Here is a 55,761-nt window from a genome sequence, read left to right as displayed (position 1 = left end):
AGGGGGTATGCAAATTGTAGGGGGTATGCAACTTGACGCCGCCCGACTTTACCTCTGCACCGACTCTCGCCGGCAGCAGCAGGACTTCGGGGCTTTCGTGGACGCTGCCTTTGCTGGCGGTGTGGACATCATTCAGCTCAGGGACAAGTCCCTCGAGGCCGCCGAGGAACTGGAGCTGCTTCAGGTATTGCGCGCATCTGCCGGGAAGCACGGCAGGCTGTGGTCAGTGAACGACCGCGCAGATATCGCCTCCATCAGCGGCGCGCCTGTGTTGCACGTCGGACAGCGGGACCTGCCGCCCACCCGTGCGAGGCAGTTCCTGCCCGACGGCGGTGTTCTCGGTTTGTCGACCCACTCACCCGAGCAGGTGGCAGCGGCGGCAGCGAACGACGACGTCGACTACTTCTGCACGGGACCGATCTGGGCCACGCCCACCAAACCCGGCCGAACCGCCGTCGGGCTGGAGCTTGTCCGGGAGGCGGCGAGGCTCGAAACAGCGCTGGCGGAACAGGGCCGCCCCCTGAAGCCGTGGTTCGCGATCGGCGGCATCGACCTTCAAAACCTCCCGGAGGTGGTGGCTGCGGGAGTCAGGCGCGTCGTCGTCGTACGGGCCATCACGGAAGCCGACGATCCGCAGGAGGCCGCCGGAAAGCTCAAGGCGCAGCTTCCGGATGAGGAGCAGCGGGGACGGTAAGGCCGCCAGGAGTCAGGCAGTCAACCCGAGTGAGCTCATCCGGCGTGAATGGTTCCGGGTGAGCTGGGCGAAGAGCTGCGCAGTTTCCCGTTCCTGGTCCACGTCTGCAGCACCGAAGAGCAGGCCGCCCAGGAACTGGCGCTCGATGCCGACCCGTTGTGCCTGCGTCAGAGCTTCGCCCACGAGGCGTCGTCCCCACAGGGCAAGCCGGGAGGCGAGTCTCGGATCGTCGGAGAGCGCGGACTTCAACCTGGACTGCAGCAGACCGCCCTGCTCGGCCGTCGACTGGATGCGGGCGATCAGGTCCCGGGTAGGGGCGTCGAGGTGCTCCGCGAGCGCTGTGTAGAAGTCGGCGGAGATGGCGTCGATGACGTACGCCTTCATGAGCGACTCATACCAGTCGGCGGGACGCGTCCGCTCATGGAAAGAGTCAATCGAAGCCTGGAACGGGCTCATTGCCTCCTCGACGTCCACACCGAGCCCGGCCAGGTGGGCGCTGACCATCTCGAAGTGTTCGAACTCGGTGACGGCCAGGCGCCCCAGCGCTGCCCGGTCCCGAAGCGTCGGCGAGAATCTCGCGTCCGACGACAGCCGCTCGAACGCGGACAGTTCCCCATAAGCCATGACGCCGAAGAGGTCGACGACGAACCCGTTCAGTGGCTCCTGGCCGGTTCCCGTGCGGGTCGTCGGGGATGCTGCGGAGGAGCTCGAAGGGGTTTGCGGATGCAAGGCAGTCATGGGATCAAGGGTACCCGCGCGCAGTTTCACCGACAGTTCGTCGGTGGGTTGTACTACGGTTGGCACTGTGCCGTATTCGCATCTGGATTTGAGCAACAGGGACTCCCAGGTCCAGCTCACTGCTGCGCTTGAGGGGTTGCGCGAGGAACTGGAGTTGCGCGCCGATTTCCCACCGGACGTGCTGGCAGAGGCGAATGCTGCGGTGCACAAACATGTATTGCCGGAGAAAGACCTCACCGCGCTGGGATTCATCACCGTGGATCCCCCGGGCTCCACGGATCTTGACCAGGCTTTTCACCTGGAGCGTGCAGGCTCGGGGTACCGGGTCTGGTATGCGATTGCCGACGTCCCGGCCTTTGTGGCTCCCGGCGGCGCGATCGACGCCGAAGCCCGTCTCCGCGGCCAGACCATGTACGCCCCGGACGGCCGGATCTCCCTCCACCCCGAGGTCATTGCCGAAGACGCCGCCAGCCTGTTGCCCGGCAGGGTGCGGTCCGCCTATGTCTGGGAATTTGAACTGGACGAGGATGCGCAGGTTGAGTCCGTCGTCGTCGAACGGGCCGTCGTCAAGAGCCGCGCGCAACTCACCTATGAGCAGGTGCAGGAGGACATTGACTCGGGTGGTGCCGCCGAGAACCTGACCCTGCTCAAGGAAATCGGTACCAAGCGGATCGCTCTCGAGAAGGAACGTGGCGGCGCCAGCCTCAACTTGCCGGAGCAGGAAATAGCGCACGACGGCGAGCGCTACTTCATCGTCACGCGCCCGCCCCTGGCGTCGGAGGACTGGAACGCGCAGCTTTCCCTCATGACCGGCATGGCAGCCGCGGAGATCATGCTCGAGGGCGGCGTGGGGATTCTGCGCACCATGCCCGCCCCGGATGAAACCTCTCTTGCCCGCTTCCGGCACCAGGCCCGGGCACTCGGGCGTTCCTGGCCCCGGGACCTGCCGTACGGCGAGTTCCTGCGCAGCCTCGACACCTCGGACCCCAGGCAGCTCTCCCTCATGCATGCGGCGGCCTCACTGTTCCGCGGGGCAGGCTACACAGCGTTCGACGGCGACATCCCGGAGGCCGTCGAGCAGGCTGCAATTGCAGCGCCCTACGCGCACACCACCGCGCCCCTGCGGCGCCTGGTTGACCGTTTCGTCCTGGTGATCTGCGAGGCACTGTGCGCAGGAAAGAATGTCCCGGAGTGGGTGCGCGCGGCTCTGCCGGAACTGAACGCGCTCATGTCCTCCTCCAACCAGCTTGCATCACGGCTGGAAAGCGGGGCCATTGCCGCCGTGGAGGCCGCGCTGCTCAGCAACCGGGTGGGCCAGGAGTTCGACGCCGTCGTCATTACTGGTTCCAAGCCGGCTCCTGACGCGCCTGCCACCGTATCCGAGCCGGCACCTCCCCCTGAAGAGGCACCCCGAAGGGCAAGCGACGGTGAAAGCCGCAACGGCGGGAACGGCCGTAACGGGAACGGGCGTAACGGGAACGGCCGGAACGGCAACGGAGCCCCCCATGGTGTCATTCAGATCGCGGATCCCGCCGTCGAAGCACGGTGCGACGGCGTCATGACGGCTGGAGACGAGGTACGGGTTCGGCTGGTCACGGCGGACATCAGCCGGCGTGACCTGCGCTTCGAGCTGATCGAGGGTGCGCAGGAAGCGGCGTCGACGTCGGAAAGTGAAAGCGCGGCAGGGTAGACTGGAACGCGTAGTAATGGATGCCCGGTCGTTCTAGATGAACTTTTGTCGTTCTCGACGAACTTTTGTTCCAGTTCCGAACGTGGTGGGCCGCGGTTCTTGTGAACCGGCAGCCTCCCAACAATCGACCCGCAATACCTACGCGATCTTGAGTTTTTACCAGCTCGAAGCGGACCGCTCCGCTCTCGAGCCGCAGTTGATAGCCCGCGATCGGCTTCCACTGGACGCCCTGCCCCGTCCTGCTCCGAGCGGACCTCACCGGTCCGGCCGTTGAGCCCGGCGGCGGCAGTGCCTAATCGAAACGGTAGTAAGAGTGACCACAGACAACCACCACCTCCACGCGGACAACAGCGATGACGAAATCTTCGTCGAAGAGACGCTTGTCACCACTGAAGAACCGCACCAGGAAGCACCCGAGACCTTCGCCGACTTCAACGTCCGCGCTGACATCGTCGAATCCCTCGCGGACGCGGGGATCGTGCACCCCTTCCCCATTCAGGCGATGACCCTCTCCATCGCGCTGGGCGGCCACGACATCATCGGACAGGCCAAGACCGGAACGGGTAAGACCCTCGGTTTCGGCGTGCCTGCCCTGCAGCGCGTGGTCGGCCCCTCGGACGAGGGTTACGACAGGCTGCCCGCGCCCGGAGCACCACAGGCGCTCATCGTTGTTCCGACGCGTGAGCTCGCCGTCCAGGTCGCCGATGACCTCACGAAAGCCGCAAAGAAGCGGAACGCCCGCATCGTGACGATCTATGGCGGCCGTGCGTACGAGCCGCAGATCGAGGCGCTCAAGCGCGGCACCGAAGTGGTCGTCGGCACGCCCGGCCGCCTGATCGATTTGTACCGCCAAAAGATCTTGTCGCTGAAGAACGTCCGCATCGTTGTCCTGGACGAAGCGGACGAGATGCTTGACCTCGGGTTCCTGCCCGATGTCGAGACCCTGATGTCGGCAACCCCGGCGATCCGCCAGACCCTGCTCTTCTCGGCAACCATGCCTGGACCCGTTGTGGCCATGGCCCGGCGCTACATGTCGCACCCGACGCACATCCGCGCTGCTGATCCTGAAGACGACGGCGCCACCAAGAAAGATATTCGCCAGGTCATTTACCGCGCGCACAACCTTGACAAGGACGAAGTGGTGGCCAGGATCCTTCAGGCCCGCGGCCGCGGACGCACCATCATCTTCACCAAGACCAAGCGCACGGCCGCGAAGCTCTCGGAAGAGCTGGTGGACCGCGGATTCGCCGCCGGCGCGATCCACGGCGACCTGGGCCAGGGAGCCCGTGAGCAGGCCCTTCGCGCCTTCCGCGGAGACAAGATCGATGTTCTGGTCGCAACCGAGGTTGCGGCCCGCGGCATCGACGTCGAGGACATCACCCACGTCATCAACTTCCAGTGCCCTGAGGATGAGAAGGCCTATCTGCACCGCGTTGGCCGTACCGGCCGTGCGGGCAAGAAGGGCACCGCAGTCACTTTTGTGGACTGGGACGACGTTCCCCGCTGGGGCCTGATCAACAAGGCGCTCGGGCTTGACCAGGCCGAACCCGTGGAAACGTACTCGTCCTCGCCGCACCTGTACACCGACCTCGACATTCCCGAGGGCACCAAGGGACGCCTCCCCCGCGCCCAGCGCACGCTCGCGGGGATCAACGCCGAGAAGATCGAAGACCTCGGCGAAACCGGCAAGAAAAACCGCACCGGCGACCGCACCCGCTCGGGTGGCCGCGGCGGCAAGCAGGGTTCCGAGGAGAAGACGGGAGGCCGTCGTCGTAGTGGTGGCTCAGCCGCTCCCGCCGAGGACCACGCCGCAGCGGAAGCCGGCGGCACGCGGGCAGAGCGGACCGACCGCCCCAAGCGCAACCGGCCACGGACCCGCCGTCGTAACGGCGAGGTCGTGGCCAAGCCTGCCGCAGACAGCTGACAGATCCGTGGGAGATCTTCCGGTCCATCCGGTCTGGCGGCCGGATGGACCGAACCTCGTGGTGCAGGCGGACAACCTGGAGTACCTGGCCGGGCTTCCGGACAATTCCTTCACCATGATCTACGTGGACCCGCCGTTCAACACGGGCCGCTCGCAACGCAGGCAGCAGACCTCCATGGTCCGCAGCGCGCCGGGTGCCGGGGACCGCGTCGGTTTCAAGGGGCTCAGCTACTCCACGGTCAAAGGCATGCTCGCAAGCTACGACGATGCCTTCGAGGACTACTGGGAGTTCCTCGTACCCCGCCTCGCCGAGGCATGGCGTCTGTTAGCTGAGGACGGGACCCTCTATGTGCACCTCGATTACCGGGAAGTGCACTATGCCAAGGTCATGCTCGACACCCTGTTCGGGCGTGAGTGCTTCCTCAACGAAATCATCTGGGCCTACGACTACGGCGCCCGGGCACGACGCCGCTGGCCGGCGAAACACGACAACATCCTTGTGTACGTGAAGGATCCGGCGGCGTATCACTTCGACAGCGCCGAAGTTGACCGTGAGCCGTACATGGCGCCCGGCCTTGTGACGCCGGAGAAGGCAGCGCTCGGCAAGTTGCCCACCGACGTCTGGTGGCACACCATCGTCTCCCCGACGGGCAAGGAAAAGACCGGCTACCCTACGCAGAAGCCGGAGGGTTTGGTGCGGCGGGCTCTGGCTGCGAGCAGCAGGCCGGGTGATTGGGTGCTTGACTTCTTCGCCGGCTCTGGGACGCTGGGCGCCGTCGCGGGCAAGCTCGGACGGCGGTTCGTCTGCGTGGACAGCAATCCGCAGTCGATCGAGGTGATGTCCCGGCGGCTGGCACCCTGGCTGGAGGCGGAAGCAGGCAGTCCGACATCCGATGAGCTGGATTCGCCGGCCGCTACCGGATAACGCTGCTGCCGGTAGCCAGTTCCTCTAGGCGTTGAAACATCTCGGGCCGTGTGACGTTCTCACCCAGCCGGTTGGGCTTCCCGGTTCCGTGATAGTCGCTTGAGCCGGTGATCAGCAGGTTGTGCCGCGAGGCGATTCGATGCAGATCCGCGCGCCCCTGCTCCGAGTTGTCCCGGTGATCGATCTCCAGGCCGAGAAGGCCGGCGTCGATCATTTCTTCGGTCACCCGGTTGTCCACGACCCGGCCTCGGGAGGACGCCACTGGATGCGCGAAGACCGGAACGCCCCCTGCCTCACGTACCAGCGCCACCGCATCTGCGGGGTGTGGGGCATAGTGTCCAACCCAGTACCGTGACCGGGCGCTGAGCATGCTGGCGAACGCCTCGCTCCTCGTCGCCACGACCTTCAGTGCCACGAGCGTATCGGCGATGTGTGGCCGCCCAATGGTTGCGCCTTCGGCGACGTGTTCAAGCACGTGGGGCCACGAGATCGGGTAGTCCACGGAAAGTTTCTCCACCATCCGTTCAGCCCGGGTAAGCCGGGCCGATCTCGACCGCTCGACTTCAGCCAGCAGTCCCGGATGGGCCGGATCATGCAGGTAGGAGAGCACGTGCACGCTGATGCCTGTTTCGGTGCGGCAGGACACCTCCATACCAGGAACCAGTGTCAGACCCAGAGTGCGGGCTTCCGCGGCCGCATCGGCCCAGCCGGCTGTGGAGTCGTGGTCGGTGAGTGCGACGACGTCGAGTCCGGCTGCGGCCGCGGCGCGCATGACGTCCGCCGGGCTTTCAGTGCCGTCAGACTCGGTGGAGTGGGCGTGCAGGTCAATTCTCACCAAATAACTGTACGCCCGGCGGGCCCCAGGGAGTGTTTGGCTCACTCCACGGCCGGTGAGACGATGGTCTGGTGAGTACAGCAGAGAACATCCCATCGGCAGTAACCATGAATCCGAACGAAGCCGGCAATGACGCCACCCCTGTCACGCCGGAGGAGCAGCCGCTCTCGAGCCGCAACGAGAACCGGTCGCAGCGGCCGGACTCGGACGCTTTCAAGGCGTTCATGGGTTCCAATTGGGCGCCGAAAGACACCGAGCTTCCAGCGGAAGCTGAAGTAGCGCGGTACGCGGCGCAGCGCCGCCTCAAGGTCTCCCGGCAATTCCCCGGCGAGCGCCTGGTCATTCCCGCCGGTCCCCTGAAGGTCCGCTCAAACGACACGGACTACCGTTTCCGCCCGCACTCCGGGTTCGCCCACCTCACCGGACTCGGCCTGGACCACGAGCCCGACGCAGTGCTCGTCATGGAGCCGGTTGAAGAAGGCAACGGCGACGACGGCGGCAACCATCACTCCACCCTCTACTTCCGCGAACTGGCCGGACGGGACAGCGCCGAGTTCTACGCGAACGCGCGTTACGGCGAGTTCTGGATCGGCTCCCGTCTTTCCCGCGCGGAGGTGCGTGCACTGCTAGCGCTGGAAACAGCTGACCTCGCCGACCTTGAAACGGCGATCACGAAGGACGCCGGCGCAGTGGAGATCGGCGGCACCCGCATCCGTTTGCTCCGGGAAGTCGATCTGAACGCTGACGCCCTGGTGGACACGTCCCGCATCAACACGGGTGTGGACCTTGAGGCCTCCGATGCGCTCGACGCAAAACTTGCGGAAGCTCTGTCCGAACTTCGACTCATCAAGGATGAGTGGGAGGTCGAGCAGATGCGCAGGGCTGTGGAGGCTACCGTGAACGGGTTCCACGAGGTTGTGAAGGAACTGCCGCGCGCTATTACGCATCCGCGCGGCGAGCGCGTGGTTGAAGGGGCGTTCTTCGCCCGGGCACGGGAAGAGGGCAACGACCTCGGCTACGACACCATCGCAGCTTCGGGCAACAACGCAACCATTCTGCACTGGATCCGCAACAACGGGCAGGTCAACGCCGATGAGCTGTTGCTCCTGGATGCTGGAGTGGAGGCTGACAGCCTCTACACGGCGGACATCACCCGCACGCTGCCGGTGAGCGGCAAATATTCCGATATTCAGCGCAAGGTCTACCAGGCCGTGCTGGACGCCGCCGACGCCGGTTTTGCGGCTGCGAAGGTGGGCGTGAAGTTCCGCGAGGTGCACGCCGCTGCTGTAGCCGTGCTTGCTGAGCGTTTGGATGAGTGGGGTTTCCTGCCTGTGCCGCTGGACGAAGCTCTTGCTCCCGAGGGCCAGCACCACCGCCGGTGGATGCCGCACGGCACCAGCCACCACCTTGGCATGGACGTCCATGACTGCGCACAGGCCCGGCGGGAACTCTACCTCGATGGGGTCCTGGCGGAGGGGATGGTCTTCACCATCGAGCCGGGCCTCTACTTCAAGGAAGAGGATCTCGCGGTTCCCCAGGAGTATCGCGGAATCGGTGTGCGCATTGAAGACGACATCCTGATGACGGCGGATGGACCGGTGAACCTCAGTTCAGCACTTCCCCGCGATCCCGACGACGTCGAGGCGTGGATGGCTGGTATCTACAGCCCTACCGGCGAATAGCGGATCACCCCTACGACCGCAAGAAAGGGCGGACAGCCACGTGGCTGTCCGCCCTTTCTTGCAGTTCGGGTTCATGCGCTTCGGCTTTAGGGGTTGCGCGCCTGATCGCTGGTGGATTCGTCGCCCTGCTTTTCCGGTTCAGGGGACGTCGGCCCTGCCTGCGGTTCAACGCGCACTCCGTACTGCGGCCGGCCGTCGGGAAGATCGGGGAACTGCCCGCGGGTGGAACGACGCGTGGCATCGCTCTGCTCCTCACCGGCTTGCGGCGGCGCAGCACCCTGAGCAGCGTCCGGTGCCTGCACGTGCGGAGGCTGGACCGGCGGCTGAGTCCAGCTTTCGGGACGCTGCGGGGGCTGGTTCTGCTGCGGAGGCGGACCCCACGGCTGGGGCGGCGCCGCTGCCTCCCCCTGCGGACGCGAGTTCATCGGAAGCTGCTGCAGCATGCGGCGGGCTTCACCGGCTACGGAGGGATCAACAATGACGTCGTAGCTGGTGGCCACGACCTGGCTGGTTGACGTGAAGTCCCGCTTTCCCCGCTGGAAGGCGTAGGCGATCACTCCGAACAACACCCAGAAAACAGCGCCGAGCGCCATCGAGGACAGGATAGGCAGGTAGGTTGAGTCACCGCCGAAAAGCGTCAGGATGAAGCCCACAAACAGGCCGAACCATGCGCCGGTGGCGGCACTGGCAAGCGCAACCCTGGGATAGCTCAGGCGACCTGTCACCCGTTCCACCGTCTTGAGGTCATTGCCGATGATCGACACCTGCTGCACGGGGAACTTGCTGTCCGCGAGATAGTCCACTGCCTTCTGCGCATCCAGGTACGAGTTGTACCGGCCGATGGTTTCGCCCTTCGGGAGGGTGCGGCCCTCATCGCGTGAGGCGGTTCGTCCAAGTACGTTTGACATAGTTTCATTCTTGCTTACAAGCGCTTGGCTGTGTCACCGTATCGCTCGCGGTGAACTTTCCGGGCTGACGGAAAGCTCCCCGAAGGCCGGAGGTCCCCGGGCGCAGGTTGTGCGGGCTGTCACGCAATACGGCTCTAGTACAGCAACGGCAGTAGCCTTGGCATGTGAGCAGCAACCCAACGCGCGTATTCGTGGCACGTCTTTTGGGCCTGGACGTCTTCGACCCTCTCGGTGACCGTCTCGGGCGGCTTCGTGATGCCGTCGTGCTGGATCGCGGTCCAGCAGTTGTTCCCCAGGTGGTGGGCCTCGTGGTCGAGGTTCCGGGCAAGAAGCGCGTCTTCGTGCCCATGACCCGTGTGACCTCCATCGACGCAGGCCAGATCATCTGCACCGGGCTGGTTAATTTGCGCCGCTTCGACCAGCGTGGGGCCGAACAGCTTGTTGTCGCAGAGCTGTTCGACCGCAGGATTACCCTGCGCGACGGCAGCGGTGAAGCGACCATTGAAGATGTTGCCATGGAGAAGGACCGCTCCGGGGATTGGCATGTCTCCCAGATTTTCGTCCGCCGCGGCGGACCGCAATCCCGCCTTCGGGGCCTCCGTCGAGGCGAGCGTCTCATCATTGACTGGCTCGATGCCTTCCACGGCGACGCTGACGAACCACAGGCTGCGACCTCCTTCGTCGCACAGCACGATGACCTGAAAGCCGCCGACTTCGCCGACGCGCTCCACGAAATGAGTGTGAAGCGCCGGATCGAGGTGGCCACCGAACTTCAGGATGAGCGCCTCGCCGACATCCTCCAGGAACTGCCCGACGACGACCAGGTACAGATCCTGTCCTCCCTGGACCGGGAGCGGGCCGCAGACGTGCTCGAGGAGATGGACCCGGATGACGCCGCAGACCTTCTGAACGAACTGCCGGAAGAGCAAAAGGAAGAACTGCTTCAACTCATGGAGCCGGACGATGCCAAGGACGTGCGGCGACTGTTGCAGTACGAGGAGGACACAGCAGGGTCGCTGATGACGCCCGTACCCGTCATCCTGCCTCCTGAAGCGACAGTTGCCGAGGCACTGGCGCATGTGCGCCGGGAGGAGCTCACCCCTGCGTTGGCATCCTCGATCTTCGTATGCAGACCGCCGCTTGAGACACCGACCGGTCGCTACCTGGGCGTTGTCCACATCCAGCAGCTGCTGCGCTTCCCGCCGCCTGAGCAGCTGGGAAACATCGTCGACACTGATCTGGAACCGGTCAGTGACCAGGCGAATATCAGCGAGGTGTCGCGGATCCTCGCAACCTACAACCTGAATTCGCTGCCGATCGTCAATGGCGACGGCCGACTAGTGGGGGCGGTGACTGTTGATGACGTCCTTGATCACCTGCTACCGGAAGACTGGCGTGCGCAGGACGTCACGCCCGATACAACTCGGGGAGGCATGAATGGCTGAGAGAACCAGAACTGTGACCAGCAGCGGCCTGGACACACCACGCGAAAGCCGCGCGAGGTTATTGCCACGTCTGCGCCCCAACCCAGACGCCTTCGGGAGCGCGACCGAGAATTTCGCGCGCTTCATGGGCACGCCGCAGTTCCTCTTCTACATGACGGTATTCGTAGCTGTGTGGCTGGCTTGGAACAGCTGGGCCCCGGAGTCGTGGAGGTTCGACAGCGCGGCGATCGGGTTCACGCTGCTTACCCTCATGTTGTCCCTGCAGGCGTCCTATGCCGCTCCCCTTTTGCTGCTGGCGCAGAACCGGCAGGATGACCGTGACCGCGTCTCCCTCCAACAGGACCGGCAGCGCGCCGAGCGGAACCTGTCGGACACCGAGTACCTCACGCGTGAGATCGCGGAGCTGCGCATCGCGCTGCGGGAGGTTGCCACCCGCGACTTCGTCCGGTCGGAGCTGCGCTCCGTCATGGAGGAGCTGTTGGAGTCCGCCGACAGCCATGAGACACCCGCCCAACGCAAGCCCAGACGCAGGGTATCTGATGCCACCACGTCCCTCCCCCAGGTGCCGCCGGCGCGCAAGGACAGACAGTGACGGACGAACAGTCCCAATCCCTCGAAAGCGCTGTCCGCGCCGCCCTCGGGAAGGTGATCGACCCGGAGTTGCGCCGTCCCATCACCGAGTTGGGCATGGTGGAGGACATCACGGTGCACGACGACGGCGCCGTCGTCGTGCACGTCTTGCTGACTATTGCCGGATGCCCGCTGCGCGACACCATCACCAGGGATGTGGAAACAGCGCTCATCGGACTCCCCGGCGTGAGCACGGCTTCGGTGCAGCTGGGGGTTATGACGCAAGCGCAGCGAGACACCTTGAAGGATAGGCTTCGCGGCCCTGGAGCAAAGCGCGGCATCCCGTTCAACGATCCTGGATCCCTGACGCGCGTGCTGGCCGTTGCAAGCGGCAAGGGCGGCGTGGGCAAGTCAAGCGTTACCGTGAACCTCGCGGCCTCAATGGCGGCACAGGGTCTGCGGGTCGGCATTGTCGACGCCGACGTCTACGGATTCTCGGTTCCTGCCCTCATGGGCATCGAGCAGTCACCCACGCGCGTGGACGAGATGATCCTTCCTCCGGTTGCACACGGGGTCAAGGCGATTTCGATCGGTATGTTCGTCGCGGGTAACCAGCCGGTCGCCTGGCGCGGCCCGATGCTGCACAGGGCGCTGGAGCAATTCCTCCAGGATGTGTACTTCGGGGACCTGGATGTACTGTTCCTCGATCTGCCGCCGGGAACAGGGGACATCGCAATCTCCGTCTCGCAACTGCTGCCCGGGGCGGAACTGCTCATCGTCACCACTCCTCAGTCAGCGGCCGCCGACGTCGCAGAGCGCGCCGGTTCCATGGCAGTCCAGACAGGCCAGAAAGTTGCGGGAGTTATCGAGAACATGTCGTGGCTCGAGCTTCCCTCGGGTGAGCGCATGGAGGTATTCGGCAGCGGCGGCGGTGCCGAGCTGGCCCGCCGGCTCACCGCGACGGTCGGGTACAGCGTCGACCTGCTCGGAAGTATTCCGCTGGAACCTGCCCTGCGGGAAGGCGGTGACAGCGGACGCCCCGTGGTTCTGGACGGCAGCTCCGGCGCTGCCGGCGAGCTTCGCCGCATTGCCACAGCGTTGGCGCGCCGGCCTCGCGGGCTGAGCGAGAGACTGCTGAAAGTTACGCCTACTCACATGTGAGAACGCGTCATGTTGCCTCGACATCGAATGGTGCGGGCTGGCCCGCAGTGAGCCGCTGCGGGGTGACGGCTGTGGCGCCGGTCGCATCATCCGCCGCGGCGGAACCGGGCGTGTAGGCCGTGGGTGTAGAGGGTGAGCGCGGACCGGGAATGGACCCGTTCTCACTCACGGGCTTGATGGCATCTTCAATGTCGTCGAGGAGCGCCTCTTTGATGATGCGGCGAGGATCGTACTGGCGCGGATCAAGCTTGCGCCAGTCGACGTCGTCGAACTCCGAACCGACTTCCTCCCGGAGCTGCTCACGAGCGCCGGTGGCCATCCTTCGCAAGCCCTTCACGAGCTGTGCCAGCTGGGACGCGTATTCGGGCAGGCGTTCAGGACCAAGGACGATCACAGCAATGAGCGCCAACAGCAGGAACTCGTATCCATTGATTCCAAACACCCTCGAAGCCTACCTGCCGGACAACACCGAATCTATTTGCGTCAGGGCGCGGGCTGGGCGAGCTTCCCGAGACCGCGGAGAATACGGCTCAGCGGGTCGCTAGGTGCGTCCGGGCGGGAGTAGGCGAGCTGGGAGTGTTCGTTGAACATCAGCTGACTGACAGCGCGGGGCATATCCGCGACGGGCAGCGTGGACACTACCGTGTACGTCGCCGAGCCGGAATCGATAACCAGCTGCCAGGCACGTCCGGGGTGGAGCCATACCGTTTGCTCGGTGCCGCCGATTTCCTCGAATCCGTCCTCCTGCACGGTATTTCCAGTCGCCGCATTGACAGCGGCAGAGGTTGGGATATCCGTCTCTCCCCGCTGCTCATAGATGGTCAGCGTGTGAGTGCCGTCCGACAGGTTCAGCTGTAGGGTGGGCCGGCCGTCTATCTCGTGTGCCTGGGCACCCTCAAGCCGGAAGCCCAGCGACTGCAGTTCCGGGCAGAACCAGCCGTCGTCGCGCAGCTGTTCGATCTGACCTTCATCGAGACTGGCGGGAGTGCCTTCTGCGACACTGTTGAAGCTCTCTGAAACGGACGCAGAGCCGGCCGTTGCCGGAAATTCGCCGGACTCCACCTCGGAGCCGAGCGCGTAGGCTGCACTCAGGGTCGCGACGGCGGCGACTGCGATAGCGCTGCCGACCGCCACAACCGCCCTGTGCCGGTGGGCGAAGGACTCGTCGCTCATGCGCGCCGGGCTGCCGGCGGCGGCGTTGCCCGCATCAGCCAGTCCGTCAAGTCCCGCAGGCGAAGCGGCCGATCTGCGCAGGATGCGCTCGCACAGGTCTTCTGAGGGGCCGGGAGTCGAGGTGCACCGAAGCCGACGACGGATTGCCTGCTCCTGCTCCACGACCTCGTGGCACCGTGCACACCGAAGAAGGTGCTTCTCGACTGCGTGCTGCCGGACCGGGCTCAGCTCGCCCGCCACGTAGTCGATCAGGAAACGGGTTGGATGGCGCATCGACCTAGCGCGCACCTGCGATTCGAGGCAGGCTGAGGCGGGTTGGAGCAGGTGGAGTCTGCCGGGGGTCCCTGTGAGCCAGTTTCTCTCGAAGGATGGTGCGTCCACGGTGGATGCGGGAACGTACAGTGCCGAGTTTCACCCCAAGCGCGCGGGCCACCTCGTCGTAAGGCAAACCCTCAAGATCACACAGCACTACGGCGGCGCGGAAGTCCGGCGGAAGCTCCTCCAGAGCGGCCTGCACATCGAGATCGAGGTTGTTGAATTCGAAGCTGCGCTCCGGGCTCGGGTGGGTGCTGGGCAGCCGGCTCTCGGCATCTTCAGCCAGCCCGTCGAACCGGATGCGGTTCTTCCGACGCGCCTGGTCCAGGAACAGGTTCGTGGTGATCCGGTGGAGCCACCCGTCGAGGGTTCCCGGCTTGAAGTTCGCCAGAGACCGGAAGACGCGGACGAACACCTCCTGGGTAAGGTCTTCCGCGTCGTACTTGTTGCCCGTCAGGCGGTAGGCAAGCCTATAGACCTTGGGAGAGTGGTCACGAACCACTTCTTCCCATGACGGCGGCACCCAGCCGGGTACCCCCTGATCGTGCTCTCCGGTGGTGACGCCCTGTGCAGGGGCCACCGTGCGCGAAGTAGCCATCGACCTTCTCCTCTCGCCCTCGAATGATGTGTTTGGTGTGCTGCGCCAGTCGTAAACCGAAAGACCCACATCAGGTATTCGGGGCTTCACCTTGGTTGGATGCCTTATAGTGCACGTCGTGCATATCAATCGTGCCGGATCTTGCTGTGAGCTCGCTGGAAAGATCAGGAGAACGGGCTGCGCTGTTACGCGGTGATACCCGGGGCCCCCCTTCATCGGCAGTAGGCTGGGAAAGATACGCCCGGCAGTTCGCGGGAACCATCCGACCCTACTCAGCTCCCGGTTGAACCGCTGGAGAGAACGGAACAACATGAGCGCGCAGAAGCAGGCTAACTGGTCCTACACGGAAGGCCTGCCGGTTGAAGACGATGTCCTGCTTCGCGCACGCGACCGCTCATACGAGCTGGGGGTCACTCCCGTCACCACCGGCATTGCGGCCGCGCTCACCGTTCTTGCCGCGGCGTCGAAGGCGATGACGGTTGTCGAAGTCGGCGCCGGGGCGGGTGTATCCGGAGTGTGCCTGCTGCGGGGCATGGGGGCGAATTCGGTTCTGACCACGATCGACTCGGACGTGGACCATTTGCGGGCGTCCCGGGAGGCGTACTCGGAGGCGGGAATTCCGGCGAACCGGACGCGCACTATCTCGGGGCGTGCGGCTGATGTGCTCCCGCGGCTGACCGATGCAGCCTATGATCTGGTGTTTCTCGATGCTGACAAAACCAACCTCCCGCTGTACGCGGACCAGGCGGTCCGACTTCTCAAACGCGGAGGGCTGCTTCTGATTAACGACGCCCTGGATGGCGGCAAAGTAGCTGACCCGGCCATTCGCGACGCGTCAACCAACACGCTGCGGCAGGTGGGCAAGACGCTGCGTGCCAACGAGTCGCTGGTCAGCTCGCTGATGCCAGCCGGAAACGGCCTCTTGATGGCAGTCAAAATGCCCGCGTAGCGGGCACAAGAACTCGTCAGTCGGTGCTGCTGAAAGGCTGCTGAAAGATTCTTGGTGCTGAGACGTCTGGAGTGCTGGACGTCAGTCCGTGACGGTGACCAGGCAGTCTTTGAGCTTGCCGGCTTCCTCGGCGTTCAGCTCGACCACCAGGCGCCCGCCGCCGTCGATCGGAACCCGCATGATGAGGCTGCGTCCCTCTTTGGTGACTTCCATAGGTCCATCACCGGTACGGGGTTTCATGGCAGCCATCTGAGTAGTTTCCCTTCCACGGTGTGCGCAGCCGGAACCGGGCCGCGGTCAACATTGCACGGCGGAGTATCCCCCGTACGCTCGTCCACACCTATTATCCCGTAGAAGTGCGCGCCGAGCTAATCGCCATGCGGCGCCCATCACATCGTCACGGTGAATAATCGCCCGCGCCGAACAGCGGTGCCCATGCCCACAGCCACGTGACCCACACGATCTGCAGGCTTGCACAAGCGGCGAGCGCCAGCCATCGGTATGCCCTCGAATCCGAGAGCAGGACAAACGCAAGTACCAGCGGAAACAACGGAAGCAGGATCCGGAAAGTGCTCGTCTGCGGATTCCAAAAAGCGGCCAGGTACAAGAGGTAGGCCGCGCACCACAGCTGGAGCGGCAATCCGAGACGCCGGCCCGCGCGTGAGAGGAGAATCGCGGCGAAACCGGCGGTCAGCAGCACTAGGCCGACCGGGCCCAGGACAGGGCCCAGCAACTGCATCGACGCACTGAGCCAGGGCGCGAAAAGCGTGAGTTCAGATCCGCGCCAGGCGGTCTCTGTCTGGACGTAGGCGTCCGGTATACCGGTCGCAATCCACGCGACAACCGGCCAAACGACGGCCGCAATGCCGCAAACACCGGCAAGGACCGCCAGCCGCAGCAGATCCCCCGCAGCCGAGGACCTCCCCTCCGGGGCATCGCCCCGCGCCGCCAGTCCCATCAGCAGGAGGACTCCCAGCATCGCGGCGAAAGGGACACCGGCCGGGCGGGCAAGGCACATCAGCACCACCACTGGGACGGCGCGCAGGTAGTGTCCCCCGATCACCAGATACAGCGCGAGTGACAGCAGCATCAGATGAAGGGATTCTGCGTAAGGAATCTGCAGGATGGGCGATATCGGAAGGAAAGCGACCAGCCCCACTGCCCACAGTGCATCCCGGTGAGCGGAGCGCAGCCGGAAGAGGCGGTAGATCACGAGCGCGGCCGCAGCTCCAGACAGGGTGGCGAGGACCGCGGCCCCGGGATTCCATCCCGTGCCCGTGAGCATCGAGAAGACCCGCACGGCCGCCGGGAAAAGCGGGTAGAACGCCCACTGGTTCTCGAGAACGGACCCGTCGTCGCCCCGCGGGAGCGCGGTGGGATACCCGCCGTCGTGTATTCGCGCGTACCAACCGCTGTCCCAGAAATTGATGAACTCTTCATAGGTGGGAGAACCGTCGGCCCACGGACTGGGCATCTGGAGGCGCGCGGCTACGGTGAGCACAATCGTCGAATACAACCGGGCTACACCGTAGATGAGAAGCACCTGCAGCCACCAGGGGAAAGCCGCCGCCCGATCACGGAGCGACCGGATCCAGGCAGGCAACGACGACCCGCCAAGCCTCAGGGATTCACGCAGTCTCAGCGACATGGAAGGGTCCCGCGGCGTCATTTCGTACCCAGCAGGAAGCAAGGTGGTCATTCACATAACCCGTTGCCTGTTGCATGGCGTAAGCAGTGGTGGGCCCGACGAACCGGAACCCGAGCGAGCGCAGCTTCTTCGCGAGCGCAATTGATTCGGGCACGACGGCGGGAACATCCGCGAGCGACTCAGGCGCAGCTTTAGGCGGCGGCCGGTGGCTCTCCAGAACTCCCGCCAGCGTCATTCCCTCCGGAAGCGCGAGCAGCGCCCTCGCGTTGGAGATCGTCGCGAGGATCTTGGCGCGGTTCCGCACGATGCCGGCGTCGCTGAGCAAGCGGGCAACGTCGTCGTCGTCAAAGGCCGCGACCTCTTGCGGGTCAAAACCGGCGAAAGCCGCACGGAAGGCCTCCCGCTTCCGGAGGATGGTGATCCAGCTGAGCCCGGACTGGAACGCCTCCAGGCTGATTCGTTCGAAGAGAGCCTGATCGCCAACGACTGGACGGCCCCACTCAAGGTCGTGATAGGCCTCGTACTCGGTGCTGGAGATGGCCCAGCCGCACCGCAGGCGGCCGTCGCTGCCGCTGACCGCGGTCACCGAGCGTCCCGATTCTGGTTCTGCAGCGCTTCGATGAGCTCGTCCCGCTCGGCAAGCGCTGCGGCAAGCCGGTCAAGAACTTCGTCCACCTGGTCCATCCGATAGCCCCTCAATCCGAGGGAGAAGCGGATACGGCCGATATCCGACGCGGTGGGGCGATCCGGGAGCAGGACAGGCGGAAGGTTCGGCGTCGGCTCAACCAACCCCGTCACGCTCGGCTGGTCGCGCGGCGGCAGCTGATCCCTCCCCTGCCATCCCCGACCGACGGCGAAAAACGCGGTGGCGCCGACGGCCACTATGGCGATCAGCACGAGGAAGATGGTCATCACTCAGGGCCCGGTGTGCCTGGCTGTGTCAGCGAGGACGGCGCCCACCGCGTCCGCCGGATCATCGACCAGGTGAACCAGTGAAAGGTCCTTCTCGGAGATCATCCCGTTCGCGAGCAGCGTGTCCCGCACCCAGTTCCACAGCGGACCCCAGAAATCAGATCCGATGAGGATAATCGGGAATGACGTCACCTTTTGGGTCTGCACCAGTGTCATCGCTTCGAACAATTCGTCGAGAGTGCCGAATCCACCGGGCAGCACAATGAAACCCTGGGCGTACTTGACGAACATAGTCTTGCGGGCGAAGAAATAGCGGAAGTTGACGCCGAGATCCACCCACTCGTTCATCCCCTGCTCGAACGGAAGCTCGATACCGAGCCCCACCGATACTCCGCCCGCCTCACAAGCACCCTTGTTAGCCGCTTCCATAGCGCCCGGGCCGCCTCCCGTGATGACGGCGTACCCGGCCTCCACCAGAAGCCGGCCCACTTCCTCGCCTACCTTGTAGAACTGCGAGTCCCGGGGAGTGCGAGCGGAACCAAACACGCTGATGGCAGGCCCCAGTTCCGACAGGGTGCCGAAGCCCTCCACGAACTCGCTCTGAATCCGGAGGACGCGCCACGGATCCGTTTTGGTGAACGGGGTTTCCTCCATCGAGTCGAGCAGGTACCGGTCCGACTGCACCGCACTTGCCTGGTCGCGGCGGAGTTCCACCTGGCCCCGGCGCCGTGCTGGTGCCGGGGGCCCTGCCTGCTGATCGTCATTACCGCTATGGGGACTCATACACCCAAGGCTAACCGGCGCGGGGGCCTGACGCTTTGGTTGCTCTTGAATCACGATTTCCGCTTTCGGCCAGTCGATGTACCGCCGGTGTGGAATCTTTGACTACATTTCTACCTATGACTCGTGACACACAGTCGGGCACGCCCTCGTCCGCGTCCAACTCGCCGGCCCAGCCGCTCGTCTCCCTCAAGAACGTCAACAAGCACTTCGGTGAACTCCATGTGCTCAAGGACATCAACCTTGAGGTCGCCCGCGGCGAAGTAGTGGTGGTGATCGGACCATCGGGCTCCGGCAAGTCCACGCTCTGCCGTGCCATCAACCGCCTTGAGACCATCGACAACGGCGAGATCCGCATCGACGGCAAAGTGCTCCCCGCGGAAGGCAAGGCGCTCGCGAAACTCCGCGCCGACGTCGGCATGGTCTTCCAGTCATTCAACCTCTTCGCTCATAAGTCCATCCTTGAGAACGTGACCCTGGGGCCGGTCAAGGTCAAGGGCATGAAGGTAAACGCGGCGAAAGATCTCGCCATGTCGCTTTTGAAGCGCGTGGGCGTCGATAACCAGGCGCAGAAGCTTCCCGCACAGCTTTCCGGAGGGCAGCAGCAACGTGTCGCCATAGCCCGTGCGCTGGCGATGCAGCCTAAGGTGATGCTTTTTGATGAGCCCACCTCTGCGTTGGACCCGGAGATGATCAACGAAGTGCTCGACGCCATGGTCTCCCTCGCCAAGGAGGGCATGACCATGATCGTTGTCACCCACGAGATGGGCTTCGCGCGGAAAGCCGCGGACCGCGTGATCTTCATGGCCGACGGCCAGATCGTCGAGCAGGCAAAGCCCGAAGAGTTCTTCACCAACCCGCAGAGCGATCGCGCCAAGGACTTCCTGGGCAAGATCCTCGCCCACTAACTACCGACGAATTCCCATCAGGAAATAACCCGAGGAGAAAACATGCGAACAACACGATATGGCGCATTGGCCATGGCAGCAGCAGCGGCGCTTACCCTGTCCGCCTGCGGCGGCGGCGGCGGAGAAGGCGAAGGCGGCGGCGCAGAAGGCGGCGGCGCAGAAGGCGGCGAAGCCGCAGCAGATTCGATCCGAATCGGCATCAAGTTTGACCAGCCGGGCCTCGGCTTCGACGAGGGCGGCTCCTACTCGGGCTTCGACGTTGACGTTGCCAAGTACGTTGCAGGCGAACTGGGCTACACCGAAGATCAGATCGAGTGGGTCGAAGCACCGTCCGCCAACCGCGAGAACCTGCTGTCAAACGAGCAGGTCGACATGATCTTCGCTACCTATTCGATCACCGACACCCGCAAGGAAACCGTCGACTTCGCCGGACCGTACTTTGTTGCAGGCCAGGACCTTCTCGTTCCCACCGACAGCGACATCACCGGACCGGAGGACCTGAACGGGCGGAACCTCTGCTCCGTCACCGGTTCCACCTCCGCACAGCGCGTGAAGGACGAGTTCGCTGAAGACGTTAACCTGATCGAGCAGCCCGGCTACGCGGAGTGTGTCAGCCTCATGGGCGGCGGACAGATCGACGCCGTCACCACCGATGACATCATCCTCGCCGGTCTTGCCGCCCAGGAAGCCAACCAGGGCCAGTTCAAGGTTGTCGGCAACCCGTTCTCGGAGGAGAACTACGGCGTTGGTCTCACCAAGGGCAGCGAATTGTGCTCGGACATCAACGCCGCCATCGAGAAGATGATCGAGGACGGCGCCTGGGAAGAAGCCCTGGCAGCCAACCTTGAAGGCGTCGACTATGAGCCGAACGCGGAACTGAACCCGCCGACGCCGGCTGAGTGCGCCTAACACCCTCTGCGGCTGTGTGGGGGTTGCGTTGCAGCCCCCACACAGCCGTTTGACGTACCGACAAGAAAGGATGCCGTGGACGGTTTCCTATCGCTCTTCGAGCAATACGACGTCGCAGGGGCTTTCTGGATCAATATCCAGCTGACATTCTGGGCGGCGATCTGGTCCCTGCTCCTGGGAACTCTCCTCGCACTGTTCAGGATCTCTCCCATTGCGAGCCTGCAGTGGTTCGGCGCCACCTACGTCAACATCTTCCGCAACACGCCGCTGACGATCATCATCGCCTTCGGCGTACTTGCGTTGTTCGGCCAACTCTTCGTGAGCCTGTCGGAAGACTTCAACCTCAACTTCTTCCGTCTCGCGATCCTGGGCTTGAGCCTCTACCACGCGGCATTTGTCTGCGAGGCGATCCGAAGCGGCGTGAACACTGTTCCGCTCGGTCAGGCGGAGGCCGCCCGCGCGATCGGGCTGTCGTTCCTCCCCGCCGCCCGGCTGATCATTCTTCCTCAGGCTTTCCGCGGCGCCATTGCACCCCTCGGCAACGTGCTGATTGCATTGACCAAGAACTCCACGGTGGCGGCTGCAGGCTCGGTGGCGGAGTCTGCAGGTCTCATGAAGACCATGATCGAGTTCCGTTCTGACATGGTTATCCCGATCTTCTTCACCTTTGCCCTGGGCTTCGTCATCATCGTTATCCCGATCGGTCTGCTGACCACCTGGGCATCCAAGAAACTGGCGGTGGCACGTTGAGCGCTCAGCAGGTACTTTTCGATGCGCCCGGCCCCAAAGCCAAGCGCAATATCCTGATCGGCAACATTGCCGGTGCCATCTTCGTCATTGGGCTGCTGACGTGGCTCGTCATCACCCTCGCCGAGCGCGGTCAGTTGGAGCCTGCGAAGTGGACACCCTTCCTCGAGGTGAGGACGTGGCAATTCTTCTTCCTTCCGGGCCTCTGGGACACATTGCGCGCCGCCGGCGTAGCGATCGTGACCTCCGTGGTTCTGGGCCTCATCCTGGGCATCGGCCGGCTCTCACACTTCCTGCCAATCCGCTGGCTCGCCGGGGTCATTGTCGAGTTCCTCCGGGCAGTACCCGTCCTGCTGATGATGATCTTCCTCTGGCTGGCTATCGGCGCGGCGAGCATCATGCGCCCGCAGGACATCCCGTTCATTGCGGTGGTCACCGCGCTGACGCTCTACAACGGCTCGGTCATCGCTGAACTTGTGCGCTCCGGCGTGGAGGGTCTCCCCAAGGGGCAGCGCGAAGCCGCAATGGCCATCGGTATGACGCGGGGTCAATCTCTGCGGTCGGTTGAGGTGCCCCAGGCGCTCACTGCCATGCTGCCTGCCTTGGTCAGCCAGTTCGTCGTGATCCTCAAGGACTCGGCACTCGGCTACATCATCACCTACACCGAGCTGCTGCAGAACGCGCGGAGGCTCGGCGTCGGCGAGGGGAACCTGCTGCAGGCGCTCCTCATTGCTGCGGTAATTTTCATCATCATCAACTTCGCACTGTCGTCGTTGGCCAACCGGTTGTCGAAGCTGCTCAGCTTCCGCACCGCCGGGAGAGCCAAGCGGGACAAGGACCAAAAGGTGCTGCTACCCGACGCAACCAACGCCGGCTAGGCCCGGTCAACAGGATTCACTGGCTCGTCTCGACCTCCGGTCTAGGCGAGCCAGTCCTTTAACGCAGACAGGCAGGCGCGGATCGCGTCCGCGTGCACATGCTCGTTGTCCGAGTGGGCCAACAGCGCGTCACCCGGACCGAAGTTCACTGCCGGGATACCGAGCGCGCTGAAGCGCGCGACGTCGGTCCAGCCGTACTTCGGCTTCGGCTCGCCTCCGACTGCCCTGACGAATGCCGCTGCAGCGGGATGATTCAGACCGGGGCGGGCACCAGCCGCAGCATCGGTCCTGATCACGTCAAAGCCGTCGAGCAGTTCCCTTACGTACCTCTCGGCGTCGTCGGGAGTCTTGTCCGGAGCGAAGCGATAATTGACTTCCACCACTGCCTGGTCGGGGATCACGTTACCGGCCGTACCACCGTTGATGAGGACGGCGTTGAGGCTTTCGCGGAAGTCCAGACCATCGACCGTGACGGTGGCGGGCTGATGGTCCCGCAGCCGCACAAGGACGTCGGCCAATTTGTGGATCGCATTCTCCCCCATCCAGGCGCGTGCCGAGTGGGCCGCGCGCCCCGTCGTCGTGACGTTGAAGCGTGAAGTTCCATTGCAGCCGCCCTCGACGACTCCATCGGTCGGCTCCAGCAGGACAGCGAAATCGGCTTCGAGCCACGATGGGTACCTTTCGACCAGCCTGCCGAGTCCGCTTAAGGCAGCCTCGACTTCCTCATGGTCGTAGAAGACATAGGTGATGTCACGGGAGGGTCCGGTCAGCGCAGCGGCGAGGGCAAGTTGCACAGCAATTCCACCCTTCATGTCGGTGGCGCCTCGCCCGTACAGAACCTCACCGTCCCAGGAGCTGGGGACCGTCCCGCGGGAACCCGGCACGTGCGGCAGGGGAACCGTGTCGAGGTGGCCGGCGAGGATGACCCGCTCTGCGCGGCCGAGGTTGGTGCGGGCGATCAACGAATCACCATCCCGGACGACCTCGAGGTGCGGGCTCGCCCGCAGGACCTGTTCAACGGCGTCTGCGAGCTCCCGCTCGTTGCCTGACACGCTTTCGATGTCCATGATGTGCGACGTGAGTTGCGCTACGTCGGTAGTGGGATCGAGCCGAAGAATGTCGGAAGCAGTCATGGTCTCAAGGGTACTTGGCGTAGGTCCCGCCCCTGGTGGCGGCGAGGTGGAGGAGGTCGCCGGCACCAACTCGGTAGAATGGAGGCCATGACTGAGACGGCCTCCGCTTCCCTGACCCCCTCCGAAACCACCTCCCGGACCGCTTCCGGCATCGGCCTTGCCACCCTGGCGGACGATGGAACGGTACTCGATGTCTGGTATCCGCAGCCGGTTCTGGGCGAAGGTTCAGCCGACGCAGACTCGCTGCGCACCGAACTCGCGGGCATTGCGGCGCCGGACGCACTGCGTGGTGTCACGCAGGAAGTAGTCTTCACTACCTCATCGCTTGATGACGCCCCGGTGGACGCCGCCGATGCGTACCTGCGCCTCCACCTGCTCTCGCACCGCCTGGCGCAGCCGAACACCATCAACCTCGACGGCATCTTCGGCCTGCTCGCCAACGTCGTGTGGACCAACTTCGGACCCTGCCCGGTCGACGGTTTTGAGACCACCCGCCTTCGCCTGCGTTCGCGCGGCGCGGTCGTCGTGTACGGCGTCGACAAGTTCCCCCGCATGGTGGACTATGTGATGCCCTCCGGCGTCAGGATTGCCGATGCCGACCGCGTCCGGCTGGGCGCCCATCTGGCCGAAGGCACCACGGTCATGCACGAGGGCTTCATCAACTTCAATGCCGGAACGCTGGGCCACTCGATGGTTGAGGGACGTATTTCGGCCGGCGTCGTCGTCGGCAACGGTTCGGACATCGGGGGCGGGTCGTCAATCATGGGTACGCTCTCCGGCGGCGGCAAGGAGCGCATCAGCATCGGCGAACGCTGCCTCCTCAGCGCACAGGCGGGAATCGGCATCTCACTCGGTGATGACTGCGTCGTGGAGGCCGGCCTGTACATCACCGCGGGCACCAAAGTGACCCTCCCCGATGGCTCGGTGGTCAAGGCGGCCGAACTCTCGGGACAGTCGGGCGTGCTCTTCATCCGCAACTCCACCACGGGAATCGTGGAAGCGCGCCAGCGGTCAGGGCACGGCATCGCCCTGAACGCTGCACTGCACGCGAACTAGGGAGCGGCGTGCCACCGACCACCCACCAAGCACGACGACGGCGCCGGCTCCGCGCGGCCGGTGTCCTCACCCTGTTGACGGCCGTGGTCGGTGGCGGCGCATACCTCGCGGTAACCCAGTTGAATTCCTCCGAGGTTCTGGTTCGTGAGCGATGCAGCGCCGTTGTCGGTACGGACACGTACGAGTTGCGACCGGAGCAGGCCGCCAACGCCTCCACTATCGCGGGAGTTGCGGTCACCCGCGGCCTGCCGCCCCGCGCCGCTTCCATTGCCCTGGCCACAGCGGTGCAGGAATCGGGGTTGCGTAACCTGGATTACGGTGATCAGGCGGGACCCGACTCGCGCGGCCTGTTCCAGCAGCGGCCGTCGCAGGGCTGGGGCAGCGAGGAACAGGTGCAGGATCCCATCTACGCCGCCGGAGCCTTCTACGATGCCCTCGTTGAGGTTCCGGCATACCAGACGCTGCCCATCACGGAAGCCGCGCAGCTGGTCCAGCGAAGCGCCTACCCCGATGCGTATGCCGACCACGAGCCCGAAGCACGTGCTTTCGCGTCCGCTTTGACCGGCCAGTCTCCGGCATCGCTCAACTGTGTCCTGCGGAAGGCTGAGGAACCCGGGAACGCGGTGGCAGTGGCCGAACGCTTCGCCGCCGTCTTCCCCACTGTGGCCACCAGCGCCACTGAGAACGGGATGGTGGCCAGTGCATCCGGCTCCGTCGGGTGGGCTGCCGCGCAGTTCGCGGTCGCCCACGCCAAGGAGTTGGGTATCTCCACCGTTTCCCATGCCGGCCTGCGATGGGACCGGAACGACGGCGGCTGGACCACCGCGGAAACCGAAACCGGCCAGATACTCATCACCCTCGCTGAGGCGCCCGTCTAACCGGGGTTACGCAATAATCTCCACGACCGGCTGGACGTAGCTCCGGAAGGTCGCCTCGTCGTCGTACAGGTCTTCGCTCAGAATGAGCCGGTCCGGCTCCACATACCAGGCCCGCGTCTCGCTCAACGGCAACTCGATCACGGAAAGCGAAAAGTGCCTCGCGGGCCGGCCGAGCTCCAGTTCACGTTCCCGCACGAGGTCGCCGAAGCATCGCTGGCCGCCGTCGTGCATCCGTTTGAGCGAACGTTGCCGCCAGGCAGCATCGCGTTCCTGCGTCCAGGTCAAGGCAGTCCCATAATGTGCGTGCGTCAGGCGCTGAAGCGCGGGCATTGACGTGAGCTCGGGGAAATCGGGTGGCGTCGGAAGCGCTGTCCCGTTTCCGTGGTGCGTCACGAGCTCATACCACCAGGCCTCCCACTCGACCCGGAGCGCAGTCATTCCGCCGACATCATGAACCACCTGGCGCGGGCTGACACAATGAACGGCTGGCTTGACCGGGCACACCGCCGGCTGGCCGATCACTCCGAGTCCGGCACAGTCACGCAGGTACAGGGCGAAGCACATTTCCAGAGATGAACCTGCTTCCACTCTCCAGGAAGGTGCCCTGTTGACGTGCATGCGTGGTCCTGACCTCTCCGCCGGCGTCAGGTGGGCCGGCTCGCGCGTGATCCTCCAAGGGTAGACCGATAGGGCTTGAGCCTCCAGAGTGATCGGCGCACAGTCTGTGACTTACTTAGGCGCCTCAGGCGGCCGGTCGGTAGGCTTGAACCCATGAAGATACTCGTCACCGGCGGAAGCGGTTACATTGGCTCGCACACCACACTGGCACTGCTGGAGGCGGGCCACGACGTCGTCGTAGTGGACAATCTGTACAACTCAAGCGAGGTCGCGCTGAGCAGGGTGCAGGAGCTCGCGGGACGTGAGGTGGACTTCCGGAAGGTTGACCTGCTCGACGAGCACGCGCTTGATGCCGTCTTCGAGGCAGAGTCCGTAGACGCGGTCATTCACTTCGCCGGGCTGAAGGCGGTCGGTGAGTCGGTGGAAAAGCCCCTGTTCTACTATCACAACAACGTCGGCGGCACCCTGAACCTGCTGCGCACCATGGACCGGCACAACGTCCGTACGCTCGTCTTCAGTTCCTCCGCCACCGTGTACGGCGCCTCCGAGGAGGTCCCGCTCATCGAAAAGATGCCGCTGGATGCGACCAATCCCTATGGACGCACCAAGGAACAGATCGAGGACATCCTGAGCGACGTCGGTGCTTCCGACGAACGCTGGAACATTGCCCTGCTGCGCTACTTCAATCCCGTCGGCGCCCATGAATCGGGCCGGATCGGTGAGGATCCCACCGGTGTCCCCAACAACCTGCTCCCCTTCGTGGCGCAGGTAGCAGTCGGCAGGCGGGAGAAGGTTCTGGTCTTCGGTAACGACTACCCCACCCCGGACGGCACCGGCATCCGCGACTACATCCATGTGGTGGACCTTGCCGACGGCCATGTCGCAGCCCTGAACTACCTCACCACCCACTCCGGGGTGCACCGCTGGAACCTCGGCACCGGAAACGGGTCATCGGTGCTTGAGGTGCTCGCAGCCTTCTCCAAGGCGGCCGGTCACGAGATCCCCTACGAGTTCGCCCCCCGGCGGCCCGGTGACGCTGCTGTCAGTTACGCCGATCCGTCGTCCGCCCTTGCTGACCTGGGCTGGTCTGCCCACCGGTCGCTGGACCAGATGTGTGAGGACCACTGGCGCTGGCAGAAGAACAATCCTCAGGGGTACGCTTCCTAGCTCCGTTCCCTGCTGACGTACGACGACGGCCGGCCACCTGCGAAGGTGACCGGCCGTCGTCGTACTGGGTTCTGCGCCTGTTGGCCCTAGCGAGCCGGGTAGTGCCGTTCCCCGGCACCCGTGTACAGCTGCCGCGGGCGTCCGATCTTGGTCTGCGGGTCCTTGATCATCTCGCGCCACTGGGCAATCCAGCCCGGGAGACGTCCGATGGCGAAAAGCACCGTGAACATCTTCTCGGGGAAACCCATCGCCTTGTAGATGAGACCGGTGTAGAAATCCACGTTCGGGTAGAGCTTGCGCTCGATGAAGTAGTCATCGGCGAGGGCCTTCTCTTCGAGGCGCATGGCGATGTCCAGCAGCTCGTCATTGCCACCGAGCTTGGAGAGGATGTCGTGCGCTGTTGCCTTGACGATCTTGGCGCGAGGGTCGTAATTCTTGTAGACGCGGTGCCCGAAGCCCATGAGCTTCACGCCGTCTTCCTTCTTCTTCACCTTTTCCATGAAGTCCTCGGGCTGCATGCCTGTTGCCTGGATCTGGCGGAGCATGTTGAGCACGGCCTCGTTGGCACCGCCGTGCAGCGGGCCGAAGAGTGCGTTGATGCCTGCGGAGATGGAAGCGAACATGTTCGCATTGGAACTGCCCACAAGGCGGACGGTGGAGGTCGAACAGTTTTGCTCGTGGTCCGCGTGGAGGATGAGGAGCAGGTCGAGTGCCTTCACCATCGTGGGGTCGAGGTCATAGGGCTCGGCAGGGAGACCGAAGCACAGTCGCATGAAGTTCTCCACGAGGTTCATGGAGTTGTCCGGATACAGCATCGGCTGGCCGATCGACTTCTTGTGCGCGTACGCGGCGATCACCGGGAGCTTCGCCATGAGGCGGAAAGTGGATAGTTCCACCTGTTCGTCGTCGAACGGGTCCAGCGAGTCCTGATAGAACGTCGACAGAGCGGAAACAGCGGAGGACAGCACCGGCATGGGGTGGGCGTCACGGGGGAAGCCTCCGAAGAAGCCCTTGAGCTCCTCGTGCAGGAGCGTGTGACGGCGGATGCGCTGATCGAAGGCATCGAGTTCAGTAGGGGTCGGCAGTTCGCCGTAGATGAGCAGGTACGAGACCTCGAGGAAGCTGGAGTGCTCTGCCAGCTGGTCGATCGGGTAACCGCGGTAGCGCAGGATTCCCTGGTCGCCGTCGATGTAGGTGATCGCTGAGGTGGTGGCCGCTGTGTTCATGAAGCCGGGGTCGAACGTGACGGAACCGGTCTGCTTGAGAAGCTTAGAGACGTCGTACCCATGGTTGCCTTCCGCCGCTGAAATCAGCGGGAGGCTGAGGCTTCCTCCGTCATACTGGAGTGAGGCTCCGTTGTGCTCAGTCATTGACTCTCCTTGTGGAGCTTATGGAAAAGCATGCGTGTGGGCTGGATCAGCCTAGTCAGCTAAAACGCTACCGGCACACACGCCTTCAGCACTAATCCGTTTGGCCGTTGTTGTGCAATAGCAACATGCACTCAGGCACCCAGCCGTGTAGCGGCAGCGCGCACCCGCTCATCCGAACCCGTCAACGCGACGCGGACGAATCCGTTCCCTGCTTCGCCGTAAAAGGTGCCCGGTCCGACGATGATTCCAAGCTCCGCGAACCGCTTCACAGTGATCCAGGTGTCCTCGCCCGCCGTGGCCCAGAGGTAAAGACCGGCGTCGGAAGAATGGATGGTCAGGCCAAAAGCTTCGAGGGCGGGGATCAGCTGCTCCCGGCGCGCCCGGTAGAGATCTTTCTGGGCAGCAACATGCGCGTCGTCCGACAGGGCTGCGCGCATGGCTTCCTGAACCGGGAAGGGCACGATCATGCCCGCGTGCTTGCGCGAATTGATCAAATTCGCCAGCACCTTGCTGTCGCCGGCTGCGAAGGCAGCGCGGTAACCCGCAACGTTTGACTGCTTGCTGAGCGAATAGACGGACAACAACAGGTCCGAGGATCCGCCGCTGACCCGCGCATCGAGGATGCTGGGCACCGGCTGGCCTCCCGTCGCCGGATCCCAAATGCCCCACCCCAGTTCGGCGTAACACTCGTCCGAGGCCACCATGGCCCCCAGACTGCGGGCTTCGTCGACGATTGCCCGCAGCGCCTCCACATCGTGGACCGCGCCGGTGGGGTTGGACGGTGAGTTGACCCAGACAAGACGGACCCGGGCACGGGTGTCGGCGTCGAGCTCGGCCAACGAATCCGCAGCGACAGGAGTGGCGCCGGCAAAGTGCGCGCCCATGTCGTACGTGGGGTAGGCCACTGTGGGGCGCACGACGACGTCGCAGGCTCCCAGCCCGAGCAGCGTGGGCAGCCACGCGACGAGTTCCTTGGACCCCACCGTGGGCAGAATGTCAGCAGGATCCAGGCCCACAACATTACGACGACGGCGGTACCACTCGCTGATCGCTTCCCTCAGCTCCACAGTGCCGTGCGTCGTGGGGTACCCAGGAGCGTTCGCGGCGTCCCGGAGTGCACGCTGGACAACGTCCGGCGTGGGGTCCACAGGGGTGCCGATGGAAAGATTGACGGCGCCGTCGGGATGCTGCCGGGCTTCCTCCACATAAGGCGCCATAGCGTCCCACGGGTAATCCGGCAGGTTGAGCCCGAAGGACCGCTCGAGAGTCACTCTGCTGTCACGCTTCTTGGTTCTGCGGCGGCAGGGCGGCGATCATCGGGTGGTCCTTCCCGGTGTTGCCGAGCTTGGCGGCACCGCCCGGAGAACCCAGGTCATCGAAGAACTCCACATTGGCCTTGTAGTAATCGGCCCACTCCTCCGGGGTGTCGTCCTCGTAGTAGATGGCCTCCACCGGGCAGACCGGCTCGCACGCCCCACAGTCCACGCACTCATCCGGGTGGATGTACAACGAACGCTCGCCTTCATAGATGCAGTCGACCGGGCATTCCTCAATGCAGGCCTTGTCTTTCACATCCACGCACGGCTGTGCGATTACGTAGGTCACGTCCCACGCCTTCCCTAGGATTCTGGTGCCGGTACCGGCTCTTCGTCGCTGTTCAAGCTTAACGCAACGGTCGAAGGGTTCGGCATCGACCGGCGCCCGCCGTAATATGACACGCTATGGCCATGACGAACCCCGCCGCAGACCGGTTGGCCGCACTGCCGCTCGGCACCCGCGTGGTGGTCAGATACCGGATCGAGGGCGGGCTCACCGACGCGCTTGGCGAGCTGACCGGAAGGGATGAGGCATCCTGCACCGTCGCGACCAGGCGGGGCGACGTCGTCGTGCCTCTCGACGCGGTCAGCGCAGCGAAGCCGGTGCCCCCGCCTCCCCCGCGGCGGGATCCACGTACCGCCCTGCACGGATGACGTCTCGGACTCCACGCGATTGACTAAGTTCAATCGCTACACGCCTGCTGACGTATGCTTTTGGACATGGAAACAGATGAGGACGTCCAGGCACGCGGCAGGGCGCTGAGCTCCCCCGTTCGGCTCAGGATCCTCCGGCTGTGCCTGCACAAGGCCCGCACCAACAAGGAAATCGCCGAGGTGCTGGAATTGAATCCCGCCACGGCCTTGCACCATGTACGTACCCTCCTTGCAACAGGATTCCTCCGGGCCGAGGAGCCACGATCAGGCAATCGGGGGGCCAAGGAAATCCCCTATCGGGCTACCGGGTTGTCCTGGGGAAGCAGGATGCCCAACGCCGCTCCGGTCCTCGTGGAGACCTTTTTGCAGGAGATCGACGGCCTGAGCCCGTCCGAGATCGACGTCTGGCGTTTGGGGGTGCGGCTCAATGACACGCACCGCGCCGAAATGATGGAGAAGATCCGCACCGTCTTCGAGGAGTATGCCCGACGCGGAGCGGATGAGGACGGCACAGCCACCTCCATCATGCTGGCCCACCACCTGGACCGGAGCGCCGACTGAACCGGCAGTCGAATCAGCGCCGCCGGGTTGGTCGCAGGACCCACCAGGACACCGCCACGGCAATCACCGTCCCAACCGCCAGACCGACTACCCAGACATAACCGGCAAGCGAAACCGGCGGCTGCGCACCTTCGAGTTCAACGCCCGCAGCAATGAGGCTGCCCGCAGAGAATGACGCGGCAAGGCCCACCAGGATGTACGCCACTGCTCCCGTGAGGCCGGCAAGAAGAACATTGCGGCCGGACACCGCCACGAAGACGGCCAGACTGACCGCAAGCAGGATCGCCGCCAGCGCCCCGACGGGCAGTCCCATGCCGCCCAGGTACCAGACGTTCGCGTGGAGAGCGGTACCGAAGACAGCGGCGAGGACCCCTGCCACAACGGCAGCTAGAACTCCATGCCATCGGGCGAGGCGAGGAGAAGGCGGAACGACGACGGCGGCCGGGCTGGCGCCGTCGTCGTTCCCCTGCCTTTGTGCGCCCACAGCTTCGCCGGGAGCCGGCAAGGGACGCCGGTCCCTAGGCGCGTGCGCGGGAACGTGCTGCGCGCAGACGCTCGTTGGCGTCGAGGATGACCTTGCGGATGCGGATGGCTTCCGGGGTGACCTCGACACACTCGTCCTCGCGGGCAAACTCGAGTGATTCCTCAAGCGTGAGCTTGCGCGGAGGCGTGAGGTTCTCGAAGCTGTCCGAGGAAGCAGCACGCATGTTGGTGAGCTTCTTCTCCTTGGTGATATTCACGTCCATGTCATCGGCGCGGGAATTCTCGCCGACGATCATGCCCTCGTACACCTCGGAGGTCGGCTCAACGAAGAATGAACCGCGCTCCTGCAGGTTGATCATCGCGAACGGGGTGACCACGCCGGAGCGGTCCGCGATCATCGAACCGTTGGTGCGGTACTCGATGTCGCCGGCCCACGGCTCATAGCCCTCCGAGTAGGAGGACGCGATGCCGGCACCACGGGTGTCGGTGAGGAAGCGGGTGCGGAAGCCGATGAGGCCGCGGGCGGGAACGATGAACTCCATGCGGACCCAGCCGGTGCCATGGTTCGCCATGTTGGTCATCCGGCCCTTGCGCGCCGCCATGAGCTGGGTGACGCCGCCGAGGTATTCCTCCGGGACGTCGATGGTCATGTGCTCCATCGGCTCGTGGACCTTGCCGTCCACAACCTTGGTGACAACCTGCGGCTTACCGACGGTCAGTTCGAAGCCTTCGCGGCGCATCTGCTCCACGAGGATGGCCAGCGCGAGCTCGCCGCGACCCTGTACTTCCCAGGCGTCCGGACGTGCGGTGGGAAGCACGCGCAGTGAGACGTTACCGATGAGCTCCTTGTCCAGGCGATCCTTCACCTGACGGGCAGTCACCTTGGCGCCCTTGACCTTGCCGGCCAGCGGCGAAGTGTTGATACCAATGGTGACGGAAATGGCCGGGTCATCCACGGTGATCAGCGGCAGCGGCTGCGGGTTGTCGACGTCCGTGAGGGTCTCACCGATGGTGATGTCCTCAATACCGGCAACGGCCACGATCTCGCCGGGGCCTGCAGAGTCAGTGGGTACCCGGTCCAGTGCTTTGGTGGCGAGGAGCTCGGTGATCTTCACCGTCTTGAGCTCACCGTTCTGGCGCGCCCAGGCAACCTGCTGGCCCTTGCGCAGCGTGCCGTTGAAAATACGCAGCAGTGCCAGGCGGCCGAGGAACGGTGAAGCGTCGAGGTTGGTGACGTGCGCCTGCAGGACCCCGGTGGGGTCGTAGCTCGGTGCCGGGATGTGCTCGATGATGGTCTTGAAGAGGGGCTCAAGGTTGTCGTTGTCCGGGGCTGAGCCGTCTGCCGGCTGCTCCAGGGAAGCAGCTCCGACGCGGGCTGCGGCGTAGACAACCGGGACGTTGAGGACGGAATCGAGGTCCAGGTCGGGAACCTCGTCCGACAGGTCGGATGCCAGGCCCAGAAGCAAGTCCATCGACTCGCTCACAACTTCGTCAATACGGGAGTCCGGGCGGTCGGTCTTGTTGACCAGGAGCACGACGGGCAGCTTGGCTGCGAGGGCCTTACGCAGAACGAAGCGGGTCTGCGGCAGCGGACCCTCAGAGGCATCCACCAGCAGTACCACGCCGTCGACCATGGAGAGCCCGCGCTCAACCTCGCCGCCGAAGTCGGCGTGGCCAGGGGTGTCGATGACGTTGATGGTGATGCGCTCACCGTTGGCGGACGGACCCTCGTAGAACACCGTGGTGTTCTTCGCGAGGATGGTGATGCCCTTCTCGCGCTCCAGGTCGCCGGAGTCCATGACACGATCCTCAACCTCGCCGTGGGCGGCGAAGGAGTTGGTCTGCTTCAGCATCGCGTCAACGAGCGTCGTCTTGCCATGGTCGACGTGCGCCACGATGGCAACGTTACGAAGGTCACTGCGGATTGCAGTGTTGCTCGTGGATACAGACATGCGGAATGACTCGTTTCTTAGGGGCTGGGTGAGCATCAAGGAAAAATGAAAGCGGGCGGCACAGCGCGCTCTACTACCAGTCTAAGCGTTAGGCAAAAGATGGCCTAACGAGCCTGCTCGCCCTGCCCTGGCAGCCCCGCTGCTCACCGACTTAACGAACGACGGCGATGCCTCCCCTGCCGTGGACAAAGAGGGAGGCACCGCCGTCGTGCGTTGGGCGTTTCTACTCGGCCGAGGCCAGCAGGCGTGCGCGGAGCTCACGCCGTTCGCGCTGCTTTTCCGGGTCCGGTAGCGGCACAGCGGCAAGCAGGCGCTGGGTGTACGGGTCCTGCGGGTTTCGAAGGATCTGGTCCCGGGTGCCCTGCTCGACGATCCGGCCGCGGCGCATCACGCAGATGTGGTCGGCGAGGACGTCTACCACCGCGAGGTCGTGGGTCACGAACAGGCAGGCGAATCCCATTTCCTGCTGCAGGTTCTGGAAGAGCTCAAGCACCTTGGCCTGGACGGAAACGTCCAGTGCGGACGTGGGCTCGTCCGCAACCATGAGTTTTGGCTTCAACGACAGCGCACGGGCGATGCCCACGCGCTGCTTCTGTCCGCCCGAGAGCTCGTGCGGGTAACGGTTCCGGTACGAGCGGGGCAGCTCCACCTGGTCCAGCAGCGTCTCGATTCGCTTCTGCAGCTCGGCGCCCTTCGCCTCTCCGGCGAGGAACATCGGTTCGCCGATACTTTCACCGATCGGCAGCCGCGGGTTGAGCGACGAGGACGGATCCTGGAAGACCATGCCCACGTTTTTCCGCACTGCTCCCAGTTCCCGGGAGGTCGGTTTGTAGCCCGAGATATCCGTACCGACAACGCGCATGGATCCCTCTGCCACCGGCAAAAGGCCGACGGCGGCCCGCCCGATAGTGGTCTTGCCGGAGCCGGACTCACCCACCAGACCCATGACTTCGCCGGGCCAAATGGACAGCGTCACATTCTCGACGGCCCGGAACGCCGGCACCCTGCCCTGCTTGGGGTATTCGATCGCAACGTTGACGAGTTCGAGGACTGCGTCTCCCCGGCTCTGCCGCTCGGCAGCGACCTGCTCTTCCAGGCCTGCGAGCACGGCGCGTTCCCGGCGTTCGAGTTCCTCGGCATCCACTCCCACCAGTTCCGAGTGAGTGGCAGCAGCAAGCGCGGCTGTGATGTCGACGTCGTCAGTGCCGCCCTCGGACCCCTGGCCAAGATGTGGCACCGCTGCGAGGAGGTCCTGCGTGTACGGGTGTTCCGGCTCGCGGAAGATCTTCTCGGCCGTGCCCGTCTCCACGATGATCCCCTTGCGCATCACAGCGATGCGGTCAGCCAGGTCGGCAACGACACCCATGTCGTGCGTGATCAGCACGATTGCGCTATCCAGTTTGTTGCGGAGATTGCGCATCAGGTCGAGGATTTCTGCCTGGACCGTAACGTCAAGAGCAGTGGTCGGCTCGTCAGCGATGAGTAGCTTGGGGTCGCATGAGAGCGACTGGGCGATCATCGCGCGCTGCCGTTGACCGCCCGAGAGCTGGTGCGGGTAGGAGCGGAACGCCTTCTCCGGATCGGGAAGCTCCACCATCTCCAACAGTTTGAGGGCACGCTCGCGCGCCTCGTCCGGCGATATGGCATTGTGCAACCGCAGCGTTTCCACGATCTGGAACCCGACCGTGTAGACCGGGTTCAGTGCGGTCATCGGCTCCTGGAAGATCACGGCGACGTCATTGCCGCGCACTTCCCGGAGCTTGTTCGCTGAGAGGTTCAGAATCGACCGGCCGTTGAGGATCACCTCGCCGGTGACCCGACTGTTGCTGGGCAAAAGTCCGAGCAGAGCCATTGAGCTTGCGCTCTTGCCGGAACCCGATTCACCGACGATGGCGAGCACTTCACCGGCGTTGACGTGGTAGTTCAGGTCGATTGCAGCGGGAACCCATTCTTTCTCCACGCCAAAGTCGACGCTGAGGTTGCGAACTTCGAGCACCGGCTGACGGGCGGATGGAGGATTTTCCTTGCTCCCATTGCCTTCAATGATGTCGTTGGTCATAGTGCTGTCCTTCCACTGTGTGACCGGGTGTACGGCGCGGTTGAGCGGACTGTTTGCCCGCTGATTACGGCGCCGACGCTAGATGTTGGAAATATGGAGGTATGAACTCGCCGACCGGTCCCACTCGGACCACCGTCTTTCGTCCCCGCAGCAGCCGTTGGATTCTGGTGATTGCCTGCGTCATCGTGGGCGTGGGGCTCGCGAGCTCCATCGTTTCGTCGGGACTGGAGGCACTCGCCGCGGCTTCCCCGCTGCTGGCCGTCGCGGCGATCGCCTGGTGGCTGTTCTGGTATCCGGCCGTGATCGTCGGACCGGACGGGGTTCAGCTCCGTAATCCCGCCAGGACCGTCGACGTGCCCTGGGCAGGTCTTATTCACGTCGACACAAAGTATGCGCTCAAGCTGATCACGCCCAGCGGAAGCTATACCGCTTGGGCAGCCCCCGCCCCCGGAGTCCGAGGAGCACATGCGGGGAAACCTGAGAACATGCAGAACCTGCCGAGCTCCAGTTACGGCGCCGGCGGTAGCGTCCGCCCTGGAGACCTCAGCAACACCGACTCCGGTCTCGCAGCCCTGCTGGTCCGTTCGGAGTGGGAGCGCCAGGTCGAAAAGGGCCTGATCGACGTGGACGCTACAGACTTCGCTCGGGTCGAACGGCGGATCAACTGGCTGCCGCTGAGCGTGGTCGCCGGCCTGCTGCTGCTGAGCGTGTTCACTTTCGCTCTGCAGTGACAGCAGGCCGGCGCCTCGCGTACGGCAGACGCTACGCATCCCCCGGGTACTGAAACTGGTCATCAGGCCGGCTTCTTTGGCTCAGCGGCCTTCTTCGCGTTGAACTTCTTCTGCCGCGGGTCAAAAGCATCGCGGAGACCGTCGCCGATGAAGTTGATCGACAGGCAGATCACGACGATGAACAGACCCGGCCACCAGAACAGCCAGGGACGGGTTGCGAAAGCGGCCTGGTTCTGGCTGATCAGGTTGCCCAACGAGATGTCCGGCGGCTGGACACCCAGTCCGAGGAAGGACAGACCGGACTCGAGGAGGATCGCTGACGCCATCACGAGGGTGGTGTTCACGATGATGACGCCGACGGCATTCGGCAGGATGTGCTTGAAGATGATCCGCGCGTTCGATGCCCCTGCGATCCGGGCTGCATCGACGAACTCGCGCTCGCGGAGGGAAAGGAACTCGCCGCGGACAAGCCGGGCGAGGCCCGTCCAGATCACCAGACCGATGAAGACTCCGAGCAGGATGATTCCGGCGCTGCCGCCGAAGATCGCATTGAAGAAGGTGCCCCTACCCGCGAGCTCATTACCCACCGTGCCAAGTACGGCAGCCAGGATCAGCAGGGGGATGATGATAATGACGTCGGTGAGACGCATCAGAACTGCCTCGATCCATCCCCGGAAATAGCCGGATACACCACCGACGACCACTCCGATGACGGCACCGATCGCCCCGATAATAAACATGATGATGAGGGACAGTTGGGCCCCACGCATCGTCATGGCAAACAGGTCGCGTCCTACACGATCCTGGCCAAACGGGTGATCTCCGAAGTCGAAGGGCAACGTCCAGGTCGGTGCACCGTTCGGGGTTGCCAGGCTGGGTGTCTCGACATAGTTCCATTTCCACCACCCGGGTATGCCGGCATACCCGATGGAAGTAAAGGCCAGCACCACGACCGCGAGGAATACCACCATGCTGATGACCGCTGCGGTGTGCCCCAGGAACCGCTTCCGGACTATTTGTCCCTGGCTGAGTCCCTTCGTCTCGTTCTCGGCAACTTTTGTGCTTTCGCCGATTCGTGTGCTCATGCTTTCACCCTTACGCGCGGATCGAGGACGGAATAGACAAGGTCAGCGACTAGGTTGAAGACCAATGCCAGAATGCCGGTGATGAGGAATACGCCCATGACCGGGTTCAGGTCCACCACGCGCAGTGCACCGACGAAAAGCTGGCCCATACCGCTGAATGCGAATACCTGTTCGGTGATGATTGCTCCGCCAATCAGGCCACCGATGTCGAAGGCAACGAGGGTAGCCAGCGGAATCAGTGCATTACGGAACGCGTGCCGCATGACCACCGTTCGTTCGCCCAGGCCCTTCGCCCGGGCCGTACGGATGTAGTCCTGGTTCATGATCTCGAGCATCGAGGCGCGGGAGTACCGGCTGTAACCGGCCAGCGAAATCAGCATCAGGGCAATGGTCGGAAGAAGCAGATGGGTGAAGGTGTCGAGACCAAGAATCCAGAAATCGCCCTGAAGATTCGGAGTTGAGGACCCGATGGTGGCGATTGGACGCCCCCGGATGCGGCTGTTGTCGAAGTAAGCGGGCCAGGCCTGCATAAAGCGGTCAAGAAGGATGAAGAATCCCATGAGGAAGGCGGTCAGCCCGGCCGCGGTCATGTTCTGGCGCCGGTCGTATCCACCCATGAAGTGGCCCACGGCGACACCTACCAGGACGGTAGCGACAGCCAGCAGGAAGATCATCAGACCGGTGGCACGGTCCAGCAACGGCTGAACCGCAAAGTAAGCCACCATGCCGATTCCCACGACAATGAGCGAACTGTACAGAGCCTTGCGGTTCTTCAGGCCGGCGGACAGAAGCGTTACACCGTAGGCGAGACCCACACCGATGATGGCGATGACGACTGGTCCGAATCCTGGGGTAAGGAACCATCCCAATGCATCCAGAGTCCACAGCAGCGCGACTGCGAAAGCAAACCCGACGGCGGCAGTCAGAAGCCGCTTCTTCAGGTTTCCCACCGACACCAGATAGAAGAGGAAAGCGGTGAGTAATCCACACACGATCAGCGCAAACAGTGAGATATCCGGCTCCCGGAGGAAATCGTTGAAGCTGATTGCCCCGTACTCCTTCAACAGAACTGCCACCCAGAAGATCGGTAGTGAGAAGAAGAGGAACGCCATGAAGGTGACGCCGTAGTCCAGCCCACTGTACTGGCGGAGGGCGGTGATGATCCCGAGAGTGATACCGATCAGGATTGCGAGGATGGTCGCAGCGGTGACGAGTAGGATGGTTTGTCCCATCGCCCGTTCAAGGAGCTGCGTTACTTCCGCACCATTGATGGCGTTGCCAAGGTCGCAGGTTGCTGCAAAGGGGACCAGGCAACCAGCCGCTCCCCCAAGCCATGCGAAGTAGCGCAGGACCGGTGGGACATCGAGGTTCAGCAGATCTGTGCGAAACGCTATGAGTTGGTCCCTGTTCGGCGCGTTGCTTTCCCTAAGATCCGCGAGTGGATCGCCTGACACCGCTGTCAGGACGTATACGAGAAAAGACGCGCCAAGAAGTATGAGTACAGCGACGATCAGCCGCCGAACGATATACGTCAGCATTATTTGTCAGCCTCAGAGTTGAGCGTCCGGGATCTCCCCGGTTGGACCCGGACGGAGCCGGGAGGTCATAAACGAGCGTAATTCAGGTCACGTTGAACGGAAATTTGGGCTTTCCCAATCAGTGTGCGTGGCTCGAATTCGCCTGAAACGTCAGGAAGCGCCGGAGCACGTAGTGACCCCGGCGCTTCCTGATCTCAGTTTCGAACGGTTACATCGCCGTCAGCGATTACTCCGCTACGGTCCACTCCCAGTAGTTCCACCAGATGCCGTCCTGGTTGGACATGTACTCGGTTCCTTCGATGCGATCGCTCACACCGTTGATACCGACAGACTGGAACAGCGGCAGGCCGAAGCCGGTCTCGTAGAGACGGGTGTCGACGAGAGTCTGCAGTTCCTGCTGCTCGGCCGGATCGGTGGTCAGGATCAGCTCATCCATGGCCTCCTGCGCCTCTTCATCACACCACTGAACGTAGTTCGAGGCGGAGCCGCAACCGTAGAGCTGCGGTACACCGGTCACGCCGACACCAGGGCTGATCCAGCCGAAGATGGTGGCGTCCCAACGGGCGCCGCCTTCTTCAAGCGCGGGTCCCCACTCAGCGCCGGGGAGACCGACGTCAACAACCCGGAAACCGGCCTGCTCGGCACTCTCGGCGATAAGGGTGTAAGCATCGACGCGGTTCGGATTCTCTGCGTTGTACATGATGCGAACTTCAGGAGTTGCACCATCGAGCAGTTCCTTGGCGCCCTCGATATCAACTTCGGCGTACTCGGACGATCCGTTTTCTTCGACTGCCGCCAGGTAAGGTTCGGTGCCGAAGTCGAAGATCTGGGACATGCGGGGACCGGACTCCGGATCAAGCGGACGAATCGTTGCATCAACGATCTGCTCAAGCGGAACGGTCTTCATGAAGGCCTTGCGGACGTTCTCGTCAGCAAAGACTCCACCCTCCTGGTACAGGTCCAGGTGGTCGAAGGAGAGCTCAGGGCCCTGCAGGATTTCGACACCGTCGATGGCTTCCAGCGACGTCAGCGTGTCAGCCGAAGCCTGAGGCTGGATGATGTCGACTTCACCGTTCTGAAGAGCCTGAACCTGTGCGTTCGCATCACCGATGTAACGGATGGTGATTTCGTCGATTGCAGGGATCGGTCCCCAGTTGTAGTCCTCGTTGCGAACCAGGGTCATCGACTGATCCGGCACCATCTCGGAAACGACGTAAGGACCGTTCGAGAGATAGAGAGCCGGGTCGCTCGGGAGGCTCGTGGAGTCAAAGCCCGTGTTCCAGAAATCCGCTATAGCGGAGATCTCCGGACGTTCCTGCGGATTCTCAGGATCCCCTTCCGGTGCGTTCTGGATCGCTTCGATGAGGGCATCACCGTCAGCGAGGCCCGCATTGGTAGCGACGACATGCGCCGGGGTGTCGGTGACGCCGAAGGCGATCTCCCAGTCCGCGTAGGGCTCGGAGTAGACCAGAGTGATCGAGCGTCCGTCTTCACCCAGCTCGGGCATCTCTGTCAGGTCGAGGCCGGCGGTTGAGGCAGCGGAGAAGTAGGTGGTTCCGGTTTCGTCGCCTTCCACCTCAGGGTCCGGGTCTGATTCGTCGTCGAAGTATGCCGAGGTGGATGCCCAGGAAAGGAGCAGGTCATCTGCATCCACCGGCTCACCGTCAGACCAGGTAACGCCTTCGTTAACCGTGTACGTGACTGTGAGCGGATCCTCAGAGACAACCTCGTAGGTTCCGAACTCCTCGCGCGGAACTACTTCGAGGTCGCTGTTGATGTAGTTGAAGTCATTCGTTGTGAGCAGCGCCACCTTGTTGTTGATATCAACATTGCCTACGGCGGTGTCGGAGTTGAACGAGCTGAACGGGTTGACTTCGGCAACGGTGACTGTGCCACCGGAAGCTTCGCCCCCGCCCCCTGTGCCCGGATCTTCGCCGCCGCCGCTCTCGGCGCAGGCGCTCAGTGCAAGTGCAGCAACTGCTGCCACACCTACGGCTTTGGAAGTACGTCCGAAACGCATTCCGCCTCCTTGTTTCATGTTGTGGAAGATGTCCTTCATGGTTTTACAAAGGACTGACACGCACTTTGATGGTCAAAGTGGCGTGCCTCACATGAAGAAAAGCTTAGGCGGTATTTGTTACCGGTAGGTATCCAAAGGGAAGGGTGGTGACGGTTGTTACCGAGATGCAACCAAATTTGCTTACGTGGGCACAGTAAAGAAACGGCCGCCTGGGTTGGGACGTCCCGTGATCCAAGCAGTTCCGGGGCAGAAAGCCCCTAGACGTTGAAGCGGAACTCCACAACGTCGCCGTCGGCCATGACGTATTCCTTGCCTTCAATCCGTACCTTGCCGCGGGACTTGGCTTCGGCCATGGAACCAGCAGCCACCAGATCCTGGAAGGAGACAACCTCAGCCTTGATGAAACCCCTCTGAAAGTCAGAGTGAATCACGCCTGCCGCCTCCGGTGCGGTGGCGCCCTTGCGGATGGTCCAGGCGCGGGCTTCCTTCGGACCGGCAGTCAGATAGGTTTGCAGCCCAAGCGTGTGGAAGCCGACTCGGGCGAGCTGGTCGAGGCCGGATTCTTCCTGGCCGTTCATCTCCAGCATCTCCCGCGCTTCCTCGGGATCGAGCTCGACCAGGTCTGCCTCGAGCTTGGCGTCAAGGAAAATGCAGTCCGCGGGTTCGACCAGCGCACGGAGTTCGCTCTGACGCTCCTCGTTCCCCAGCACCGAGTCGTCAGCGTTGAACACATAGATGAAAGGCTTGGCCGTAAGGAGGCTCAGCTCCTGAAGGTGCTCCATCTCCAGCTTGTCTTTGGCGATGGAAGAGAAGATGGTGTCGCCGCGCTCAAGAACAGCCTGCGCCGCCTGCATCGCGGAAAGCTGCGCGGCCTCGCGCTTCTTGATCTTGACTTCCTTTTCCACGCGCGGAATCGCCTTCTCAAGCGTCTGAAGGTCGGCGAGAATCAGTTCCGTGTTGATGGTCTCCATGTCCGAGACAGGGTTCACCGCACCGTCCACATGCACGACGTCGGGATCATCAAACACGCGCACTACCTGGGCGATCGCTTCAGCCTCCCGAATATTTGCGAGGAACTGGTTACCGAGCCCTTCCCCTTCCGAGGCGCCCTTGACGATCCCCGCGATATCCACGAACGAGACCGTTGCCGGCAGCACCCGCTGTGAACTGAACAATTCAGCAAGCTGCCCGAGGCGCGGATCCGGCAGGTTCACTACTCCAACGTTGGGCTCGATCGTTGCGAACGGGTAGTTCGCAGCCAGGACGCTGTTCCTGGTGAGAGCGTTGAAGAGGGTTGATTTGCCGACGTTGGGCAGTCCGACGATGCCAATAGTAAGAGCCACGGGATAACAGTCTACCGTCGCGTTGCCGCATGCGGCGCGCCCGCTCCCGGCCCCGGGCTCTCCGAAAATGTCAGAGGCGCCTGCGAAGGTTGAAGCATGGACGGATTCACTCTTCTCTTCGTAGTTCTTGCCGCGGTCATTGGCCTCATTGTCGGAGCAGGTGTCGCAGTTGCGCTGATTCGACCGGTCCTTACGGGGCTGCGGAATGAAGTGGACGACGCCGGTACCCGGCTGGGTACTGCCGTTTCCGCCCGCGCGGCTGCTGAAGCGGAAAACAGGATCCTGCAGGCGCAGAACAGGCAGCTTATGGAACAGTCCGGTCAGGATCAGTCGGTTCTGCGTGCCATCGCTCCGCTCGCCGACAAACTCGGCCAGGTCCAGGCCCATGTGGGCCAACTGGAGCGGGAGCGCGCCCAGCAATTTGGGCAGCTTGCCCAGCAGTTGCAGGAAGCACAGCTGTCCGATTCGAAGCTGCTGTCCACTACCCATTCGCTTGCCTCTGCCCTGCGCAGCACCACAACCCGCGGCCAGTGGGGCGAGGTGCAGTTGAGGCGAATCGTCGAATCCGCGGGCATGCTTCCCCGGGTGGACTTCCATGAACAGGCCACGCTCACCATTGCCTCCCGGGAGGGGGCATCGAACACCGCCCGCCCGGACATGATCATCCAACTACCGGGCAACAAGCAGATCGTCGTGGATTCCAAGGTACCCCTGGACGCTTATCTGGAGGCCCAGTCCCACCCGTCGACAGACGATCAGGGGCAAGGCGCCTTCGAGGAAGGTCGCCGTCGGGAGCTACTGTCCCAGCATGTGAAAGCAGTCCGGGCCCACGTGGACGCACTCGCGCGGAAGAAGTACTGGGAGGGCACTGACAACTCCCCCGACCTTGTTGTGTGCTTCATACCGCTTGAGTCCGTGCTGTCCAGCGCGCTGCAAACGGATCCTGGCCTTCTGGACTATGCCTTCAGCCGCAATGTGGTGCTGGCTTCCCCCGTTTCCTTGCTCGCCATCCTGAAGGGCGTTGCATTCAGCTGGCGCCAGGACGTCCTGACCGAGAACGCCAAGGAACTGTACGACCTCTCACGGGAGCTGTACGAGCGGTTGGGCACCATGGGTTCACACATCACGCGCCTCGGCACTTCGCTCAAGAGCTCGGTGGAAAAGTACAACTCGTTCGTCGGCACCCTCGAGTCGAGAGTGTTGCCGACCGCCCGCAGAATCAACGCTTTCGAGACCGATGACCAGGATCCCGGGCTCACAACGAAGGCGGTGGAGACGACGCCGCGCCTGCTCAGTGCACCGGAACTCATTGACTCCAGGTCCGAGGCGGCGCCTGTGGAGCAATCTGCATAAGGGAGCCGCGCCAGCGATAACTCACAGAGATGAAACTCAGGAAGTGGGGCGCTGCCCGCGTCCTCCCAGTCCACTGGAGGGGTCACCCATGGCCTTCAGCGCTGCACGTATTTCCTTCGGAAGCGAGAAGATGATGTCTTCCTCCGCGGTGACTACTTCCTCGACATCCGCGTATCCGTAATCGGCAAGCAGACGCAGCACGTCCTTCACCAGGTTCTCCGGTACGGAGGCACCGGACGTCACACCGACAGTGGACACTCCTTCGAACCAGGATTCATCCACCTCATTGGCGAAGTCCACCCGGTGTGAGGCCTTTGCCCCATACTCAAGCGCCACTTCGACAAGGCGCACCGAGTTGGAGGAGTTCGCCGAGCCCACAACGATCACGAGATCCGCTTCGGGTGCAATCTTTTTGATCGCAGCCTGGCGATTTGAGGTTGCATAGCAGATGTCATCGCTTGGCGGATCCTGCAGGGTGGGGAACCGCTTTTTCAGCAGCGCCACAGTCTCCATCGTTTCGTCAACGCTGAGCGTCGTCTGCGACAGCCAAATCACCTTGCTCGGGTCACGGACCGTCACAGAGTCAACGTCCTCCGGGCCGTTCACAATCTGGATATGGTCGGGGGCTTCGCCGGCGGTTCCTTCTACTTCCTCGTGCCCGTCGTGGCCGATCAGGAGGATGTCAAAATCATCGCGCGCAAAGCGCACTGCTTCACGGTGGACCTTTGTCACCAGAGGGCAGGTTGCGTCGATGGTCCGGAGATTCCGCTCCTCTGCGGATTGGACCACCGCAGGAGAAACACCGTGTGCGGAAAACACCACCAGCGCGCCTTCAGGAACTTCATCTGTGTCCTCGACGAAGACCGCGCCCTTCTCCTCAAGCGTCGACACCACGTGCAGGTTGTGAACGATCTGCTTCCGCACATAAACCGGCGGGCCATAGTGGGCCAGTGCCTTCTCAACAGCGATAACGGCCCGATCCACACCGGCACAGTACCCCCGAGGAGCCGCAAGAAGAACTCTCCGAGTTCCCGCAACCGGCGCAGCGGCGTGTACCTCTTCCGGTGAGCGACGCTTGCGGGGCACCATCGGCATAGGCACGGATACAGCTGTTAAAGACATAACTCCATGCTAACGGCCCGGACTCACCGGTTCGGCGGGCGCGCGGGCCTGTCCGCTGAGAGCCGAGCGTGGTCGGCTCTCAGCACGGTCTATCTTCGGGAGCCACTCAACAGACGGCCCACAGTGCCCGCAACCGTCAACAGGATTCCCGCGGCAACGGCTGCCAGACACCACTCCTGAAAGTCAGTTGCAGCCCGTGTAACGAGAGCAACCATGAACACGTCCGCCACGGCTCCCTCCACGGCAACCCGGTCCGCAGAAACAGGAGCCAAGCCGGCGGCGAGCCACAGCGCCGCCCCGATCATCAGCACCCCGAGACCGAGCAATGCAGTCGTCGTGCTCCGACGGCGTGCGAACGCGAGGGCGATGACTGCGCCAACGCCAGCGGCGAGAGTAAGCACCGGCCACAGCGCCGCGGCTGTCTCCATGCGATCGACGACGTCGAATCGGTCCGTTCCGCCGACCGCTACAGGCACCTGTTCAGGAACAGGCACGTCGACCCCGAACTGTCCGCCGATCTCGGAGCTCACCAGACCCACCAACGGTGCGACGTCGAGCGTAAACAATGCCCGTCCCGCGGGGTCGTTCGGCGGCTGAGCCTCAGCCGTGAACGTCAGCTCATGCGAGCGTCCGAGGGTCTCCTGCCACGCCTCTGTGAAGCCGGGCAATTGGGTGATGCCCAGCGCGACATCCCTCACGACAGGTTGGGCTGCTTCCGCCATCTCCGGCGGGAGTTCGACGCCCGAGATGCTCTCCTCGGACAACGCGTCGGCGAGGGCGCCCGTGAACTCCGGGTTACTGGCGAGCGGCGACGTCAGTTGAACGAACCCCTCCTCTGCAGCCACGTTCAAGGCGACCCACGCACTCGGCAGCGCCACCGCACCGAGCAGGAGGGCTAACAGGGCAAAGAAGGCCGAACCGGCGGTTCTCATCGGCTCCCGTTCCGTTGATCGACAATTCTTCGATTATGACCCCTGCTTACCTCGCCGCAGCACCCGCCCTATGCCGCCTGCCTTGTGGCGCTCTGCTCCTGCACATGCGGCCGCCTGGTGCCACCGTTGTCAGGGGTACCTGATAAACATTAACTAGTGATGAAGCCCCGCAGCCGGCGGCGCTGCGAGAAGCAGCGTTCGTGAACTCGGACTGCAAAGCGGGTTGTTTCGGGAGGATGCGGTATTTGATGAACCACGACGGCGCTTTCTTGGGCACCGTGGTCGCAGCCGGCCCGCCTAACCCCGGGGACCCATCCACACTCCCTGAGACAGCAGCTGAGACATCCGCTGAGCGCCCATGGCCGCTCCACGTGCTCTCCGAGAAGTTGAAGGCCCACATTGAGCGCGCTCCCGCCGCCTGGGTTGAGGGTCAGGTAATTGAGCTGAACAAACGTGGGACCATGTGCTTCGTCACCCTTCGTGATGTTGACGCGGAGATATCACTGTCCTTGACGGTCTGGGGAACGGTGATGGACCGGCTCGCGATGCCGTTGGAGCGCGGATCGCGGGTTGTCGCCCGGCTCAAGGCGGATTTCTGGGTCAAGACGGGACGCCTGTCCATGCAGGCGTGGGATATTCGCCCGGTCGGTCTGGGCGATTTGCTCGCCCGGATCGAGCGCCTTCGTCAGGATCTGGCGGCTGAAGGGCTTTTCGCTGCGCATCGCAAACGCCCCCTACCGGCTTTGCCTCACCGTATCGGCCTCATCACCGGGCGGGATTCCGACGCCGAGAAAGATGTCCTTCGGAACGCCCGTTTACGCTGGCCTGCGGTCGATTTCGAAATACGTGAAGTCGCCGTGCAGGGCGTCAATGCCGTCTCGCAGGTGCGCTCGGCGCTGCTCGAACTCGACCGGATGCCGGAGGTGGATGTCATCATCATCGCCCGTGGCGGCGGTTCGCTCGAGGATCTTCTTCCATTCAGCAACGAGGAACTCGTACGCGCTGTGGCTGCCGCCACCACTCCGGTGGTCAGCGCTATCGGGCATGAGGCAGACCACCCGCTGCTCGACGACGTCGCGGACCTCCGTGCTTCCACTCCCACGGACGCTGCCAAGCGGGTTGTCCCCGACGTCTCCGAGGAGCTGCAGCGTATCCGTCAGGCGAGGGGGCAATTGCGGCGGTGCGTCGACCAATTGATGACCCGCGAGACCGAGCGGTTGGCTCATCTGAAGTCCCGTCCGGTCCTGGCCCAGCCCAGCGGAATGGTGACTGTCCGCCACGATGACCTCGTTCGGCTGCGCAACCGCAGCACGATGGCGATTGAAGGTGCTCTGGCCAGGGAATCGGACCGTGTAGCGCACCTGCGGGCCCACGTCCGGTCGCTTTCGCCGCAGAACACGCTCGACCGCGGGTACGCAGTCGTCCAGAACGAGGCCGGAGAAGTTGTGCGAGATCCAAACCAGGCACCGCAGGATTCCCTTCTACGCATCAGGGTCGCAAACGGTAGATTCAACGCCCGTTCAGCGTCCAACAGCAATTCGCACGAGAGTGAGGACCAGATATGAGCGAGAATGCAGCCAACGCCGCTGCAGCGTCGGTAGACGTGTCGAAGCTGAGTTATGAGGACGCGAGGGAGCAATTGGTCAAGGTGGTCAGCCAGCTGGAAGCCGGCGGCGTAAGCCTTGAGCAGTCTCTGGCACTTTGGGAGCGCGGCGAAGCCCTCGCGGATCACTGCGAGCAATGGCTGGAGGGAGCGCGCAAGCGTCTCGCCGCGTCTCGTGACCAGGCAGATTCGCCCGCCGCGCCTCAGAGCTAACCGCCAGGTCCATAGCTGGCCGTCAGGTGGCTGCGAGCTTCGCTTTCTCCCCTGCCACGTCGAATGTGGCCTTGGGCCAGCTCAGCTGCATTCCCGCCAGTGTGTCACTCAGCAACTGCTGGACGGCGATCCGGGCGTACCACTTACGATCCGCCGGAACCACGAACCAAGGCGTGTCCGGGGTGCTTGTCCGCTCAATGGCTATCTGGTAAGCCTGCTGGTAGTCGTCCCACAGGGCGCGCTCGGCAAGATCTCCGGGATTGTATTTCCAGTGTTTGTCCTTACGCTCCAGCCGCTCCGTCAGGCGCTTCTTCTGCTCATCTTTGCTCAGATGCAACATCACCTTGATGATCCGCGTCCCCGAATCGACCAGACCGGCCTCAAACTCCCGGATCTTCCCGTACCGCTCGTTCAGCACCTCGGGTTCAGCCAGCTTACGCACCCGGTGAATCAGGACGTCTTCGTAATGCGACCGGTCGAACACGCCGATCATCCCCGGACCGGGAAGCTCTTTCCGGATTCTCCACAGGAAGTCATGCTTCTGCTCCGCCACCGTAGGCGCCTTGAAGGCGTGATGCTGAACCCCCTGGGGATCCACTGCACCCACGACATGCCGAACGACGCCGCCCTTCCCCGCCGTGTCCATGGCCTGCAGGATCAACAGCACTGAGATCTCGCTGCCAAAGCGGCTCTCAGCGAAAAGTTTCTCCTGCAGCTCGGACAGCCGGTCCGTGCCCGCCGCGAGCCGAGCCTTCCCTTCCTGCTTCCCGCCAGTGAAACCGGGAGTCGACGCAGGGTCGATTCGTGCAAGATCGAAATCGGGCCCCGCAAGCAGCGACTGCGTGGGAGAGACACTGAAGTCGGGAGCAGTGTGCATGGAACCTCCTCGTTCGGGCACCGCCAGGGCGCAGGTCAGGGCTTGTAGGTGCTCAGGAATTCCGCCAGTCGTCCGATTGCGTCCTCGATGTCCTTGACGCTCGGCAGAGTGACCATCCGGAAGTGATCCGGATTGATCCAGTTGAATGCGGTGCCGTGTGAGATCAGAATCTTCTGCTGCTTGAGAAGGTCCAGCGCGAACTGCTCGTCGTCCTTGATCGGATAAACATCAGGATCCAGACGCGGGAAAAGGTAGAGAGCTCCCTTGGCCAGTTCGCAGGACACGCCGGGGATGGCGTTGAGCAGCTCGTATGCCTTGTCCCGCTGCTGGCGAAGGCGTCCACCAGGCAGGATCAGGTCGTTGATGCTCTGGTAACCACCAAGCGCGGTCTGAATTGCGTGCTGAGCGGGGACGTTGGCGCAGAGACGCATATTCGCCAGCAGGTTGATGCCTTCGATGTAGTCAGCGGCACGGTGCTTCGGCCCGGAAATGGCCATCCACCCGCTGCGGAAGCCGGCAATGCGGTAGGCCTTCGACAGCCCGCTGAAGGTCAAACACAGCACGTCGTCACCGGTGACGGACGCAGCATTCACATGCACGGCGTCGTCGTACAGAATCTTTTCGTAAATCTCATCGGCGAAGATGATGAGGTCATGGCGGCGGGCGAGATCCACGATCTGCTTGATCACAGAACGCGGGTAAACGGCCCCGGTGGGATTGTTCGGATTGATCAGCACGATGCCCCGAGTCTGCGGGGTAATCTTCGACTCGATGTCCTCGACATCAGGCCACCAGGAATTGCTTTCGTCGCACAGGTAGTGGACGGCGGTGCCTCCGGCGAGGCTCACTGACGCAGTCCAGAGCGGGTAGTCCGGCGTAGGTACCAGGATCTCTTCACCGTTGTTCAGCAAGGCCTGCAGTGACAGGGTGATCAGCTCGCTGACGCCGTTGCCCAGGTAGACGTCATCCACATCGATGTTCTGGATGCCGCGGCTCTGGTAGTACTGGACCACTGCCGTGCGGGCGGAGAAAATTCCGCGTGAATCGCTGTATCCCTGGGCCTTGGGGAGGTGCCGGATCATGTCGACGAGGATGGCATCGGGCGCCTCGAACCCGAAAGGCGCCGGGTTGCCGATGTTCAGCTTAAGGATGCGGTGGCCTTCCGCCTCCATGCGCTTGGCGTGCTCAAGCAACGGCCCCCTGATGTCGTAGAGGACGTTGTGCAGCTTGTCTGATTGCTTGAATTCGGCCATTAACAAAGAATGCCATAGCCCGGGCCCGCGCCCCTGCATTGTGATCAAGGCAACTGAGCGGACCCGGGCTGATGGGCGTTACTCGCCTGCCAGGCCGTTTTCCTCGAGCCAGTCGGCGGCGGCGTCAGCGGGGTTACGCTTCTCGTCCCCGCTGACCTCGCGGTTGAGGTCGATGAGGTGCTCCGTGGTGAGGACGCTGGAAACCTCGTTGAGGACGGCCTGCGCGTCTTCGCCGACGGTGTCCAGGTTCACGAGTGGCAGGACCTGCTGGGCGATGAAGTTGTTGGCCGGGTCTTCGAGCACTACCAGATCGTTGTCAGCGATTGACGGTGTGGTGGTGAAGATGTCCGCCACCTGGATGGTGTCATTCAGGAGCGCCTCAAGCGTCACAGGACCACCGCCGTCGTTGATGGCTTCGAAGGACTTCGGGACGCACCCGTAGTTCTCCTCAAGTCCGGGCAGACCGTACGCCCGTTCGGCGAACGTGGCCGGGGCGCCAATGACCAGTTCGTCGCACACCTCAGCCATGTCCTCGAGCGAGGTCAATCCGTACTTCTCGGCGGTGGCGGCGGTGACCACCATGGCGTCCTTGTCTTCAGCCTCGGAAGGCTCAAGCACCCCGAGGTTGACGTCCGGAGACTCAGCCGCGAGCGCATCCGGCAGCGCCGCTACGATGTCCTCCGCGGACTCCGCGGTTGCCCCGGAATCGAGGAACAGCAGCAGGTTGCCGCTGTAGTCGGGAATGATGTCCACCGATCCGTCCACGAGCGCCTGGTAATAAATCTCGCGGGATCCGATGTTGGGCTGGGTGTCCGCCTCGATACCGGCCGCGTTGAGCGCGCCGGCATAGATTTCGGCGATGATCTGGCTCTCCGGGAAGTCAGCAGAACCTACAGTCACCGGCCCGCTGGTGCCCTCTGCGCCTTCACTCTCGGTGCCGCCCTGCGGATCTGAGTTGGCACCGCACGCTGACAGGGCGAGCGCCGCGGTCAAACCTGCGGTGAGGCCGAGCAGGCCACGCCGGAAGCTGCGCGTGGATGAGATGGTCATGGTGTTCCTCCTTGTGAACGTGCGTGGGCTTCCTGCCCACCGGTCTTTGACGGTTCCGCCGGCACGCGGGCTGACCGCAGGCCGGGCGAGACGGCAAATTTTTGTAGCAGCGCCATGACGCCATCGACGGCGATAGCCACGACGGCGATGACGACGGCCCCGCCGAACAGGCGGCCGTTGTCGCGCAACTGGGTGCCCTCGATCAGGAACACTCCGAGCCCGCCGAGATTGATGAAGGCGACGACGGCGGCCGTCGCGACAACCTGCAGCACCGCTGCCCGGAAGCCGCCAAGTATCACCTGCAGCCCGTTCGGCAGTTCGACGCGGAACAGTACCTGCAACTCGTTCATCCCCATACTGCGTGCAGCGTCCACCACCGCCGGATTCACCGACGAGATACCGGCGTACACGCCCGCGAGGATCGGCGGTATGGCGAGCAGCACCAGGGCCCAGATGGGCGGCATGAGCCCAAGGCCGGCCAGCAGGACAAACAGGATCAGGACGCCGAGGGTGGGCAGCGCGCGCAGGATGCCCACGCCGGAGACGATGACGACCCGCCCCTTTCCCGTGTGTCCGACCACCAGCCCGATCGGCACAGCAATGGCCGCGGCGATGAGAATGGTCAGCCCGGTGTAACCGAGGTGCTCAAGGATTCGTACCGGGATACCGGCCGGTCCGCTCCAGTTCGCGGGGAACGTGAGCCATTCAAACATCTGGACCAGGAGATTGCTGCTGGAGTAATCCATCAGTAGGCGCTCCCTGCCCGTGGGGCGTCCACCGAAAGCTGCGTCTCTTTGGTGATGAGCATCGGTTCCGGCGTCCTGACGTTGCGTGCCCATGGCGTAAGCACCCGTTCAAGCGCCACGAGCATCAGGTCCATGACGAGCGCCAGTACCAGGGTCACGATAATCCCGATCACTATTTCGGTGGGGAACGATCGGAACAGCCCGTCGGTGAACAGGGTTCCCAGGCTCGGAAGCCCAATCAGCGCACCCACGCTGACGAGCGAGATGTTCGTGACCGAGATGACCCGCAGACCGGCGAAGAGGACCGGGAGTGAGAGCGGAAGGTCAACCGTAAGAAAACGACGCAGCGGCGTGAATCCCATCGCTACTGCTGCCTGCCGCACGCCGTCGTCAATCGAATTGAGCGCATCGAGCGTTGATCGCACCAGCAGCGCAACCGCATAGATGGTCAGCGCGACGATGACGTTCAGCATGTCCAGAACCTTGGTGCCGAGAATCAGCGGAAGCAACACGAACATCGCAAGCGAGGGCACTGTGTACAGCAGTGCCGACGTGGTAAGGATGATGCCGCGAAGGGGTTTGCTCAGCCGGGCAGCCTGCGCCACGGGGATCGCGATGGCGACGCCGAACACCAGCGGAAGGACTGCCTGAATCAGGTGGTATCCGGTCAGTTCTGCAACGTAGGAGAAATTGTCAATGAACCACTCCACGTCAGACCGCCGTGTTGTGGTCAGCCCGGCCGCGGTCGAGGCGTGCTTCCTCGATGAGCTCAAGCACTTCGGCAGCCTCGACCACGCCGATCACGCGACCGTCGTCGTCGACGGCCACGCCGAGCCCGGACGGCGCGGACAGCGACGCGTCCAGCGCGCGGCGAAGGGAATCGCCGCGCCGGTACAGTGAGCCGCCGGGAACGAGGTCGGAGAGTGAGGTTATCTGGTGCCGCTTGGCCCGCGGCACCCACCCCTGAGGGCGTCCGTCGTCGTCAACAGCCAGGGTCCAGGAGGAATCCACGGCGACAGCCGGATCGGCGAGCCGACTCACTCTCACGGTCTCAACGGGGTGGACCTGCACGCCCTCGCCGCCTTGGAAGGACAGCCGGCGGAACCCGCGGTCCCTGCCGACGAAACCCGCCACGAACTCATCCACCGGAGCCCGCAGGATCTCCTCGGGCGCGGCGTACTGGGCTAGGCGCCCGCCTGTGGCGAATACCGCGACTTTGTCCCCGAGGACGGTGGCTTCATCGATGTCGTGCGTGACGAACACGATGGTCTTGGCAAGATCACGCTGGAGCCGAAGCAACTCCTCCTGAAGCTCGTGGCGCACCACCGGGTCGACGGCGCTGAACGGTTCGTCCATCAGCAGGATCGGCGGGTCCGCCGCCAGTGCACGCGCAACCCCCACCCGCTGCTGTTGGCCTCCGGACAGCTGACCCGGGTACCGCTTCCCCAGCACCGATGCCAGCCCGACGACGTCCAGCAGTTCAGCCGCCCGCTTGCTGGCTGTCGATTTGGGGACACCGTTCAGCCGCGGCACAGTCATGATGTTGTCCAGCACGGTGCGGTGCGGAAGCAAACCCGAGGACTGCATGACGTAGCCCATGGATCGTCGGAGTTCGGCTGCCCGCTGTCGGCTGACGTCTTTGCCGTCAACCAGGATGGAACCGGAGCTGGGCTCCACCATCCGGTTGATCATGCGCAAGGACGTCGTCTTGCCGCATCCGGACGGCCCGACGAAGACGGTGATGGCGCCCCGGTCGATGTCCATGGTGAGGTTTTCGACGGCGGCTGTCCCGCCCCCGTAATTCTTGGATACGCTCCGGAACTCGATCATCGCCGGAGAGCTTGAGCTACCCGCACCGGGCCCGGAAGTCACGCCAGTCATGAAGCCATACCTTTCATCGACGTCAGGCCCGGCCGTGGCCGCTCCCTGGCGATTGTGTGTACCCGCGGCTTGCGAAATCGCACAGCGGACACCGTCTTGTTGAGTCTAGCTAGGCGTTCGTCGCACACAAGCAGTTGTATGGGCCGGTGAAGAACTTTGTCTCGAATCGTTAAGACGGAACCGGTTCCCTGCCGACCGAAGCTGCCGCACGGGCCCCCGACGCCGGAGCTCACCCCTCGATGAAACGGTTGCGATAGTCCTTCGCCAGGGCTGCCTCCTTCGCAATCCTGTGGAAGGACCGGCCATGCCGTCGCTGCTCCGCGACACTCTGCCGGCGGTGCAGACTGGCCAGTTCGCGCTGCATCTTGCGGTAGCTGAGCCAGCGGCGCTCCTCCACCACCCCGGATTCGATCGCCGCCCGTACTGCACAGCCGGGCTCAGCATCATGGGCGCAGTCCCTGAACCGGCAGTTCCTGAAGAGCTTCTCGATATCCCCGAAGGCCGCCTCCAGCCCGTCCTCGGCATCCCACAGCGCAAACCCTCGAACGCCCGGGGTATCCATCAGGACGGAACCCGCACCCAACGGGATGAGCTCACGGGCCGTCGTCGTATGCCTGCCCTTGCCGTCGCCGGCCCGCACGTCACCGGTGTGCTGTGCCTCAAATCCGACGAGCGCGTTGATCAGCGTCGATTTGCCGGCACCCGAGGGACCGATCAGCGCCAGGGTGCTGCCGCTGCCGATCCTCGCGTGCAACGCATCAAGGCCGTCACCCGCCTCGGCTGACGTCGTGAAGACCTCCACGCCGCGGGCACGCTCCACAGTCTGTGCGACTACCTCATCGAAGCGGCTGGTCAGGTCGGCCTTGGTGAGAATGACGAGAGGAACCGCTCCCGAGTCCCAGGCTGCAACGAGGGTGCGCTCCAGCCGGTTGGCGGACAGCGGACGGTCGATCGGCACCACCACGCCGACGAGGTCGATATTGGCTCCCAACACCTGCGCCTCGGACAGCGGATCATGGGCCCTCTTGCGCTGCAGGGTCGAGTAGCGCGGCAGGGTGCCGACGACGGCGGGCGGTAAGGCGCCGTCGTCGTCGTTGCGAGCGAGCGCCACCCAGTCCCCCGTCACGATCGAGGCACCGGTTTCGACCTGCAACGGACCGCTGCCGGTCATCAGCAGCACCCGTCCGCGGTCCGCGCGGATGACGCGCGCCGGCTCAGGGCTAGAGGTATCGGGTGATGGAAAGGAATAAGAGAAGAGACCACGGATGCGGTCCGTGAAGCCGTAATCAAGAAGGGTATTCAAGGGAAAGTCCTCTGGAAGGGCCTTCCACGCAGCGCACTGTGCGGTCAGAGCAGATGCAGGCGGGAGGCGTGAGTCATGACGGGGGTTTCGGAAACCGGGTTCATCACGTCACCTCCTTCAGCGCCGAGGGCACTCACTTTCGCCTGGCAAAGTGGAAAGTCACCCACCGGTCAGGTCTTAAACAGAGGGTCTCATCGTAGCGCCCGGGCAGGACTTTGGTAAGAGAGTTCCAGAGCTTTGTCAATCAAGTCGACACGGGTCAGGTTGGGCACGTCAGCGAGCGGAACCCAGGCGGCCTCGTCCGTGGAACCTCCGAGTTCATGGACAAGCTCGCCTGACACTGGGTGGGCGCGGTAGATGATCCGCAACGCGTGCAGGGGACGGCCGGATCCGTTCAGGCGGTCTTCGGGCCGGACCTGCAGGCTGTCCACTCCGAGGAGCTCGTCCAGTTCGACGACGTAACCCGTCTCCTCGAGCACCTCGCGGACCGCTGCGGTGGGAGCGTCCTCCCCCAACTCCAGGCCACCGCCGGGCAGTGTCCACGCCTCTCTGCCGCGCTCGTTCCAGTGCGCAAGCAGGATGTGGTCACCGTGCACGACGACGGCATACGCACCTACCCGGGTGTCCCACTCCTGAGTCATGGGACCCAGTCTAAACGGGGCGGCCGGTCACGGAACGAGCGTATTCTGATGCCATCGACAGATGGACAGGAGCGCCATGAGTAACCTGGATGTTCATCCAGCACCCAGCGTCTGCGAAACCGCCGCCAGGGAAAATTTCACCGTCGAACTGCTACCGGACCGCGAGGTTCCGCTCGGCGGTGTGCGGGCCATGAGTGTGCGCCGCACGCTCCCCCAACGCTCGCTGCCCACTGTGGGTGCCTGGTGCTTCCTGGACTCCTTCGGCCCCGATCGGATAGCCATGCGGGTGTTGCCGCATCCGCATATCGGCCTGCAGACGGTGACCTGGCCGCTGGTCGGCGAAGTGCATCACCGGGACAGCGTCGGGTCAGACGTCGTGGTACGGCCGGGCGAGCTCAACATCATGACGGCAGGTGCGGGAATCTCACATTCCG

At 63.5% G+C, this 55,761-nt stretch carries 56 protein-coding genes (1 of these 56 cut by a window edge); 23 read left to right on the top strand and 33 right to left on the bottom strand.

What is annotated here, in order from left to right:
• Window positions 1-7: 7 nt before the first annotated feature.
• Window positions 8-694, top strand: coding sequence for a thiamine phosphate synthase (gene thiE / locus AC5RU3_RS02770; RefSeq protein ID WP_493964817.1), 687 nt, complete (start codon window positions 8-10; stop codon window positions 692-694).
• A 12-nt stretch (window positions 695-706) separates the two neighbouring features.
• Here the strand turns inward: thiE and AC5RU3_RS02765 are convergent, their stop codons facing one another.
• The gene (locus AC5RU3_RS02765; RefSeq protein ID WP_309070678.1) at window positions 707-1,432 is read right to left on the bottom strand and encodes a ferritin-like fold-containing protein; all 726 of its coding nucleotides are present in this window, start codon (window positions 1,430-1,432) and stop codon (window positions 707-709) included.
• 67 nt (window positions 1,433-1,499) lie between these two features.
• Between AC5RU3_RS02765 and AC5RU3_RS02760 the strand changes: the two genes are divergently transcribed.
• From AC5RU3_RS02760 to AC5RU3_RS02750, 3 genes are all read left to right on the top strand, one after another.
• Window positions 1,500-3,122 carry an RNB domain-containing ribonuclease gene (locus AC5RU3_RS02760; RefSeq protein ID WP_493964816.1) on the top strand — a complete coding sequence of 541 codons (1,623 nt, stop codon included), beginning with the start codon at window positions 1,500-1,502 and terminating at the stop codon, window positions 3,120-3,122.
• A 313-nt stretch (window positions 3,123-3,435) separates the two neighbouring features.
• Window positions 3,436-5,046 carry a DEAD/DEAH box helicase gene (locus AC5RU3_RS02755; RefSeq protein WP_493964815.1) on the top strand — a complete coding sequence of 537 codons (1,611 nt, stop codon included), beginning with the start codon at window positions 3,436-3,438 and terminating at the stop codon, window positions 5,044-5,046.
• Between the two features lie 7 nt (window positions 5,047-5,053).
• Window positions 5,054-5,971 (top strand): DNA-methyltransferase, encoded by a 918-nt coding sequence (locus AC5RU3_RS02750; RefSeq protein WP_309123589.1) that lies wholly within the window; start codon window positions 5,054-5,056, stop codon window positions 5,969-5,971.
• On the opposite strand, the gene AC5RU3_RS02745 is transcribed toward AC5RU3_RS02750, so the two are convergent.
• Window positions 5,961-6,806, bottom strand: coding sequence for a PHP domain-containing protein (locus AC5RU3_RS02745; protein ID WP_309070674.1), 846 nt, complete (start codon window positions 6,804-6,806; stop codon window positions 5,961-5,963). The genes AC5RU3_RS02750 and AC5RU3_RS02745 overlap by 11 nt on opposite strands.
• A 107-nt stretch (window positions 6,807-6,913) precedes the next feature.
• Between AC5RU3_RS02745 and AC5RU3_RS02740 the strand changes: the two genes are divergently transcribed.
• Window positions 6,914-8,488: an aminopeptidase P family protein gene (locus AC5RU3_RS02740; RefSeq protein WP_309070693.1), complete on the top strand. Its 1,575-nt coding sequence runs from the start codon at window positions 6,914-6,916 to the stop codon at window positions 8,486-8,488.
• Between the two features lie 86 nt (window positions 8,489-8,574).
• Here AC5RU3_RS02740 and AC5RU3_RS02735 read toward each other — a convergent pair whose 3' ends face one another.
• Window positions 8,575-9,396, bottom strand: coding sequence for a YflT domain-containing protein (locus AC5RU3_RS02735; protein WP_309124202.1), 822 nt, complete (start codon window positions 9,394-9,396; stop codon window positions 8,575-8,577).
• A 164-nt stretch (window positions 9,397-9,560) separates the two neighbouring features.
• On the opposite strand from AC5RU3_RS02735, the gene AC5RU3_RS02730 reads away from it, so the two are divergent.
• The 3 genes from AC5RU3_RS02730 to AC5RU3_RS02720 are packed head-to-tail and all read left to right on the top strand — an operon-like array spanning window position 9,561 to window position 12,572.
• Window positions 9,561-10,841 (top strand): magnesium transporter MgtE N-terminal domain-containing protein, encoded by a 1,281-nt coding sequence (locus AC5RU3_RS02730; protein ID WP_309070672.1) that lies wholly within the window; start codon window positions 9,561-9,563, stop codon window positions 10,839-10,841.
• Window positions 10,834-11,433, top strand: coding sequence for a DUF1003 domain-containing protein (locus tag AC5RU3_RS02725; protein WP_309070671.1), 600 nt, complete (start codon window positions 10,834-10,836; stop codon window positions 11,431-11,433). The genes AC5RU3_RS02730 and AC5RU3_RS02725 overlap by 8 nt, the downstream gene beginning before the upstream one ends.
• Window positions 11,430-12,572 (top strand): Mrp/NBP35 family ATP-binding protein, encoded by a 1,143-nt coding sequence (locus tag AC5RU3_RS02720; RefSeq protein ID WP_493964814.1) that lies wholly within the window; start codon window positions 11,430-11,432, stop codon window positions 12,570-12,572. Before AC5RU3_RS02725 ends, AC5RU3_RS02720 begins: the two co-directional genes overlap by 4 nt.
• Window positions 12,573-12,579: 7 nt before the next feature.
• Here AC5RU3_RS02720 and AC5RU3_RS02715 read toward each other — a convergent pair whose 3' ends face one another.
• From AC5RU3_RS02715 to sigE, 3 genes are read right to left on the bottom strand one after another with little or no spacing between them, the layout of a single operon-like run.
• Window positions 12,580-13,014, bottom strand: a complete 435-nt coding sequence (locus AC5RU3_RS02715) for a twin-arginine translocase TatA/TatE family subunit (protein ID WP_309124200.1) — start codon at window positions 13,012-13,014, stop codon at window positions 12,580-12,582.
• A gap of 41 nt (window positions 13,015-13,055) precedes the next feature.
• The gene (locus AC5RU3_RS02710) at window positions 13,056-14,018 is read right to left on the bottom strand and encodes a zf-HC2 domain-containing protein (protein WP_493964813.1); all 963 of its coding nucleotides are present in this window, start codon (window positions 14,016-14,018) and stop codon (window positions 13,056-13,058) included.
• 4 nt (window positions 14,019-14,022) lie between these two features.
• On the bottom strand, window positions 14,023-14,658 hold the full coding sequence (sigE, locus tag AC5RU3_RS02705; protein WP_493964812.1) for an RNA polymerase sigma factor SigE: 636 nt from the start codon (window positions 14,656-14,658) through the stop codon (window positions 14,023-14,025).
• 310 nt (window positions 14,659-14,968) lie between these two features.
• On the opposite strand from sigE, the gene AC5RU3_RS02700 reads away from it, so the two are divergent.
• A complete protein-coding gene (locus AC5RU3_RS02700; RefSeq protein WP_309070666.1) occupies window positions 14,969-15,607 on the top strand; it encodes an O-methyltransferase in 639 nt (212 codons plus the stop codon).
• Between the two features lie 81 nt (window positions 15,608-15,688).
• On the opposite strand, the gene AC5RU3_RS02695 is transcribed toward AC5RU3_RS02700, so the two are convergent.
• From AC5RU3_RS02695 to AC5RU3_RS02675, 5 genes are all read right to left on the bottom strand, one after another.
• Window positions 15,689-15,856 carry a DUF3117 domain-containing protein gene (locus AC5RU3_RS02695; protein WP_309070665.1) on the bottom strand — a complete coding sequence of 56 codons (168 nt, stop codon included), beginning with the start codon at window positions 15,854-15,856 and terminating at the stop codon, window positions 15,689-15,691.
• 148 nt (window positions 15,857-16,004) lie between these two features.
• Window positions 16,005-17,255 carry a hypothetical protein gene (locus AC5RU3_RS02690; RefSeq protein ID WP_493964811.1) on the bottom strand — a complete coding sequence of 417 codons (1,251 nt, stop codon included), beginning with the start codon at window positions 17,253-17,255 and terminating at the stop codon, window positions 16,005-16,007.
• Window positions 17,236-17,841: a DNA-3-methyladenine glycosylase I gene (locus AC5RU3_RS02685; protein WP_493964810.1), complete on the bottom strand. Its 606-nt coding sequence runs from the start codon at window positions 17,839-17,841 to the stop codon at window positions 17,236-17,238. Before AC5RU3_RS02685 ends, AC5RU3_RS02690 begins: the two co-directional genes overlap by 20 nt.
• Window positions 17,838-18,167, bottom strand: a complete 330-nt coding sequence (locus tag AC5RU3_RS02680) for a DivIVA domain-containing protein (RefSeq protein WP_309070662.1) — start codon at window positions 18,165-18,167, stop codon at window positions 17,838-17,840. Before AC5RU3_RS02680 ends, AC5RU3_RS02685 begins: the two co-directional genes overlap by 4 nt.
• 3 nt (window positions 18,168-18,170) lie before the next feature.
• Window positions 18,171-18,950, bottom strand: a complete 780-nt coding sequence (locus AC5RU3_RS02675; RefSeq protein WP_309070661.1) for an LOG family protein — start codon at window positions 18,948-18,950, stop codon at window positions 18,171-18,173.
• Between the two features lie 116 nt (window positions 18,951-19,066).
• Between AC5RU3_RS02675 and AC5RU3_RS02670 the strand changes: the two genes are divergently transcribed.
• The 4 genes from AC5RU3_RS02670 to AC5RU3_RS02655 all read left to right on the top strand — a co-directional run bounded on the left by AC5RU3_RS02670 (window position 19,067) and on the right by AC5RU3_RS02655 (window position 22,389).
• A complete protein-coding gene (locus AC5RU3_RS02670) occupies window positions 19,067-19,855 on the top strand; it encodes an amino acid ABC transporter ATP-binding protein (RefSeq protein WP_309070660.1) in 789 nt (262 codons plus the stop codon).
• A gap of 42 nt (window positions 19,856-19,897) precedes the next feature.
• Entirely contained in the window at window positions 19,898-20,764 is an 867-nt protein-coding gene (locus AC5RU3_RS02665; RefSeq protein ID WP_493964809.1) for a glutamate ABC transporter substrate-binding protein, read from the top strand.
• A gap of 75 nt (window positions 20,765-20,839) precedes the next feature.
• A complete protein-coding gene (locus AC5RU3_RS02660) occupies window positions 20,840-21,514 on the top strand; it encodes an amino acid ABC transporter permease (protein WP_309070658.1) in 675 nt (224 codons plus the stop codon).
• Window positions 21,511-22,389: an amino acid ABC transporter permease gene (locus AC5RU3_RS02655; RefSeq protein ID WP_309070657.1), complete on the top strand. Its 879-nt coding sequence runs from the start codon at window positions 21,511-21,513 to the stop codon at window positions 22,387-22,389. The genes AC5RU3_RS02660 and AC5RU3_RS02655 overlap by 4 nt, the downstream gene beginning before the upstream one ends.
• A gap of 41 nt (window positions 22,390-22,430) precedes the next feature.
• Here AC5RU3_RS02655 and dapE read toward each other — a convergent pair whose 3' ends face one another.
• Window positions 22,431-23,522 carry a succinyl-diaminopimelate desuccinylase gene (gene dapE, locus AC5RU3_RS02650; protein WP_458115385.1) on the bottom strand — a complete coding sequence of 364 codons (1,092 nt, stop codon included), beginning with the start codon at window positions 23,520-23,522 and terminating at the stop codon, window positions 22,431-22,433.
• Between the two features lie 87 nt (window positions 23,523-23,609).
• Between dapE and dapD the strand changes: the two genes are divergently transcribed.
• Both dapD and AC5RU3_RS02640 read left to right on the top strand, forming a co-directional pair.
• Complete coding sequence (gene dapD / locus AC5RU3_RS02645) at window positions 23,610-24,578, top strand: 2,3,4,5-tetrahydropyridine-2,6-dicarboxylate N-succinyltransferase (RefSeq protein ID WP_493964808.1); 969 nt, start codon at window positions 23,610-23,612, stop codon at window positions 24,576-24,578.
• Window positions 24,579-24,586: 8 nt separating this feature from the next.
• Window positions 24,587-25,456: a hypothetical protein gene (locus AC5RU3_RS02640; RefSeq protein ID WP_493964807.1), complete on the top strand. Its 870-nt coding sequence runs from the start codon at window positions 24,587-24,589 to the stop codon at window positions 25,454-25,456.
• A 6-nt stretch (window positions 25,457-25,462) separates the two neighbouring features.
• Here the strand turns inward: AC5RU3_RS02640 and AC5RU3_RS02635 are convergent, their stop codons facing one another.
• Window positions 25,463-26,074, bottom strand: a complete 612-nt coding sequence (locus AC5RU3_RS02635; RefSeq protein ID WP_493964806.1) for a hypothetical protein — start codon at window positions 26,072-26,074, stop codon at window positions 25,463-25,465.
• Between the two features lie 153 nt (window positions 26,075-26,227).
• Between AC5RU3_RS02635 and galE the strand changes: the two genes are divergently transcribed.
• Complete coding sequence (gene galE, locus AC5RU3_RS02630; RefSeq protein ID WP_493964805.1) at window positions 26,228-27,241, top strand: UDP-glucose 4-epimerase GalE; 1,014 nt, start codon at window positions 26,228-26,230, stop codon at window positions 27,239-27,241.
• An 86-nt stretch (window positions 27,242-27,327) separates the two neighbouring features.
• Here the strand turns inward: galE and AC5RU3_RS02625 are convergent, their stop codons facing one another.
• The 3 genes from AC5RU3_RS02625 to fdxA form a co-directional block, all read right to left on the bottom strand.
• A complete protein-coding gene (locus AC5RU3_RS02625) occupies window positions 27,328-28,611 on the bottom strand; it encodes a citrate synthase (protein ID WP_309123795.1) in 1,284 nt (427 codons plus the stop codon).
• Window positions 28,612-28,742: 131 nt separating this feature from the next.
• A complete protein-coding gene (gene dapC / locus AC5RU3_RS02620; RefSeq protein WP_493964804.1) occupies window positions 28,743-29,882 on the bottom strand; it encodes a succinyldiaminopimelate transaminase in 1,140 nt (379 codons plus the stop codon).
• A 7-nt stretch (window positions 29,883-29,889) separates the two neighbouring features.
• Window positions 29,890-30,216 (bottom strand): ferredoxin, encoded by a 327-nt coding sequence (gene fdxA, locus AC5RU3_RS02615; RefSeq protein ID WP_309072692.1) that lies wholly within the window; start codon window positions 30,214-30,216, stop codon window positions 29,890-29,892.
• 122 nt (window positions 30,217-30,338) lie between these two features.
• On the opposite strand from fdxA, the gene AC5RU3_RS02610 reads away from it, so the two are divergent.
• Together AC5RU3_RS02610 and AC5RU3_RS02605 are read left to right on the top strand one after the other, a co-directional pair.
• Window positions 30,339-30,581, top strand: a complete 243-nt coding sequence (locus AC5RU3_RS02610) for a putative acetyltransferase (protein WP_493964803.1) — start codon at window positions 30,339-30,341, stop codon at window positions 30,579-30,581.
• A 66-nt stretch (window positions 30,582-30,647) separates the two neighbouring features.
• The gene (locus AC5RU3_RS02605; protein WP_309072690.1) at window positions 30,648-31,142 is read left to right on the top strand and encodes an ArsR/SmtB family transcription factor; all 495 of its coding nucleotides are present in this window, start codon (window positions 30,648-30,650) and stop codon (window positions 31,140-31,142) included.
• A gap of 13 nt (window positions 31,143-31,155) precedes the next feature.
• Here AC5RU3_RS02605 and AC5RU3_RS02600 read toward each other — a convergent pair whose 3' ends face one another.
• From AC5RU3_RS02600 to AC5RU3_RS02590, 3 genes are all read right to left on the bottom strand, one after another.
• On the bottom strand, window positions 31,156-31,626 hold the full coding sequence (locus tag AC5RU3_RS02600) for a hypothetical protein (RefSeq protein ID WP_493964802.1): 471 nt from the start codon (window positions 31,624-31,626) through the stop codon (window positions 31,156-31,158).
• 34 nt (window positions 31,627-31,660) lie between these two features.
• Window positions 31,661-33,577 (bottom strand): translational GTPase TypA, encoded by a 1,917-nt coding sequence (typA, locus tag AC5RU3_RS02595; protein WP_309071460.1) that lies wholly within the window; start codon window positions 33,575-33,577, stop codon window positions 31,661-31,663.
• 223 nt (window positions 33,578-33,800) lie between these two features.
• Window positions 33,801-35,636 (bottom strand): ABC transporter ATP-binding protein, encoded by a 1,836-nt coding sequence (locus AC5RU3_RS02590; protein WP_309071461.1) that lies wholly within the window; start codon window positions 35,634-35,636, stop codon window positions 33,801-33,803.
• A 101-nt stretch (window positions 35,637-35,737) separates the two neighbouring features.
• On the opposite strand from AC5RU3_RS02590, the gene AC5RU3_RS02585 reads away from it, so the two are divergent.
• The gene (locus AC5RU3_RS02585; protein ID WP_493964801.1) at window positions 35,738-36,367 is read left to right on the top strand and encodes a PH domain-containing protein; all 630 of its coding nucleotides are present in this window, start codon (window positions 35,738-35,740) and stop codon (window positions 36,365-36,367) included.
• Window positions 36,368-36,429: 62 nt separating this feature from the next.
• Here AC5RU3_RS02585 and AC5RU3_RS02580 read toward each other — a convergent pair whose 3' ends face one another.
• The 4 genes from AC5RU3_RS02580 to ychF all read right to left on the bottom strand — a co-directional run bounded on the left by AC5RU3_RS02580 (window position 36,430) and on the right by ychF (window position 42,353).
• Window positions 36,430-37,452: an ABC transporter permease gene (locus tag AC5RU3_RS02580; RefSeq protein ID WP_309071463.1), complete on the bottom strand. Its 1,023-nt coding sequence runs from the start codon at window positions 37,450-37,452 to the stop codon at window positions 36,430-36,432.
• Window positions 37,449-38,990: an ABC transporter permease gene (locus AC5RU3_RS02575; RefSeq protein WP_309071464.1), complete on the bottom strand. Its 1,542-nt coding sequence runs from the start codon at window positions 38,988-38,990 to the stop codon at window positions 37,449-37,451. The genes AC5RU3_RS02580 and AC5RU3_RS02575 overlap by 4 nt, the downstream gene beginning before the upstream one ends.
• Window positions 38,991-39,216: 226 nt before the next feature.
• Window positions 39,217-41,010 (bottom strand): ABC transporter family substrate-binding protein, encoded by a 1,794-nt coding sequence (locus AC5RU3_RS02570; RefSeq protein WP_309071465.1) that lies wholly within the window; start codon window positions 41,008-41,010, stop codon window positions 39,217-39,219.
• A gap of 257 nt (window positions 41,011-41,267) precedes the next feature.
• Window positions 41,268-42,353, bottom strand: a complete 1,086-nt coding sequence (ychF, locus tag AC5RU3_RS02565) for a redox-regulated ATPase YchF (protein WP_493964800.1) — start codon at window positions 42,351-42,353, stop codon at window positions 41,268-41,270.
• A gap of 96 nt (window positions 42,354-42,449) precedes the next feature.
• On the opposite strand from ychF, the gene AC5RU3_RS02560 reads away from it, so the two are divergent.
• A complete protein-coding gene (locus tag AC5RU3_RS02560) occupies window positions 42,450-43,706 on the top strand; it encodes a DNA recombination protein RmuC (RefSeq protein WP_493964799.1) in 1,257 nt (418 codons plus the stop codon).
• Between the two features lie 36 nt (window positions 43,707-43,742).
• Here the strand turns inward: AC5RU3_RS02560 and AC5RU3_RS02555 are convergent, their stop codons facing one another.
• Both AC5RU3_RS02555 and AC5RU3_RS02550 read right to left on the bottom strand, forming a co-directional pair.
• A complete protein-coding gene (locus tag AC5RU3_RS02555) occupies window positions 43,743-44,828 on the bottom strand; it encodes a 4-hydroxy-3-methylbut-2-enyl diphosphate reductase (RefSeq protein ID WP_309071468.1) in 1,086 nt (361 codons plus the stop codon).
• Window positions 44,829-44,917: 89 nt separating this feature from the next.
• Entirely contained in the window at window positions 44,918-45,760 is an 843-nt protein-coding gene (locus AC5RU3_RS02550; RefSeq protein WP_493964798.1) for a hypothetical protein, read from the bottom strand.
• A 248-nt stretch (window positions 45,761-46,008) separates the two neighbouring features.
• On the opposite strand from AC5RU3_RS02550, the gene xseA reads away from it, so the two are divergent.
• Together xseA and AC5RU3_RS02540 are read left to right on the top strand one after the other, a co-directional pair.
• Window positions 46,009-47,325, top strand: a complete 1,317-nt coding sequence (gene xseA, locus AC5RU3_RS02545; protein WP_493964797.1) for an exodeoxyribonuclease VII large subunit — start codon at window positions 46,009-46,011, stop codon at window positions 47,323-47,325.
• On the top strand, window positions 47,322-47,576 hold the full coding sequence (locus AC5RU3_RS02540) for an exodeoxyribonuclease VII small subunit (RefSeq protein ID WP_493964796.1): 255 nt from the start codon (window positions 47,322-47,324) through the stop codon (window positions 47,574-47,576). The genes xseA and AC5RU3_RS02540 overlap by 4 nt, the downstream gene beginning before the upstream one ends.
• Before the next feature lie 22 nt (window positions 47,577-47,598).
• Here AC5RU3_RS02540 and AC5RU3_RS02535 read toward each other — a convergent pair whose 3' ends face one another.
• The 8 genes from AC5RU3_RS02535 to AC5RU3_RS02500 all read right to left on the bottom strand — a co-directional run bounded on the left by AC5RU3_RS02535 (window position 47,599) and on the right by AC5RU3_RS02500 (window position 55,327).
• Entirely contained in the window at window positions 47,599-48,453 is an 855-nt protein-coding gene (locus AC5RU3_RS02535) for a polyphosphate kinase 2 family protein (RefSeq protein ID WP_493964795.1), read from the bottom strand.
• A gap of 35 nt (window positions 48,454-48,488) precedes the next feature.
• A complete protein-coding gene (locus AC5RU3_RS02530; protein WP_309071473.1) occupies window positions 48,489-49,706 on the bottom strand; it encodes a pyridoxal phosphate-dependent aminotransferase in 1,218 nt (405 codons plus the stop codon).
• Between the two features lie 78 nt (window positions 49,707-49,784).
• Window positions 49,785-50,756: an ABC transporter substrate-binding protein gene (locus AC5RU3_RS02525; RefSeq protein ID WP_493964794.1), complete on the bottom strand. Its 972-nt coding sequence runs from the start codon at window positions 50,754-50,756 to the stop codon at window positions 49,785-49,787.
• On the bottom strand, window positions 50,753-51,502 hold the full coding sequence (locus tag AC5RU3_RS02520) for an ABC transporter permease (protein ID WP_493964793.1): 750 nt from the start codon (window positions 51,500-51,502) through the stop codon (window positions 50,753-50,755). The genes AC5RU3_RS02525 and AC5RU3_RS02520 overlap by 4 nt, the downstream gene beginning before the upstream one ends.
• Window positions 51,502-52,212: an ABC transporter permease gene (locus AC5RU3_RS02515; RefSeq protein WP_493964792.1), complete on the bottom strand. Its 711-nt coding sequence runs from the start codon at window positions 52,210-52,212 to the stop codon at window positions 51,502-51,504. The genes AC5RU3_RS02520 and AC5RU3_RS02515 overlap by 1 nt, the downstream gene beginning before the upstream one ends.
• A gap of 1 nt (window position 52,213) precedes the next feature.
• Window positions 52,214-53,332 carry an ABC transporter ATP-binding protein gene (locus AC5RU3_RS02510; RefSeq protein WP_309071497.1) on the bottom strand — a complete coding sequence of 373 codons (1,119 nt, stop codon included), beginning with the start codon at window positions 53,330-53,332 and terminating at the stop codon, window positions 52,214-52,216.
• Between the two features lie 280 nt (window positions 53,333-53,612).
• A complete protein-coding gene (gene rsgA, locus AC5RU3_RS02505) occupies window positions 53,613-54,686 on the bottom strand; it encodes a ribosome small subunit-dependent GTPase A (RefSeq protein ID WP_493964791.1) in 1,074 nt (357 codons plus the stop codon).
• Between the two features lie 191 nt (window positions 54,687-54,877).
• Window positions 54,878-55,327, bottom strand: coding sequence for an NUDIX hydrolase (locus AC5RU3_RS02500; protein ID WP_309123803.1), 450 nt, complete (start codon window positions 55,325-55,327; stop codon window positions 54,878-54,880).
• 76 nt (window positions 55,328-55,403) lie between these two features.
• Here AC5RU3_RS02500 and AC5RU3_RS02495 point away from each other — a divergent pair, with 76 nt between their 5' ends.
• On the top strand, window positions 55,404-55,761 hold the start of the coding sequence (locus AC5RU3_RS02495; protein WP_493964790.1) for a pirin family protein. Its footprint extends 611 nt past the window's final position; 358 of the gene's 969 nt are visible here — the first part of the coding sequence; its start codon is at window positions 55,404-55,406; its stop codon lies off the right edge, out of view.

This window comes from Arthrobacter sp. MDB1-55 (genome assembly GCF_059092925.1).
Note: the sequence above shows the minus strand (reverse complement) of the source record. Positions and strands in the feature narration are given on the sequence as shown.

Bases quoted from the DNA above. Each gene is read 5' to 3' on its own strand.
- galE (WP_493964805.1), top strand. From the start codon at position 26,228: ATGAAGATACTCGTCACCGGCGGAAGCGGTTACATTGGCTCGCACACC.
- sigE (WP_493964812.1), bottom strand. From the start codon at position 14,658: ATGGCTACTTCGCGCACGGTGGCCCCTGCACAGGGCGTCACCACCGGA.
- AC5RU3_RS02550 (WP_493964798.1), bottom strand. From the start codon at position 45,760: ATGAGAACCGCCGGTTCGGCCTTCTTTGCCCTGTTAGCCCTCCTGCTC.
- AC5RU3_RS02765 (WP_309070678.1), bottom strand. From the start codon at position 1,432: ATGACTGCCTTGCATCCGCAAACCCCTTCGAGCTCCTCCGCAGCATCC.
- AC5RU3_RS02710 (WP_493964813.1), bottom strand. From the start codon at position 14,018: ATGCGCCATCCAACCCGTTTCCTGATCGACTACGTGGCGGGCGAGCTG.
- AC5RU3_RS02675 (WP_309070661.1), bottom strand. From the start codon at position 18,950: ATGAGTCCCCATAGCGGTAATGACGATCAGCAGGCAGGGCCCCCGGCA.
- AC5RU3_RS02665 (WP_493964809.1), top strand. From the start codon at position 19,898: ATGCGAACAACACGATATGGCGCATTGGCCATGGCAGCAGCAGCGGCG.
- AC5RU3_RS02570 (WP_309071465.1), bottom strand. From the start codon at position 41,010: ATGCGTTTCGGACGTACTTCCAAAGCCGTAGGTGTGGCAGCAGTTGCT.
- AC5RU3_RS02560 (WP_493964799.1), top strand. From the start codon at position 42,450: ATGGACGGATTCACTCTTCTCTTCGTAGTTCTTGCCGCGGTCATTGGC.
- AC5RU3_RS02625 (WP_309123795.1), bottom strand. From the start codon at position 28,611: ATGACTGAGCACAACGGAGCCTCACTCCAGTATGACGGAGGAAGCCTC.
- thiE (WP_493964817.1), top strand. From the start codon at position 8: ATGCAAATTGTAGGGGGTATGCAACTTGACGCCGCCCGACTTTACCTC.
- AC5RU3_RS02695 (WP_309070665.1), bottom strand. From the start codon at position 15,856: ATGGCTGCCATGAAACCCCGTACCGGTGATGGACCTATGGAAGTCACC.
- AC5RU3_RS02585 (WP_493964801.1), top strand. From the start codon at position 35,738: ATGAACTCGCCGACCGGTCCCACTCGGACCACCGTCTTTCGTCCCCGC.
- AC5RU3_RS02735 (WP_309124202.1), bottom strand. From the start codon at position 9,396: ATGTCAAACGTACTTGGACGAACCGCCTCACGCGATGAGGGCCGCACC.
- AC5RU3_RS02510 (WP_309071497.1), bottom strand. From the start codon at position 53,332: ATGATCGAGTTCCGGAGCGTATCCAAGAATTACGGGGGCGGGACAGCC.
- typA (WP_309071460.1), bottom strand. From the start codon at position 33,577: ATGTCTGTATCCACGAGCAACACTGCAATCCGCAGTGACCTTCGTAAC.
- dapD (WP_493964808.1), top strand. From the start codon at position 23,610: ATGACTGAGACGGCCTCCGCTTCCCTGACCCCCTCCGAAACCACCTCC.
- AC5RU3_RS02575 (WP_309071464.1), bottom strand. From the start codon at position 38,990: ATGCTGACGTATATCGTTCGGCGGCTGATCGTCGCTGTACTCATACTT.
- AC5RU3_RS02740 (WP_309070693.1), top strand. From the start codon at position 6,914: ATGAATCCGAACGAAGCCGGCAATGACGCCACCCCTGTCACGCCGGAG.
- AC5RU3_RS02555 (WP_309071468.1), bottom strand. From the start codon at position 44,828: ATGTCTTTAACAGCTGTATCCGTGCCTATGCCGATGGTGCCCCGCAAG.
- AC5RU3_RS02725 (WP_309070671.1), top strand. From the start codon at position 10,834: ATGGCTGAGAGAACCAGAACTGTGACCAGCAGCGGCCTGGACACACCA.
- AC5RU3_RS02580 (WP_309071463.1), bottom strand. From the start codon at position 37,452: ATGAGCACACGAATCGGCGAAAGCACAAAAGTTGCCGAGAACGAGACG.
- AC5RU3_RS02590 (WP_309071461.1), bottom strand. From the start codon at position 35,636: ATGACCAACGACATCATTGAAGGCAATGGGAGCAAGGAAAATCCTCCA.
- AC5RU3_RS02530 (WP_309071473.1), bottom strand. From the start codon at position 49,706: ATGGCCGAATTCAAGCAATCAGACAAGCTGCACAACGTCCTCTACGAC.
- AC5RU3_RS02520 (WP_493964793.1), bottom strand. From the start codon at position 51,502: ATGGATTACTCCAGCAGCAATCTCCTGGTCCAGATGTTTGAATGGCTC.
- AC5RU3_RS02680 (WP_309070662.1), bottom strand. From the start codon at position 18,167: ATGACCATCTTCCTCGTGCTGATCGCCATAGTGGCCGTCGGCGCCACC.
- xseA (WP_493964797.1), top strand. From the start codon at position 46,009: ATGAACCACGACGGCGCTTTCTTGGGCACCGTGGTCGCAGCCGGCCCG.
- AC5RU3_RS02535 (WP_493964795.1), bottom strand. From the start codon at position 48,453: ATGCACACTGCTCCCGACTTCAGTGTCTCTCCCACGCAGTCGCTGCTT.
- AC5RU3_RS02670 (WP_309070660.1), top strand. From the start codon at position 19,067: ATGACTCGTGACACACAGTCGGGCACGCCCTCGTCCGCGTCCAACTCG.
- AC5RU3_RS02690 (WP_493964811.1), bottom strand. From the start codon at position 17,255: ATGTCGCTGAGACTGCGTGAATCCCTGAGGCTTGGCGGGTCGTCGTTG.
- AC5RU3_RS02700 (WP_309070666.1), top strand. From the start codon at position 14,969: ATGAGCGCGCAGAAGCAGGCTAACTGGTCCTACACGGAAGGCCTGCCG.
- AC5RU3_RS02540 (WP_493964796.1), top strand. From the start codon at position 47,322: ATGAGCGAGAATGCAGCCAACGCCGCTGCAGCGTCGGTAGACGTGTCG.
- AC5RU3_RS02500 (WP_309123803.1), bottom strand. From the start codon at position 55,327: ATGACTCAGGAGTGGGACACCCGGGTAGGTGCGTATGCCGTCGTCGTG.
- AC5RU3_RS02635 (WP_493964806.1), bottom strand. From the start codon at position 26,074: ATGCACGTCAACAGGGCACCTTCCTGGAGAGTGGAAGCAGGTTCATCT.
- AC5RU3_RS02605 (WP_309072690.1), top strand. From the start codon at position 30,648: ATGGAAACAGATGAGGACGTCCAGGCACGCGGCAGGGCGCTGAGCTCC.
- dapE (WP_458115385.1), bottom strand. From the start codon at position 23,522: ATGACTGCTTCCGACATTCTTCGGCTCGATCCCACTACCGACGTAGCG.
- AC5RU3_RS02525 (WP_493964794.1), bottom strand. From the start codon at position 50,756: ATGACCATCTCATCCACGCGCAGCTTCCGGCGTGGCCTGCTCGGCCTC.
- AC5RU3_RS02610 (WP_493964803.1), top strand. From the start codon at position 30,339: ATGACGAACCCCGCCGCAGACCGGTTGGCCGCACTGCCGCTCGGCACC.